General features: G+C 70.1%; 48 protein-coding genes and 5 pseudogenes. 20 read left to right on the top strand and 33 right to left on the bottom strand.

The features are described 5' to 3' along the window. Positions 1-267, top strand: a 267-nt coding sequence (locus ABD981_RS12550) for a hypothetical protein (RefSeq protein ID WP_345529124.1), incomplete at its 5' end; no start/stop codon positions are given. A gap of 294 nt (positions 268-561) precedes the next feature. Here the strand turns inward: ABD981_RS12550 and ABD981_RS12545 are convergent. The 3 genes and pseudogenes from ABD981_RS12545 to ABD981_RS38910 all read right to left on the bottom strand — a co-directional run bounded on the left by ABD981_RS12545 (position 562) and on the right by ABD981_RS38910 (position 2,384). Further along, positions 562-1,182 (bottom strand): ParB/RepB/Spo0J family partition protein, encoded by a 621-nt coding sequence (locus tag ABD981_RS12545; protein WP_240495290.1) that lies wholly within the window; start codon positions 1,180-1,182, stop codon positions 562-564. A gap of 135 nt (positions 1,183-1,317) precedes the next feature. Beyond that, positions 1,318-2,147: pseudogene (locus ABD981_RS12540) on the bottom strand (IS5 family transposase). 27 nt (positions 2,148-2,174) lie between these two features. After that, a complete protein-coding gene (locus tag ABD981_RS38910; protein ID WP_382747609.1) occupies positions 2,175-2,384 on the bottom strand; it encodes a DUF5959 family protein in 210 nt (69 codons plus the stop codon). 545 nt (positions 2,385-2,929) lie between these two features. Here ABD981_RS38910 and ABD981_RS12535 point away from each other — a divergent pair. From ABD981_RS12535 to ABD981_RS12500, 7 genes and pseudogenes are all read left to right on the top strand, one after another. Continuing rightward, entirely contained in the window at positions 2,930-3,502 is a 573-nt protein-coding gene (locus ABD981_RS12535) for a hypothetical protein (RefSeq protein ID WP_131723885.1), read from the top strand. 140 nt (positions 3,503-3,642) lie between these two features. Further along, on the top strand, positions 3,643-4,320 hold the full coding sequence (locus tag ABD981_RS12530; RefSeq protein WP_046908785.1) for an ATP-binding cassette domain-containing protein: 678 nt from the start codon (positions 3,643-3,645) through the stop codon (positions 4,318-4,320). Continuing rightward, entirely contained in the window at positions 4,307-5,206 is a 900-nt protein-coding gene (locus tag ABD981_RS12525) for a hypothetical protein (protein WP_046908784.1), read from the top strand. Before ABD981_RS12530 ends, ABD981_RS12525 begins: the two co-directional genes overlap by 14 nt. A 120-nt stretch (positions 5,207-5,326) precedes the next feature. Continuing rightward, positions 5,327-6,445 (top strand): annotated as a pseudogene (locus ABD981_RS38905) (IS630 family transposase). 254 nt (positions 6,446-6,699) lie between these two features. Beyond that, positions 6,700-6,915 (top strand): hypothetical protein, encoded by a 216-nt coding sequence (locus ABD981_RS12510; RefSeq protein ID WP_046908782.1) that lies wholly within the window; start codon positions 6,700-6,702, stop codon positions 6,913-6,915. 131 nt (positions 6,916-7,046) lie between these two features. Beyond that, positions 7,047-7,409: a hypothetical protein gene (locus ABD981_RS12505; protein ID WP_046908781.1), complete on the top strand. Its 363-nt coding sequence runs from the start codon at positions 7,047-7,049 to the stop codon at positions 7,407-7,409. Positions 7,410-7,881: 472 nt separating this feature from the next. After that, a pseudogene (locus tag ABD981_RS12500) lies at positions 7,882-8,624 on the top strand (hypothetical protein). A 313-nt stretch (positions 8,625-8,937) separates the two neighbouring features. Here the strand turns inward: ABD981_RS12500 and ABD981_RS12490 are convergent. From ABD981_RS12490 to ABD981_RS12470, 5 genes are all read right to left on the bottom strand, one after another. Then, the gene (locus ABD981_RS12490) at positions 8,938-9,444 is read right to left on the bottom strand and encodes a MarR family winged helix-turn-helix transcriptional regulator (RefSeq protein ID WP_123954625.1); all 507 of its coding nucleotides are present in this window, start codon (positions 9,442-9,444) and stop codon (positions 8,938-8,940) included. 35 nt (positions 9,445-9,479) lie between these two features. Next, entirely contained in the window at positions 9,480-9,914 is a 435-nt protein-coding gene (locus tag ABD981_RS12485; RefSeq protein WP_123954624.1) for an STAS domain-containing protein, read from the bottom strand. Continuing rightward, positions 9,911-11,005, bottom strand: a complete 1,095-nt coding sequence (locus ABD981_RS12480; RefSeq protein ID WP_046908778.1) for a cobalamin B12-binding domain-containing protein — start codon at positions 11,003-11,005, stop codon at positions 9,911-9,913. The genes ABD981_RS12485 and ABD981_RS12480 overlap by 4 nt, the downstream gene beginning before the upstream one ends. Then, complete coding sequence (locus ABD981_RS12475) at positions 11,002-12,579, bottom strand: PP2C family protein-serine/threonine phosphatase (protein WP_046908813.1); 1,578 nt, start codon at positions 12,577-12,579, stop codon at positions 11,002-11,004. Before ABD981_RS12475 ends, ABD981_RS12480 begins: the two co-directional genes overlap by 4 nt. 584 nt (positions 12,580-13,163) lie before the next feature. Then, positions 13,164-13,598, bottom strand: a complete 435-nt coding sequence (locus ABD981_RS12470) for a pyridoxamine 5'-phosphate oxidase family protein (RefSeq protein WP_046908777.1) — start codon at positions 13,596-13,598, stop codon at positions 13,164-13,166. Positions 13,599-14,024: 426 nt separating this feature from the next. Between ABD981_RS12470 and ABD981_RS12465 the strand changes: the two are divergent. After that, positions 14,025-14,374, top strand: a pseudogene (locus tag ABD981_RS12465) (integrase core domain-containing protein); the annotation flags it as partial. A 78-nt stretch (positions 14,375-14,452) separates the two neighbouring features. On the opposite strand, the gene ABD981_RS12460 reads toward ABD981_RS12465, so the two are convergent. Further along, on the bottom strand, positions 14,453-14,995 hold the full coding sequence (locus tag ABD981_RS12460; protein ID WP_131723884.1) for a hypothetical protein: 543 nt from the start codon (positions 14,993-14,995) through the stop codon (positions 14,453-14,455). Positions 14,996-15,789: 794 nt separating this feature from the next. Further along, on the bottom strand, positions 15,790-16,965 hold the full coding sequence (locus ABD981_RS12455) for a PP2C family protein-serine/threonine phosphatase (RefSeq protein ID WP_046908812.1): 1,176 nt from the start codon (positions 16,963-16,965) through the stop codon (positions 15,790-15,792). Positions 16,966-17,257: 292 nt separating this feature from the next. Between ABD981_RS12455 and ABD981_RS12450 the strand changes: the two genes are divergently transcribed. Both ABD981_RS12450 and ABD981_RS12445 read left to right on the top strand, forming a co-directional pair. Further along, entirely contained in the window at positions 17,258-17,386 is a 129-nt protein-coding gene (locus tag ABD981_RS12450) for a hypothetical protein (RefSeq protein ID WP_276205590.1), read from the top strand. Positions 17,387-17,497: 111 nt separating this feature from the next. Next, positions 17,498-19,075: a PP2C family protein-serine/threonine phosphatase gene (locus tag ABD981_RS12445; RefSeq protein WP_123954622.1), complete on the top strand. Its 1,578-nt coding sequence runs from the start codon at positions 17,498-17,500 to the stop codon at positions 19,073-19,075. A gap of 181 nt (positions 19,076-19,256) precedes the next feature. Here the strand turns inward: ABD981_RS12445 and ABD981_RS12440 are convergent, their stop codons facing one another. Together ABD981_RS12440 and ABD981_RS12435 are read right to left on the bottom strand one after the other, a co-directional pair. After that, a complete protein-coding gene (locus tag ABD981_RS12440; RefSeq protein WP_046908774.1) occupies positions 19,257-19,670 on the bottom strand; it encodes a hypothetical protein in 414 nt (137 codons plus the stop codon). Positions 19,671-20,019: 349 nt separating this feature from the next. Then, entirely contained in the window at positions 20,020-20,316 is a 297-nt protein-coding gene (locus ABD981_RS12435; protein ID WP_165590957.1) for a hypothetical protein, read from the bottom strand. Positions 20,317-20,356: 40 nt separating this feature from the next. Here ABD981_RS12435 and ABD981_RS12430 point away from each other — a divergent pair, with 40 nt between their 5' ends. Both ABD981_RS12430 and ABD981_RS12425 read left to right on the top strand, forming a co-directional pair. Further along, a complete protein-coding gene (locus ABD981_RS12430; RefSeq protein WP_240495298.1) occupies positions 20,357-20,641 on the top strand; it encodes an NPCBM/NEW2 domain-containing protein in 285 nt (94 codons plus the stop codon). A 405-nt stretch (positions 20,642-21,046) separates the two neighbouring features. After that, the gene (locus tag ABD981_RS12425) at positions 21,047-21,931 is read left to right on the top strand and encodes a MurR/RpiR family transcriptional regulator (RefSeq protein WP_046908771.1); all 885 of its coding nucleotides are present in this window, start codon (positions 21,047-21,049) and stop codon (positions 21,929-21,931) included. A 16-nt stretch (positions 21,932-21,947) separates the two neighbouring features. On the opposite strand, the gene ABD981_RS12420 is transcribed toward ABD981_RS12425, so the two are convergent. From ABD981_RS12420 to ABD981_RS12390, 7 genes are all read right to left on the bottom strand, one after another. Continuing rightward, positions 21,948-22,901, bottom strand: coding sequence for an ABC transporter substrate-binding protein (locus ABD981_RS12420; RefSeq protein WP_046908770.1), 954 nt, complete (start codon positions 22,899-22,901; stop codon positions 21,948-21,950). A gap of 41 nt (positions 22,902-22,942) precedes the next feature. Continuing rightward, positions 22,943-23,806, bottom strand: a complete 864-nt coding sequence (locus ABD981_RS12415; RefSeq protein WP_046908769.1) for a MurR/RpiR family transcriptional regulator — start codon at positions 23,804-23,806, stop codon at positions 22,943-22,945. Between the two features lie 119 nt (positions 23,807-23,925). Then, a complete protein-coding gene (locus ABD981_RS12410; RefSeq protein ID WP_345529110.1) occupies positions 23,926-25,050 on the bottom strand; it encodes a cyanophycinase in 1,125 nt (374 codons plus the stop codon). A 274-nt stretch (positions 25,051-25,324) separates the two neighbouring features. Further along, positions 25,325-26,542: a M20 family metallopeptidase gene (locus ABD981_RS12405; protein WP_046908768.1), complete on the bottom strand. Its 1,218-nt coding sequence runs from the start codon at positions 26,540-26,542 to the stop codon at positions 25,325-25,327. After that, positions 26,539-27,291 carry an amino acid ABC transporter ATP-binding protein gene (locus ABD981_RS12400; protein WP_046908809.1) on the bottom strand — a complete coding sequence of 251 codons (753 nt, stop codon included), beginning with the start codon at positions 27,289-27,291 and terminating at the stop codon, positions 26,539-26,541. The genes ABD981_RS12405 and ABD981_RS12400 overlap by 4 nt, the downstream gene beginning before the upstream one ends. 8 nt (positions 27,292-27,299) lie before the next feature. Continuing rightward, the gene (locus ABD981_RS12395; protein ID WP_046908767.1) at positions 27,300-28,262 is read right to left on the bottom strand and encodes an amino acid ABC transporter permease; all 963 of its coding nucleotides are present in this window, start codon (positions 28,260-28,262) and stop codon (positions 27,300-27,302) included. Between the two features lie 2 nt (positions 28,263-28,264). Continuing rightward, entirely contained in the window at positions 28,265-29,212 is a 948-nt protein-coding gene (locus ABD981_RS12390) for an ABC transporter substrate-binding protein (RefSeq protein ID WP_123954619.1), read from the bottom strand. Between the two features lie 318 nt (positions 29,213-29,530). Here ABD981_RS12390 and ABD981_RS12385 point away from each other — a divergent pair, with 318 nt between their 5' ends. Further along, complete coding sequence (locus tag ABD981_RS12385; RefSeq protein ID WP_240495285.1) at positions 29,531-30,961, top strand: pre-peptidase C-terminal domain-containing protein; 1,431 nt, start codon at positions 29,531-29,533, stop codon at positions 30,959-30,961. Positions 30,962-31,120: 159 nt separating this feature from the next. On the opposite strand, the gene ABD981_RS12380 is transcribed toward ABD981_RS12385, so the two are convergent. The 10 genes and pseudogenes from ABD981_RS12380 to ABD981_RS12335 all read right to left on the bottom strand — a co-directional run bounded on the left by ABD981_RS12380 (position 31,121) and on the right by ABD981_RS12335 (position 39,779). Beyond that, positions 31,121-32,515 (bottom strand): aspartate ammonia-lyase, encoded by a 1,395-nt coding sequence (locus ABD981_RS12380; protein ID WP_046908766.1) that lies wholly within the window; start codon positions 32,513-32,515, stop codon positions 31,121-31,123. 891 nt (positions 32,516-33,406) lie between these two features. Further along, positions 33,407-34,051 carry a carbonic anhydrase gene (locus ABD981_RS12375; protein ID WP_046908764.1) on the bottom strand — a complete coding sequence of 215 codons (645 nt, stop codon included), beginning with the start codon at positions 34,049-34,051 and terminating at the stop codon, positions 33,407-33,409. A 376-nt stretch (positions 34,052-34,427) separates the two neighbouring features. Further along, on the bottom strand, positions 34,428-34,823 hold the full coding sequence (locus ABD981_RS12370; protein WP_046908763.1) for a DoxX family protein: 396 nt from the start codon (positions 34,821-34,823) through the stop codon (positions 34,428-34,430). Positions 34,824-35,014: 191 nt separating this feature from the next. Next, complete coding sequence (locus tag ABD981_RS12365) at positions 35,015-35,743, bottom strand: alpha/beta fold hydrolase (RefSeq protein WP_046908762.1); 729 nt, start codon at positions 35,741-35,743, stop codon at positions 35,015-35,017. After that, positions 35,740-35,992: pseudogene (locus tag ABD981_RS12360) on the bottom strand (DUF1295 domain-containing protein); the annotation flags it as partial. The pseudogene ABD981_RS12360 and the gene ABD981_RS12365, both read right to left, overlap by 4 nt. Before the next feature lie 8 nt (positions 35,993-36,000). Continuing rightward, the gene (locus ABD981_RS12355; RefSeq protein WP_046908761.1) at positions 36,001-37,287 is read right to left on the bottom strand and encodes an SAM-dependent methyltransferase; all 1,287 of its coding nucleotides are present in this window, start codon (positions 37,285-37,287) and stop codon (positions 36,001-36,003) included. Next, a complete protein-coding gene (locus tag ABD981_RS12350) occupies positions 37,284-37,628 on the bottom strand; it encodes a hypothetical protein (RefSeq protein WP_205628198.1) in 345 nt (114 codons plus the stop codon). The genes ABD981_RS12355 and ABD981_RS12350 overlap by 4 nt, the downstream gene beginning before the upstream one ends. Positions 37,629-37,853: 225 nt before the next feature. Next, entirely contained in the window at positions 37,854-38,612 is a 759-nt protein-coding gene (locus ABD981_RS12345; RefSeq protein ID WP_046908759.1) for an anti-sigma factor, read from the bottom strand. Further along, positions 38,609-39,202 (bottom strand): ECF RNA polymerase sigma factor SigK, encoded by a 594-nt coding sequence (gene sigK, locus ABD981_RS12340; protein ID WP_046908758.1) that lies wholly within the window; start codon positions 39,200-39,202, stop codon positions 38,609-38,611. The genes ABD981_RS12345 and sigK overlap by 4 nt, the downstream gene beginning before the upstream one ends. A 325-nt stretch (positions 39,203-39,527) precedes the next feature. Next, entirely contained in the window at positions 39,528-39,779 is a 252-nt protein-coding gene (locus tag ABD981_RS12335; protein ID WP_345529101.1) for a hypothetical protein, read from the bottom strand. Here ABD981_RS12335 and ABD981_RS38900 point away from each other — a divergent pair. Continuing rightward, on the top strand, positions 39,673-39,894 hold the full coding sequence (locus ABD981_RS38900) for a chaplin family protein (RefSeq protein WP_425586405.1): 222 nt from the start codon (positions 39,673-39,675) through the stop codon (positions 39,892-39,894). The genes ABD981_RS12335 and ABD981_RS38900 overlap by 107 nt on opposite strands. Before the next feature lie 161 nt (positions 39,895-40,055). Here the strand turns inward: ABD981_RS38900 and ABD981_RS12330 are convergent, their stop codons facing one another. Beyond that, the gene (locus ABD981_RS12330; protein WP_165590955.1) at positions 40,056-40,481 is read right to left on the bottom strand and encodes an ATP-binding protein; all 426 of its coding nucleotides are present in this window, start codon (positions 40,479-40,481) and stop codon (positions 40,056-40,058) included. Between the two features lie 111 nt (positions 40,482-40,592). After that, entirely contained in the window at positions 40,593-40,991 is a 399-nt protein-coding gene (locus ABD981_RS12325) for a hypothetical protein (protein ID WP_046908756.1), read from the bottom strand. A 264-nt stretch (positions 40,992-41,255) separates the two neighbouring features. Here ABD981_RS12325 and ABD981_RS12320 point away from each other — a divergent pair, with 264 nt between their 5' ends. Further along, on the top strand, positions 41,256-42,848 hold the full coding sequence (locus ABD981_RS12320) for a molybdopterin-dependent oxidoreductase (protein ID WP_046908755.1): 1,593 nt from the start codon (positions 41,256-41,258) through the stop codon (positions 42,846-42,848). Positions 42,849-42,938: 90 nt separating this feature from the next. After that, entirely contained in the window at positions 42,939-43,589 is a 651-nt protein-coding gene (locus ABD981_RS12315) for a fasciclin domain-containing protein (RefSeq protein WP_046908754.1), read from the top strand. A gap of 184 nt (positions 43,590-43,773) precedes the next feature. Here the strand turns inward: ABD981_RS12315 and ABD981_RS12310 are convergent, their stop codons facing one another. Together ABD981_RS12310 and ABD981_RS12305 are read right to left on the bottom strand one after the other, a co-directional pair. Continuing rightward, positions 43,774-44,649, bottom strand: a complete 876-nt coding sequence (locus tag ABD981_RS12310; protein ID WP_046908753.1) for a DUF4394 domain-containing protein — start codon at positions 44,647-44,649, stop codon at positions 43,774-43,776. Between the two features lie 482 nt (positions 44,650-45,131). Next, positions 45,132-47,030 (bottom strand): N-acetylmuramoyl-L-alanine amidase, encoded by a 1,899-nt coding sequence (locus ABD981_RS12305; RefSeq protein WP_046908752.1) that lies wholly within the window; start codon positions 47,028-47,030, stop codon positions 45,132-45,134. Between the two features lie 572 nt (positions 47,031-47,602). On the opposite strand from ABD981_RS12305, the gene ABD981_RS12300 reads away from it, so the two are divergent. From ABD981_RS12300 to ABD981_RS12290, 3 genes are all read left to right on the top strand, one after another. Further along, positions 47,603-48,265 carry a DUF998 domain-containing protein gene (locus tag ABD981_RS12300; protein ID WP_123954615.1) on the top strand — a complete coding sequence of 221 codons (663 nt, stop codon included), beginning with the start codon at positions 47,603-47,605 and terminating at the stop codon, positions 48,263-48,265. Positions 48,266-48,272: 7 nt separating this feature from the next. Further along, a complete protein-coding gene (locus tag ABD981_RS12295; protein WP_123954614.1) occupies positions 48,273-49,460 on the top strand; it encodes a sensor histidine kinase in 1,188 nt (395 codons plus the stop codon). Beyond that, on the top strand, positions 49,457-50,105 hold a 649-nt coding region (locus ABD981_RS12290), incomplete at its 3' end, for a response regulator transcription factor (RefSeq protein WP_345529097.1). The genes ABD981_RS12295 and ABD981_RS12290, both read left to right, overlap by 4 nt.

Here is a 50,105-nt window from a genome sequence, read left to right as displayed (position 1 = left end):
CCCGACAGGTCGGGCCGTTGTCTCGCCGAGCGCGTCCACGGCGTCTCCGGCATCCGCTTGGCTGGGACCCTGCCCGGCAAAACCTTGAGTTGGAACGCAGGAAGCCGGGTCCTTTGTCGACCCGGCTTCCTGTCCCGTGAGGGGTCAGATCCTGCTGTGAAGCTCCTCAATCAGCGCTTCAAGCTCCTCGGCAGAGAGGGCCTGGACGATGTTGTCGGCCTGCTCCTGCGGGGTGGCGCCGAGGTGCTGGCGCAGGCGCATGGCTGACTCGGGGATCGGGTGCGGGACCGAGGTACTTGTCCGGATCCGTGGGTTGTTCGGTCTGCGCGGCGGTACGTCCTGGCGGCACGGAGTTGTTAACCGCGGTCAACACTTCCGCCCCGCCAGGCAGGGGATCGGGCCGAGCCTCGGACTGGGGGGTCGACTCCTCGCCCCGCCGCGACGGGGTTGTTGACCGCGGTCAACAACCCCGTCGCGGCGGCTGACTCCAGCATCGCCCTCTTCTGCGCCTTGGCTCTGGCCTCCTCCGCCTTGTGGGCTGCGAGGAGCTGGAAGAGCTCTTCAGCAGAAGGCGCGGTGGGGGGCTTTGAGGCGCCGGGCCATCCCGACCGCGTCCCTGGCCGAGGTCTCTCCGGTGCTGACGGATGCACGGACCTCCGCCGGCAGGGCGAGCAGGCCGAGCTGGTTGGTAATCCACGCTCGCGACTTCCCGAGCTGCTCGGCCGCGCGGGCCTGGGCTCCGTGCCCGCCGCTCTTCTCGGCGCATACGTCGACCAGCTGCTGGACGCCGGTGGCGCGCTCGACGGGGTCGAAGTCGGCGCGGTCCAGGTTCTCCTTGAGCAGCCGGTTGAGGAACTCCTCCCGGCTGTCCGCGAACTCGTCCCGGATGACGAAGTCGAGGGTGGGCAGCTCGACGTGCATGGCGCTGCGGAAGCGGCGCTCACCGTTGACGAGAACGTACTCAGCGTCGCCGATCTGCGCTGCGTGGTCGGGCCACAGGGACAGGTACGCGGCCCGGGTCACGACAACGCAGGCTGCGAGCTGTGCCTGGCGGAGTTCCTCGCCGAAGCGCGCCTGCTCTTCCGGGCTCCCGAAGTTCCGGCGCGGGTTGAGGGGCGTGGAGGAGACCTGCGCGAGGGGGATCTTGATGATGGCGTACGAGGGGATACGCCCTTCCGCCACGGCCTTGGCACGTCCGCGGTCGCTGAGGGCGGGTCCTACCTGGATGGCGGATGCCCTCTGGAAGGACGGGGCCATCCCCGCGTGCGCGGGGAGCAGATGACCGCGCAGAGCCGCGCTAGGTTCTGTCGTCAAATGTCACGCCCACATCAGGAGTGATGCGAGGGTGACGGCTGCTTCGTAGGACTGGGCGGTCTTGTCGTAGCGGGTGGCGATGCCGCGCCACTGTTTCAAGCGGTTGAAGCAGCGTTCCACGACGTTGCGGTGCTTGTATGCCTCGCGGTCGAAGGCCGGCGGGCGGCCTCCGCGGCTGCCTCGCCGGACCCGGTTGCGGACCTGGTCGGCACGCTCGGGAATCGTGTGCGGGATGCCGCGGCGCCGCAGCCAGGCGCGGATCGCTTTCGAGCTGTAGCCCTTGTCGCCCAGGACGTGATCGGGCCGGGTCCGGGGTCGTCCCGGGCCAGTCCGGGGCACCCGTATCTGGTCCATCACGGCGGTGAACCGGGCGCAGTCGTTGGTGTTGCCGCCCGTGACCAGAAAGGCGAGCGGGCGGCCCCGGCCGTCACAGGCCAGGTGGATCTTGCTGGTCAGACCGCCTCTGGACCGGCCGAGGGCCGGGTTGCGGAGCCCCCTTTTCGGGCCCCGGCCGCATGCCGATGAGCGCGGACGACGGTCGAGTCGACCGACACCAGCCACTCCACGTCGCCTGCCGCGTCCGCCTTCGCCTGGGCGGCCCGCAGCATCCGGTCGAACGTGCCGTCCGCCGCCCACCTGCGAAAACGCGTATGCAGCGTGGCCCACGGACCGTAACGCTCAGGCACATCCCGCCAGGCCGTCCCGGTCCGGAACTTCCACACGATCCCGTTCAGCACCCGGCGGTCGTCCAGCCGCTTCCGCCCCCTCAACGACTCGGGCAGCAACGGCCGGACGAACTCCCACTCAGCATCCGACAGTTCATGGCGACGTATCACAACACCATGATCCACCAGGCAAGATCATTTGAAGATACTGCCTAGCAGGCCTCGATGGGTTGCAGTCCAGTCGTCGGGCAGGGCGATGGGCACCCATACGGTCGTCATTGAGACGAGATCGTGTTTAACCATCACCTCGGGGTACTCACGCTCGTCGTTCAGGTGGATGCAGAGAGACGGCCTGCGCTGGACATGCAGCCAGGCAATGGCCTCGCCGACCCCTAAACAGTGCAGAGCCTCGGCTCACGCGCCTGCTGCCTGCTGTTTGCTGTCTGCTCATAAGGCCAGTTGATGACGTCATAGCCGTACGGCTCCTAGAAGGAGATGGCCGGCCGGGAAAGAGTAGGGGCACGGAACGCCTCGCACCTTCCCGCGCCACCACCCCCGGCGCACCGGCTGGCCTTTCGGTCCATCACCCCGGACCAGATGGGTACGCGTCGGCCTTGTCAACTCGACACCGGCCTCGCGGCTTTCGTGACGGCCACCCGGGGTTCTCAAAAATGGCCTGCCCCAGCGACGCGTGGTGCAGCGTGGGGGTCTCTGGTCCGGCCGCCGCGGAGCACCACAGGCGGTCAGGCTCTCCCGGCTCGGAAGGCAGACGAAGTCCTGAGGCTTCCTGGGTGCCGGGCTACGGGCGACGCCCGGACGTCAGAGGGGAATCGGTTGGCCGGATCCGCGGAATCCGCGTGCAGTATGTCAAATTTCTCAGGATCTGCTCAGCAATCTGACGAGGCGTCATGTCTTTTATTCATAGAATTCAATTCGATTTGGAGATCTCCATGCGTAAGCGACTGATTACGGCGGCTATTTCAGGCGGAATCATTCTTGGTGTAGCGGCTCCGGCAACGCTAGCCATGGCTGCTGACGAGCCTCTGGCGGTGAGCACGGACGGAAGCACTGTCCCTGTATCCGAGCTGAGTCCTGAGCAGGTAGAGGCGCTCACTGCCAAGCCGCATGCATCCGGCGGTGCGGTGTCAGTGGAAGAGGCCAAACTCCCCCAGCCGCTGGATGACACTCGGATGGGTGCTCGGGCAGCAACTCGTTACGTCAAGGCCGAGTTCAAGAGGGGCAGCGCGTTGATGTGGACCCGTGACACGGTCTACTTCGGATATAACGGAAGCAAGGTGACCGCATCCCAGGGTTGGCAGGCCAACGGGCACATCTTCCCGAACATTGCCGAGAACAAGGGAATCACTCGCTACAACGCGACGAACGCAACACACAACTGGCGGGCCAAGAACACGATCGGTGCCGGAGTCCCGACCCCGTGGGGGAGCGTGAAGGTCTATTCGAAGGACTACATGCACTACTTCACGGGCAACAGGTCCGGCGCTTGGCGGTGGACGGGCTGACAGCAAGCCCCCGCAGCATGCGGCGATCAGCCGAGGCTTCCCCCCTCGGCTGATCGCCGATCCCCCTTGGTCCGTCCGAACAGCTTTCGGTGTGCTGTGGCTCGTCCCGTCCCTCTGGTCTAGAACAGGATTAACACTCGGTGATACGCGCCGAAAAGATCGTCAAAAGCTATGGAAGGCACCTGGTCCTGGACGAGGTGTCCGCCGTCTTCCAGCGTGGCAGGGTGAGCTACTTGCTCGGGAGGAACGGGGCAGGAAAGACCACCTTCTTCAAGTGCCTGTCCGCCCTGGAATCCTTCTGCGGCAGTGTCACCTTCGACAACAGCCCCCTACAGGGGATACGCCCCGGACTGTTTCCCGTGTTCGACGACTGCGCCCTTTATCCGCACCTGTCGGGCTGGGAGAATCTGCGCCTGCTCGTGGGCCGCAAGGTGACTGCCGACCAGGCCCGCGCAGTCACCGGCACACAGGTTTCCCCGGCGTTGTTGGACAAGCCTGCCAAAGCGCTGTCCTACGGGCAACGCAAGAAGGTCTATATCACCGCCCTGGCTCTGGCCCGCCCGCCGTACGTGATTGTGGACGAGCTGGCTAACGGGCTCGACTACGACAGCCTGATATGGCTTCAGAGCGTGATCACAAAGCTCAAACAGAACAGTGTCGTGATCGCTGCGGGCCACCAATTCGACTTCTACGAGCGTGTGGCGGACGACGTGTTCGCCCTGGCACAGAAAAGGATCACGCGGCTTGACTTCCGATCCCAAGACGGCGACCGTCTCGAAGAGGCCTACCTCACTCACTGCCAGCGTGATCCGGACTGACCTGCGGTACCAATGGGCTTCCGGATACTCACTCTACGCCTTGGCCTGCTGCGCACTGGCCAGCGCGGCCTTCGCCGTGGGCGCCTACGGCACAGCCCGCGGCGCACTCACAAGCCTCCACGAAGAGTGGGCCTTCCTCCACGAGGAGGGCGGCTACGCCTTCACCCAGGCTATAGGCCTTGACGACCCTACCGACGCTCCTTTGCAGGACACCTGGCATCAGGCGGGAACTGCCATGGCCAACCTGCACATTGTGCAGAGCACGGTCAGCTTGCTCCAGGTTTTGTGCTTCGTCATCGCCCCCGTCATGTTCTTCACCTACGGAGCTGTCGCTGCGACCCGCGACACCTACTTCAAGACCCTAAAGTTTCGCGCTGTTCGTGCCGGCCACCAAACCCTCTTCGTCTCCCAGATCGCCACGCTCGTCACCATGGTCGCAGCGCTGACAGTAGCGGCCATGACTCTCGCCGTGCTGATCAGCACGGGTCTGAGCTGGGCGACATCCGGACGCCTTGACGACCCCCTCGTCTCCGTACCCTCAGACCTGCCCGTCACAGATCTGATCGCGCCCATGCTGGCGTTGCTGAGTACCGGAGTCTTCTTCGCGCTTCTGGGAATGGGCGCCGGGCTGGCCCTTCGCCGCCCGCTGTACGTGATACCGCTCTTCAGCGCCCTCTTCTTCGTGCTACCGGTTGCGGGACGCTTCGACCCTCGCAACCTGCTGATGACTCTGGCCTACCCACACATGGCCTTCACGGGAGGTTTTACCCCCACCATCCCCACCCCTGTGCCGCAAGTCCCGGCCGCCCTGGCACTCATGACGGAAGTCCTGGCTCTTCTTGCCATCGCCTACATCAGCACCACACGCCGCTCCCGCTACACCTGAGACCACATCAGCAGAGTTGGCCCCTGCTCGACAGCCAAGTGAAGCTTGGTACTGAACTTGATTGGGTGATGTGGGACCGTTCGCCTGATGGTGGTCGGTCCGTTCCGGTAGCCCTGAACTGTGAGATACGCGCAGGGCGGCGGGTTGACCGACGTCGGGAGGGCCGCGAGGGAGCGGGGCCGGCCGCAGGCCGTGACACGCTTCCAAGGCGGGCAGAAGAACAGGGAGATCGCTGCGACGCTGCGGGTCAGCGAGCGGTCTGTGGAACGGTGGCGCCGTCAGTGGCGCGAGCGCGGTGAAGCGGGGGTCCTGTCGAAGGGATCGCCGGGGCGGCCGAGGCTCGGCGAAGCACAGATCGCTAGGCTGGAACGGGAACTGGAGCGTGGGCCGCTGGTCCACGGCTGGGCCGACCAGCGGTGGACACTAGCCCGGATCAAGACGCTGATCGGCCGGCTGTTCCACGTGAGCAACACCGTGGAGGGCAACGTAGCTGCTGCTGAAGCGGCACGGCTGGTCCTGGCAGCAGCCGGCTCGGCGGGCGATCGAGCGTGACGACGCGGCGGTCGAGGTCTGGAAGAAGGAGACCTGGCCGCGGGTAAGAGCACCGCGGCGGCATGTGACGGCTGGATCGTCTTCGAGGACGAAGCCGGGCAGTCGATGACGCCGCCGCGAGCAAGAAGTTGGGGACGCAAGGGCTCAACGCCAGTGGTCCGGGTCCGTGGCCGGGGCTCGGGCCGGGTGTCCATAGCCGGGTTGACCTGCTACAAGCCGGGGAAGCGGTCCCGGACGTTCTACTCGGTCCGCGAGTACCGGGGCCGCAAGGGCGAGCCGAAGGGCATCGGCTGGCGCGACACGTGCGACCTGCTGGTCAGAGCGCACATCCAGCTCGGCGGCCCGATCGTGCTGGTCTGGGACAACCTGCGCATGCACCTGGTCGAGGCGATGCGCCGATTCATCGCCGACCACGCGGACTGGCTCACCGTCTTCCAACGTCCGAGTTATGCACCGGACTTGAACTCGCAAGAGGGCATCCGGTCACTGGTCAAACGCGACATCGGCAACCTCGCCGCAACCGACCTCGGACAGATCACTCGCGCCGTCAAGCGCAGGCTCAAGCAGATCCAGTACCGTCCGGACCTGGTCGACGGCTGCCTGACCAGCACCGGCCTGATCACGGACGACTGGCCGGCATCACGCATACAAGCTCAGGCAGTAGCTTCGAGCATTTCTAGACAGTGACTAAAATTCGTCCTTGAATGACAGTGTGGCGGTCAGTAAATTCAGCTGCCCGCCGGACTGTTGTCCGGCTTCGTAGGTCGATATGCAGGGAGACAGGGATGCGCAGCAGGTTTCGTACCTGCCGCTGACTCGTGAAACGCGGGCCAGCGGGGTTCTTCATTAGCTTGGTTGCCCTGACAAGGCACCGTCCGAGGGAGACGTATGCCCTCAGTCGGACACCAGGTGACCCCGCTCGCGTATCCGAGGAGTGCACCTTGCTGGACCGTTTGATCGACCTCCTGTCTCAGACCCGGACCCTCCGCGCCCTGCTGGACTTCTGCACCGTCGTGGTCCGTCTGCTGCCCGCGTTGGTCGTGATCGTGGCGCTCATCCCCTCGTTCGTCGTCTTCGCGTTCATCTCCGCCGGGGCACGCAGGTCGGTTCTCGACATCGTGGACCGCCTCACGAACTGGACCCTCGCCCGCTACTGAACTCGATTGAGTGATGTCGGTGCCGTTCGCCTGACAGCTGGCCGGCGACACCGACCTGGCCCTGTGAGCGTCGGGTCGACGGACTCGAAATTGGTCGAAGCCCGAAGCTGCTGGTCAGCTACGGTGGCGGCATGCCTGAGAGTCTGCCCGAGGATGTAGCTGACGTGCTTGGCCTCGTCCTGAACCCGGACGAGCCGATTCACGTCGCCCTCCGACGGCAGGTGCCCCAACTCAGGGTGCAATCCCGCTGCAAGTGTGGGTGCGGCACTGCCTACTTCGACCTTGACGCCGACGCGTTGGAGCCCGCGCCAACGGGCCCCGGCACCGTCGTGGCTGCCGACGTAAAGCTGTTCACCGAAACCGGCGAGTGCCCTGGTGAGGTCTTGGTCTTCGCGCAAGGCGGCTACCTCTCATGGCTGGAGGTCTGTTCGTGGAGCGATGACGTCGAGGTGAACCTCTCTGCGGCGCGGAGCTGGCTACAGCCGTCGTCCTGAACCCGAGCCGGTAACAGCCGACGTCTCGGACCCTGACGCCGCCACCACGAGTCGACCGACATCACGAGTTCAAGTTCAGTAGCCACATCCAGGTACTAGAGGGGTTGGAAGCCGTTCGGAAGCGGCCCGGGATGTACGTTGGCTCGATCAGCCAGCGAGGCCTGCACCAGATGGTGTTCGATGTCGTCGGCCGGGCGGTAAATGACGTCCTGGCCGGCCGTGCCAGCGCCGTCGACGTCACCCTCACGCCCTACGGTGGCGTACGTGTCGCCGACGACGGGCCGGGTGTCCCCGTTGAGGCCGAAAGGGACACAGGCGGTCCCAGCCTCGAAGCTCTACTGACCCACATGCACCCCGGGACGGAGCCAGGCGGCCGCCACGCTGTGGCCTCGAGCCTCTTCGGCGTCGGGCCCCGCGTCACCAACGCCCTGTCGAGCCGACTGACAGCCGAGGTACGACGCGAGGGGGTCACGTGGGTCCAGGAGTACGCGCGCGGCGTCGCGCTCACCCCACCCACCATCGCAGGACCGACTACCAGAGGCGGGACCACCATCGCCTTCTGGCCCGACACCGACATCTTCGAGACGGCGGAGTGCTCGTTCGCGGTGCTGGCAGAGCGCTTCAGGGAACTGGCCTTCCTCAACCGGGGCCTGGACATATCGCTGACCGACGAACGCCCCCGAACGGGTCCCGATCGGTACGGTGCCGGTTCCCGGGCGGGGCTCGGGACTTCGTCGCCTTCCTCGACGCGCAGGCGGGAGCGTCCGTTCACCCAGACGTCATCGGCTTCGAGCGGGAAGACTCGCGGATCGCCGGGACGGTCGAGGTGGCCCTGCGGTGGCGTGGCTCCCACGAGGAGCGGCTCCAGGGCTACGCCAACAGCGAGCCCACACCCCACGGTGGCACGCACATGGCGGGATTCCGCGACGGGTGGCAGCCGCGGTCAACGCGCACGTGCGGGAACGGCGGCTCCTGGCGGAAACAGCCACCGATCTCAGCGTCGACCAGATCGGCGACGGTCTGACGGCGGTCGTGTCGGTGAAGCTGGACCGGCCCGAGTTCTCGGGCTCCACGCGCGGCGTACTGGGCGGCGCTGGAGTGCGCACCAGCATCGCTGAGGCCGTACGGGAAGATCTCGGCACATGGTTGGAGGGCCACCCAGAGCAGGCCGCGGCCATCGTCGGCCGGATCATCCAGGGTGCCCACCGAGGCTAGAGCGTGTCCGGCCAGGCGCGGGCGTGGCGGAGGGTGGTGCAGCGGATCTCGTCGGCGGGGTGCCACCTCCCGTACCGGCTCGTCGGCGCGGTCGTGGTCGGCGCAGTGCGGGGTGGGGATGATGGCGCCGCAGGTCTGCCGTGCGCACCGGCACCAGGGCCGGGGTGGTGTGGGGCAGGCCGTGGCGGAAGGGCGCCGCCGCCTGTGCGGGGTGAGGCGGTGCCGCGGAGGTGGGCGGGCCCGGCGAGGGGATGCGCAGGCCCCGGTTGCGTTCCGGAAGCGGTCCGTGACGTGCAGGCCGTCCGGCTCCGCTTCAGGCCGCGGGGTTGGCGCCAGGACGTGTGTGGTCTTCGCGGACGCTGGTGTTGAGTTGCGTGGCGAGCGCGGTGAGACCTCGTGTCAGAGCGTGGCGTTCGTTCAGGGGCATGTTGTGGACCGCTTCGTGCAAGGTGGCTTCGCGTCGCTCGCGGATGCCTTGGAGGTGCCTCTTTCCGGCGGGGGTGAGGCGGAGGACGACTTCGCGTCCGCTGTCCGGGCAGGGGAGGCGTTCGAGGAAGCCGACGGCCTGGAGGCGGTCGCACATGCGGGTGATGTTGGGGGGTGAGGAGGCGAGGAGTTGGCAGACGGTACGCATTCTGATGCCGTCCTGCCGGTCGACGGCGTACATCAGCCGCAGCTGGGATGGGGAGGTCGGGGCGGTGGCCGGCGCGGTGGTGTTGTTGGAGTGCTCCCACAGGATGTCGAGGAGTTCGGCGATGCCGCTGGCGCACCGGGTGGCCTGGGAGCAGGTACTGCTCGGGGCAGTTCGTGGTGCGGGCATGGCTTCCCCCGTTGGGTAGTGGTCCGGGCAGTGGCTCAGGTGGTGCCGTCCGGTCCGGTGGGGCGGGCCGCTTGTCCCTCCCCCGCGGTCATCGGGGGTGGGGTCGTGTTGTTGGGGTGCGGGGTCGCGGCGCCGGTGGGGGTCGGGGCCGTGAGGTAGTCGAGCGTACCGGTGAGGTCGAGGAGCCGGGTCAGCTGCGCGGGCCGGTCGTGCAGGTGCAGGCGTGTTCCGGTCGCGGTGGTACGGCGGCGGATCATCAGCAGGATGGACAGCCCCATGGAGTCGACGATGCCGATCTGCGCGCAGTGCAGGTGCAGGTCTTTCAGGCCGGGGCGGGCCGAGAGCTGGGCGGTGACCTCGCTCAGGAGGAGGTCGGCGCTGTCGTAGTCGAGGTCCCCGGTGATCTCTATGCGGACTGTGTCCTGGGTGTCGGTGGTGGTCAGGTGGAGTGCGGTAGGCAGTTGGGTCATGCGGGTGTTCCAGCTGTGGAGTGGTCGGTGGCGAGGGCGTCGAGGCCGCGCTGAAGGGCGCGGGCGGCGCGGGGGAAGTCCTTGAGTTCGTGGGCGAACAGTCGAAGGGCCGGCGGGAGTGAATGAGGGGCCACGCCTCGGGCACGGAGGATCTGAGCGGTCCAGGTGATGAACTGGCTGAAGAGGGCTTCGTCGTCCAGGTAGAGGGCGGTGGCGAGGAAGTCCACGATGTGTGCGAGGTCTTCTGCCGTGTGCTCGCGTTGCCTGTCGTCGTAGGCGCGCATGGCGGGGAACGCGTCTTCGAGGTCGGTAAAGACGGCCCGTACCAGGGAGTCCCGGCTGCGGGCGACCATGGTGTATTCCTGGTCGGCCAGGTGCGGCAGGTCGTCTACCTGCCGGTGGTCGACTCGCGGGCGCGGCAGCGGTCCCTTGGCGAGGCGGTCGGCTGCGGTGCGGGCGTCCGGTGCCCAGGCGTCGGCGCCCAGCAGGTGTGCGTAGCGGCCGTCGGGTCCGAAGGCGGCGCCGCCCACGAGGACGGGGACGCCGACGGCTTGGCATGCGGTGATGGCGGCGTGTGCGGTGGGCAGTCGGGTGGCGATGGAGCTGGAGAGGGCCACCGCGTCGGCGTCGGTGAGGGTCAGGTGGGAGATGAGGTGGGGGGCGGGGACCTGTGTGCCGAGGTAGTCGACCTGCCAGCCGCGTAGTTTGAGCACTTCGGCCAGCAGTCGGGCGGGAAGTGCGTGCCATTCGCCGTCCACGCAGACCACGGTGATCCGTCCCTGGTGGGGGGTGGTGGTGCGCGCGGAGGGGTGCAGGGCGAGGGCGGCGACGGCGCGTTCGTTGATGGCGGTGGCGGCGTGTTCCTGGGCGACGCTGAGGCGGTTGGCGGCCCACTCCTCACCGACGGTGGCCTGGACCTTCGCGATCACGTCGAGGAGGACCGTCTCGGGGTCGGCGCCTTGATCGAGAGCGCGCAGGACGATGTCGGTGGCGGCGTACTCGTGCCCGGTCGTCACGGCCGTCCACAGTTCGTCGGCCAGTTCTCGGGCGTGTTCGCCGTGGAGGAGGCGGGTCGGGTGGTGCGTGTTCATGCGGTGTACCTGCCCCGGGTGTGGCCGTCCACCGCGCTCAGGTGGTGGGTTCGGGGTGCGGTGATCGCGAGGACCGCCATGTCGTCGTGGCGGCGGTTGCCGAGCCACTCGGAGGCGAGCATCTGGATGTGCTCCACGATGCCTTCCGCGGGCATGCCGGCGCATCCGGCCAGGGCATGCATGAGGCGTTGTTCACCGAACTGGGCGTCGCCCAGCGGGCCGCCCCTGGCCTCGGTGATTCCGTCGGTATAGAGGACGCAGGACTCGCCAGGAGCGAGCGTGACGGTCGTGGTGCGGGCGCTGGCCTCCGGCAAGGCGCCGACCAGGGTGCCGCGGGTGTCGGCTTCCTCGACAGTGCCGTCCCGGCGGACGATCAGGGGACTGGGATGGCCGGCGCTGGTCAGTCGTACCTGGACCTCGTTGCCCCGGCGGACGACGGAGGCCAGGACCAGCGTGGCGAACCGGGCGTGGTGGGAGTTGAGGAGCGCGGTGTTGAGCAGGCTGAGCATGCGTTGGTGGTCGTCGGCCATCGGCAGCAGTGCATGCAGGGTGTTGCGGATCTTGCCTGTCAGGACGGCGGCTTCCAGCCCTTTCCCGGCTACGTCGCCCAGCGTCACCAGGGCCGGTTCGCCCTCGACGGCGGCGGGGTGGACATCGTAGAAGTCTCCGCCGATCCGCTCGTGGTCGGCCGAAGGCCGGTAGCGGCCGGCGAAGTCGACCCCGGAGATCTGGTGCAGAACCGGGGGCAGCAGTTCCCGCATGAGGACTTCGGTTATGGCGTTCTGCTCCGCGTACAGGCGGGCGGCCGACATCGCGGCTCCGGAGCGGGCGGCGAACAGGCGGGCGAAGACTTCCTCCTCGTCGGTGAAGGCGGTGCTGCCCTCCTCGCGTAGCAGGACCAGTGCGCCTGCTGGAACACCGTGTCCAGGCAGCGGGGTGATCACTATGGCTCCGACGGGGCCGAAGCCTTCGGGGATCATCCAGTCCGGGGCAGCGGCGGGGTCGATCCATCGGGAAGGCACCGGCGGGAAGCCGCGCAGGGCTTCGCCGAGGCCGGGAACCTGGTCGGGGTCCATCACTTCTTGTGTGGTGGTGGGGGTCCCGCCGCGCAGACAGGTCACGACGGGCAGCCGGTGACCGCGGGCCGGGGCGATGGCCAGTGCGGCGTCGGCGAGGCTCTCGGCTGCCATCTGTGCGGTCACCTCCATGCAACGCGCCAGGTTGAGGGAGGAGAGCAGAGCGCTGGAGGCTTGCGCGAGGAACGAGGTCCGCTTGCGCTCCATGCGCAGAGTCTCGCGAGCCAGCTGGTGGTCGGAATCGTCCACCAGCCACCATGCCACTGTGCCGTCGTCTCGGGCGCTGGGGTGTGCCTCGAAGCGGCGCCCCTCGATCACGCCCGAGAGTGGCTCGTGTTGCTCCTGAGCTGCCCGCGGACCGGGGATGCGCATCGCCTGGTGGGCTGAGGCCAGCCAGGCGGGTGCAACATCGGACAGGGTCGCCTGGGGGTGGGCTTCGGGCAGCAGTACCGCGGCCGCGTCGTTGAGCTGGACGAGGTTGCCTGCCGCGTCAGCGATCAGAACCGGGTACGGGGCCCGGCCCCACGGGAAATACGGGTCTGCGACGCCGAGCGTCTGCTCCTGGGTGGAGACCAAATCTCTGGGACCCGCTGGGCGAATCCCTCACCTCACCAACTCGAAAGAAATCGTTTCCTTCAGGCAACGATCCCTCAGGGTGCGCCCTCCTGACAACCAGCCCCCTCCCCCACCCCGCCATCTCCACACACGTATAGGTGGCGTGCGCGGCCGCGGCGAGTACCGGCGGAGCCCCCATCTAGTCCAGGCCCGGGGTTGACCACCGAGGCCAGGCCCGTGCTGCACACCTCGGACTCCAGCAGCCGACAACCGAGTCGGGCCAGGTCCCTCGTTTGTGTCGTGCCGTCGCCTCGGTGGACAAAGCCGACGGCGGCGATGTCAGCGCGCCGGGTGCGCGCAGCGCATGCCGTCGGCGGGGTGCCGCTCCATCACCGGCTCGAGGGTGCGCGCCGGGGTCTCCTTCGCCGTGGTCGTCTTCTTCACCGAGGCTCTCTACGCGTCTTCGTGAGACACCCTGCCGCACGGAAGGGAGATCTGACCTCGTCTTCCTGCTTCGACATGGTTCTTCAGCCCTGGGCGGGGATATCCAGGGCAGTCCCGTACAGGCGAGCGACCCGGAGCAGGATGGTCACGCGCCGGTCAGGCAGCGGCTTCTCTCCGGGGGCCGCCCCGTCGGCCGGGTCTACTATCTCCGCCTCCCCCTCGGCGACGGCGAACGACCAGACGTCCGGGCCGCTGACGTGCAGTGAGGCGTGCGGGTCCTTACGCAATTGGCGGACCTTGAGGCGGTTGGCGGTGGAAGAGACCCGCAGTACACGTTCCTCGGCGTTCCAGTCGTAGAGGACGGTCGACAGGTGCGGGTGGCCGGTGCTCCTGACGCTCGCGAGTACGCCGAACTGCTGCTGGCTCAACAGCTGGGAGAGCTCCTGGGCGGTGAGCGCTCGGGGAGCCGGTCCGTCGTTCTGGGTGGTGGCGGTCTCGGTAGCGGGGTGCTCGTTCATGTGGATCAGCCTTTGGTGGTCGGGGTGGGGCGCGTCGGGCAGGACGGGGGGGTGGTCGACAGCCGCAGCGTGGGCGGGAGCCGGCTCATCGACGACGGGTTCCAGGACGGTCTGCCGCTCGGGGCGGCGGGCGGAGCGCGCGATGACGCAGAGCTGGATGCGACAAACACGTGGTCCCCCTTGCCGGGTGAGCAGCAATAGAGACTGTAGCGGATAGTTTTGTTGCAGACCATCTAGAAATCCCGACCCTGGCGGCGCCCTGAACGGGGGCAGGAGCGCGGTGACGGTCGCCCGGGCGACCGTCAGTCTCGTTCGCCCTCACTGGAGGCGGTTTGGCCGGTCCTTCCGGACTGCCTGCGGGTGATGCGCCTGGTCATGAGCGTGATCGCGGCCCATCGTTGGTTGATGTGTGTCATTGACTAACGCGCCTTCCTCACCCGCACGGCCGCGTTCTTCCACGCCCGTGGCATCACCCGCATCGAACGGGTCCTGACCGACAACGCCTGGGCCTACCGCAAAGGCCTGGCCTGGAAGAACGCCCTCGCCGACCTCGGCGCCACCGGCAAACTCACCCGCCCCTACCTGGCCCAGACCAACGGCAAAGCCGAACACTTCAACCGCACCCTCCTCGACGAATGGGCCTACCTGAAGTCCTACACCTCGAACCACGAGCGGACCCAAGCCCTGACAGACTTCATCCACACCTCCAACCACCACCGCAGCCACACCGGACTCGGCGGACCCCACCCATCAGCCGCGTCAACAACCCTGCGGGCATACACCTAGTCGGCGGCCCGCTTGTGGATGTCGAGGCAGGTGGCCTGCTTGGCTGTGCCCATTGCGCTCGCCGTCGATCACCCACTGGACTCGGGGCCTGATCCGTGAATCCGCTCTCCCGGGCGTTGTGCGTGGACGCGGCACACGCGCGCGACCGTCACCGCCGCCGGGACACCGACCAGGAGGACGGACAACCCCACCGGAAGCACCCCCGCCCACACGGTGGGTGAGACATAGGCGGTGCCGGACGTACCGTCCACCAGCCACGCGCGGACCGGTCGCGAATCGATGGCGCCCTCGACGGGGACCTCGAACGGCGGGCCGCCGCCGTCCGGGGTGAAGGCGCCTGAGCAGGACGTCGACGTTCCCGCGTTGGCCACGGTGTTGTCGTACGTCCGGCAGCTGGCTTCGGTCACGGTGCCAGGCTCGCCCCACAACGCCGCCCGCAGCTCTGTGGTGAAGTGCGTGAGCACGATGTAGGCCAGAAAGAGCCCGACCAGACAGGCCAGCGCCAGCCACGGCGCCGGTCCCACCTGCTGCGGCTGCTGCCCGCTTCGTTGCTCCTCCGGAACGTGCCCACCCTCGTTCATCGCGTCCTCGGATCGTCGGCGGACCTCCATGGTGGCCGATCCGAGGTGCCTTCAAAAGCCGTCAGCCGTCCATGACGTGCCGAGCCGACCGGCACGGACCGGTCGATGTCACCCGTCGCGTCCTTCCGGAGAAGGGCTGTGCCCGGCGACCGCCGTGAGATGCAGGCCGCCGAGGGTGACGGGCAGGTCGAGTACGGCGGCACGGATGGACGGGGTCATGGGTATCGATGGTGAAGGCGTGTGAGGCGCGGGAGGTGCTGGCGGACTCGGGCATACGGGCCGCGGTCACGCCGCGCGGCTCGACCGCGCGGACCCGGGCCCAGGACGCGCCCGGCCCTGGCCACCGAGGATCCGGCAACCGACGGTCGCCTCCAGGGCAGCAAGCGCGCCGACAGTGGGCAGGCCGTGCCGCTGGGCGGGGCCGATGCCGTGAACGGCCCGGGCCGGGAACGGAGCGAGGAAGGCCGGGCGATCGCAGGGACACCTCGCGGCACCGCACGCGAGGCTCCCTCCCCGGTTCGGGCCGGACGCGGTCGTGACGTGGAATGGATCCGCTTCTCGTGGCCGCGGGGGGGGCGGAGTTCCGCGGGTCTGGTCAGGGTGTCGGTGTCTGACCTCACGGATGGTGAACAGGGCCGGCGCGCCCGTTATCTCCAGCGGCCGCTGCACCACCGGCGGCGCACACCCAGGTCTGCACGACACCAGCCGCTCCCCGGTTCTGGCGGGACCCCTTCCGCATCACCTCGGCGGCTCCCGATGGCCTTGGCCCAGCCGCTGCCGGATGGTCGGTCGAGCCCCCCGAGAGTTCGTCTCGTGTTGGTGGGTCAGTCGGGGTGCCATTCGCTGAGCAGGATGGTGGCGTCGTCGCGTAGTTGGTGCTGCTGGTGGCTGAGCAGGTTCTGCAAGAGGCGGCGTAGTGCCTCGGGTGCGTTGTCTCCGGCTGCCATGGAGCGAATGATCGTGTCGGCGAGGCGTTCTTCACCGAACAGGCTGCCGTCGGGGGCGCGGGCTTCGGTGACTCCGTCGCTGTACATCAGGATGCGGTCGCCGGGCTGGAGGCGTTCATGGTGCTGGACGGGCGGCGCGTCTCGGTAGAAGCCCAGGCCCAGGGGCAGCTGCGCGGGCCGGTCGAGGATGTGGGGCAGTACGTGTCCGTCGCGGAGGAGCAGGGGTGACGGGTGTCCGCAGTTGATCCAGGCGAGTTGTCCGGTGGCGCTGTCCAGCTTGGCGATGATGGCGGTGAGCAGGCGGCCGGGGATCCATTGGTCGAGTGTGCGGTCGATCGTGGTGGCGATGTCGGGCAGAGTGCCGCCGGAGCGGCGGGTTGCCCGGCAGGCGGCGAGCGCGGTCGCGCTGGCGCCGCCGGAGGCGAGGTCGTGGCCCATGGCGTCGACGAGAGTCAGGTGCAGGGCGCCGTCGGTGACGTTGTGGTCGAAAGCGTCGCCGCCGATGTCGTATGCGGGTTCCAGGACCGCGGCGGAGGTGACCGTGGTGGTGCCGATGGTGCGTGGTGGCACGAATGCCCAGAGCAGCTCGGCCTGGACGGTCATCGTCCGGGTCCGCTCGTGGGTGATCAGCACATCGCTGTAGGGCGACTTGGAGACCAGTAGCAGCGTGACCAGTGCTGCAAGGGCCACACACGAGTCGAGCATGCTTGGAGACATCTGCGGCGCGGTGACCTTCATGACGCCGATCCGCTCGATCCCGTCGATCATCGGCACCCATGCCGTGCCCCCGTACCGCGGCTGTTGGACCTGCTGGGTGCGGTAGGCGAGGCCACCGAGGGAGGAGTCGATGTCGACGGTCTCCTCGCCCTGCGCGTCGCCGGGCGTGCCGGGCAGGGCGATGAGCCGGGTTTGCTGGAGGTCTGCCACGTAGAGCTGTACTGCGGACAGGCCCAGGCGTCGGCCTGTCTCCTCGACGGTGGAGGGGATGTCACGGACCGCGAGTCGGTGCGAGCGCGCCAATAGCTCCGAAAGCACAGCCTCGGGCCCCTTCATCGACCGCTCCCCTGTCGCTCCCCTGTCACACCTCGTGCCTCCGGCGACGAGCCGGAATGCGCCTATCATCCTCAACCAGGTGCTCGTGAACCCAGCCGACACGACGGCCGTGCCCGCCCCAGTTCCCTCCGCCCGGCGGCGGCCATGACAGCGCAGTGCCCGCGTCACCGGCGGCACATGCATTCGCACCGCCTACGGCTACGGCTACGGCTACGGCTACGGCTACGGCTACGGCTACGGCTACGGCTACGGCTACGGCTACGGCTACAGCAGGCTCGGATGCCAGATGCTGGTGACCGGTCTCGAGAACCGCGACCGCACCCACACGCACGGCTTCTCCCCCCGCAAGAGCTCGCGGAACGACCCTGTCACGGGGGTCACCAGCTACGGGTACTGGTCGGACGGCATGCTGACCCACTGACGCGTCGGGTCTGGCGGATACCCGCTCATTGCATGAGCGCGTCCGGTGACTACACCAGGGGGCGCCAGGTGGGGTGCAGGCGGCGCACGGCCGCCGTGCCATGATCGGAGCATGACGGACCACAGGCCCACAGCCGCCCAGCGCGACCACGGCCCTTCAGACGAGGAAGGTCCGCAGACGGAGGTGGTCCGGGAGGTCGTCGCGGCGATGCTCGGACCGGTGGTCTTCCTGCGGCCGCGACGGGGTCCCGACGGCTCGGTGACGGATTTTGAACTGGCCGCCGCCGGGTCCGAGGCGTTCGACGCGGTCGGGCGCCGGGGCCCGGAACTGGTCGGGCTGAGCCTCGTCGACAGCTACCCCGGTATCGACGCCACCGATCTGTGGCGCACTTATCTCGACGTCCTGGCCAGCGGCACCCCTTACGAGGGGGCGGTGGAGTACGAGGAGAGCGCCGCCGGTTTCCGGCAGCGCTCCCGCTACCGGGTGCGTGTGGCCTGCTGCCAAGGCGGGCTGGTCGTCTCCTACGCCCGTCTGGACTCCGACGAGCGCGAGCAGCACCGCCTGGCCCTGATGCAGAGCCTGGGCCGGATGGGCTGGACGGACCGGGACCTGGTCGGTGGCAGCATCGTCTGGTCCGAGGAGGTGTACTCGATCTTCGGCCGCGACCCCGGCCAGGGGCCCGTGCCGTTGGAGGAACTGGCAGCGCACGCCGACGACGAGGACCGCCCGGTGATGGAGCAGGCGGTGCGGGGCCTGCTGGAGGCCGGTGAGCCGGTGGACCGCACCTTCCGCATCCGTCTGCCCGACCAGCAGGTGCGCCACGTGCGGATCGTGGCCGAGACGGACAACGACGCCCTGGGCCGGCCCGTCCGCGTTCATGGTCTCTTCCAGGATCTCAGCGCGGCCAAGCACGCCGAGCGGCAGCTCCTGGAGCACAAGCGCAGCGTGCTCGCCCAGCAGAGCCAGCTGGCGGCCGAGCGTGACCTGGCGGCCCGCCTCCAGGACACCCTGCTCCCCGTCCCGCAGCAGCAGCTGGCCCTGGCGGGCCTGACCGTCGACGTCGCCTACCTGCCCGTCCAGGAAGGACTCAGGCTCGGCGGGGACTGGTACAGCGCCGTCGAACTTCCCGACGGCAACGCCCTGCTCGTCGTCGGCGACGTCGCCGGCCACGGTCTGGACGCCGTTGCCACCATGGCCCAACTACGCTTCACCGCCAAAGGCATGGCCATCACCGGCTCCCCGCTGCCGGAAATCCTCGCCAACCTCAACACCCTGCTCGTGCACACCTCGGGGCGGCATTCCCACACCGCCACCATGATCATGGCCGTCTACGAGCCCGCCGCCAGCCGCCTGACCTGGGTACGCGCCGGACACCCGCCGCCGCTGCTCGTCCGCGACGGTCACGCCCGCTTCCTGCCCGCCCCCGCGGGCATGCTGCTCGGTGCCGTCCACGATCCCCGCTTCGAGGCGTCCACCGTCGAACTCTGCCCGGGCGACCACCTGCTGCTATACACCGACGGTCTGATCGAACGGCCCGGGGAATCCATCGACCAGGGCATGGCTCGCCTCGCCGAAACCGTGCAGGCCAAGGACCTGGCCGCACCACGACCCCTCAACGGTCTGGTCTCCGCGCTGGTCGCTCCCCACGACCACGCCGACGACATCTGCGTCTTGCACATCGCACGGTGACCCCTTGCGCGACAAGCAAAGCCGGCATGCTGACACCCCGGGACAGCCGGACACGGCCAGCGACCGTGCGCCGGCGGTCGCGTGCATGGCGACCGAAGGTCTGCGGCGGTACCAACTCACAGAACCGGTACCGGACCGACGCCCAGAGGGCCGCGCGGGAGCGAATCAGGCTGCAGATTGGTCAGTCGCCGTAGTACCGGTCGTAGACGGCGGAGCGCTCCTCCACTGAGAAGCCCTCGAATTCGCCTTCTGCCTCGAGCTCGCGCAGGCGATCCAGTGCCGCCGTCGCAGAAGGTGCGCGGCTGGCCGAGAGGTGGGCCTTCGTCGCGTCGAGCCCGTGTCCAAGCAGGAATTCGATGTCGATCGAGCACGCTGCGTCGAAGCTGGCTTGCTTTGCACTCCAGATCAGGAGCACGTCGTCGAGTCCGCCGCTGTTGAACAGCTGGAAGCAGCAGAGTCTCATCAGCTCAGTGTCGCCCGTGCCCTGTGCGCGTCGCTCACGCGCTGTGTGCTCTCTGAGGAGTGCGCGGATCTCGTCGAGGTCCGCGCCGACGGGCCGAAGCCCGTAGCGGCGCCAGCTTTCCTTGGCATCCATCGCTGGCCTCCTTGATCGTCCGCCCCGGCCTGTGACTATCGGCGCCGCCCATCGCCGTTCGGTCGGACAGCGGCCCCTCAGCCGGTCACAGTATGCGCACGGCGGGCCGCCCGATGTGGGCGGCGCTCACCGGCGCAGGTGACCGGCGGCCCATGCCAGCCGACATCACCCCATCAAATGGAGTACCCGGCAGCCTTCTTTCGCCAGAGCCGCCAGACGTCGTTTAATGCAGGCCGCCGCCACCTGAACTCACCACTAAGGAGACCGAGTTGCCGCCAGACGCTCCGTTACCGGACGAACCCACCATCCCGCCTATGCCACTCCATCCGCCGGGCCGCCCTCGTGGGCGTCACAGCGTCGCCGAGATAGCCGCGGGCGTCTCGGCCCTGGCAGCCGTGGTCGGGGTCGTGATCGCACTGTTCAGCTTTCTCGCCGGAGGTCGCACGCCACCCGCAGCCCCGCCGGTCGCCGAAGCCCCCACAGCCTCGCACCCTGCAAAGTCGCCGACACCGACACCGAGCTCGACGCCCGTACCGGGCACGTCCCGTTCCGCCACGCCGCCGGCGCCTGCGCTGCCGAGCCCCGGCTCCGCTGTCTCCTTGACGACCCTCACTCCCATCAAGGAGGAGCAGAGCTCCTTGGACATCGGCCCTCAGACAGTCAACCTGAAGAGCCATCCCTTGACGATGTACTCCCCCTGCTCTGAGACGACTTGGCAGTTGGACCGGAAGTACACCTCCTTCACCGCCCAGTACGGCGTGACCGACGACTGGGACAAAGTGCCCGAGCAGTTCACGATCTGGGTGGACGGCACGGAACGGCTCCACGCGACCAAAGACGCGGGCAACACTCCGGGGAAGGTCACCCTGGACGTCAGCAACGCTTTACGGATCACGCTGCAGACCTGGCCTTGCTACCCCTACGACCCCGGCCTCGCCGTCTGGATCGACCCCGTCCTCACAGCCAAATAGGATCCTTCCAGGTGATCGCCCGCCGGTGGTCGGCCACCCTCGTCACCGCACTCCAGTCACCATGCCGTCCGGGACGAAGGTGCTCGCCATCGGCTCGTTGCCGCCCCGACGGCTCCGTCAGCCGGTTCATCCTCGGATAGCAACCGGCCTGCACCACGGGCTCGAGCGCGGCCGGTGACGTGCAGGACGGCTGCTGCGTCCTGGCCGCGAGGTCCCCGCAGACCACGCTCCGCAGGTGTCCGCATCCGGCCCCAGCAGGGGGCGGCTCCGGCGAGAGTTCACCCCTGCGCGTAACGTGCGGTACATTCGGGCATCGGGTAGACCGTTTCTGTAGCGATGGCGACCGGGTGGCCCGAGACCATGGACAGCTCGCCGGATCCGGCGCTGCGTGCAGGAGGGACCGACATGGGCGGCACACTGGCCGACGAGATCCGCAGTCGACTCGGGGAGCTCAGCCCTGCCGAGCGCAAGGTCGCCCGGGTCCTGCTGGCCGGATATCCCGCGGCGATCTTCGAGACGGTCGCCACGATCGCGGAGCGCGCCTCCGTGTCCGCCCCCACCGTGCTCCGCTGTGCTTCCCGGCTCGGCTACCGCGGCTTCCCCGACCTGCAGGCGGCCGTGCGGGCCGAGCTCGAGGCGCGGCACGCCTCACCGATCACCCTGTACGAGAGCGCTGGTCCGGCGAAGGCCCAGGGGTCGTCCGCCGGGCAGCGGGGCGAGGACGACGAGCCGGTCGCGGGGCGCTCCCTCGCTCTCGTACAGCAGGCACTGACCCAGACCTTCAGCGAGGTCTCCCCCCATGAGTTCGGCCTCGCGGTCAAGCTCCTGAGCGACCCGCGCCGCCGGATCCACCTCACCGGCGGGCGCTTCACCCACCTGCTCGCGGAGTATCTGGGGCTCCACCTGATGCAGTTCCGCGACCAGGTCGCCTTCGTCCCTGAACGGGACGTCGAGCGGGCGGCGTTCCTGACGCAGCTGGCGCGTCGCGACGTGACGGTCATCTTCGACTACCGGCGCTACGAGGGCGACAAGGCGGTCATCGCGGAGCTGGCGCGGGAACGCGGCGGGAAGGTGATCGTCTTCACCGATCCGTGGCTGTCCCCGAGCGCCAGCCACGCCGACGTCGTTCTCACCAGCCAGGTGAACTCCGATTCCCCCTACGACAGTCTCACGCCCACTCTCGCGCTCATCGAGTCCGTCGTCGCCTCCACCCTGGGCGAGCTGGGCTCCGAGGCGCACCAGCGGATGAAGGACGCCGAGGCCGTCGCGCGGCGGACCGGGCTGCTGTGAGGGAGGCGGTCCGGGATCAGTCGAGGGCTCCGTTGACCGTCGCCTTCGGGATCGCGATGTTCGGGACCCCGTACTTGCCGAGGATCTTCCGGTAGGAGCCGTCGTCCATCAGCGACTGCAGGGCGGCCCGCACCGCCTCCTTGAGGCCGGCCCGGTCCTTGGATATGCCGATCCCCATGGGTGAGGCGCTGTACTCGCCGACGGCGGCTCGGCCGGTCACGGTGGAGAAGGCGTTGCCGCCGTCCGCGGTGGAGGCGACGTACGCGGCGGTGACCTCGTCCAGGTAGTCGGCGACGACCTTGCCGCTGCGCAGGGCGAGTTGGGCCTCGGAGTCCTTGGAGAAGGTGAGGATCCGGATGGGCGGCAGGCCCTTCGCCTCGCAGAGCTGCTGGCGCTGCTGCAGGAGCTTCTGGTGGTTGGTGCCCGTCTGGACGCCGACCGGCTTCCCGCAGACGTCGGTGACGACGGTGATCCCGGCCGGATTGCCCTTGGCGACCAGCCAGCCGGGCCCCGCGTTGAGGTAGTCGACGAAGTCGACGGACTTCTGCCGCGCCTTCTTGTCGGTCATCGCGGACATGACGGCGTCGAACTTGCCGGCCTGGACGGCGGGGAGGATGCCGTCGAACTTCTGCGCCGTGAAGGCGAACCGGACGCCGAGCCGGGCGCCGATGGCCTGCCCGAGGTCGTAGTCGATGCCGGTGATCTGCTTGCTGCCCTCGTTCGCGTACATCTCGAAGGGCGGGTAGGGGATGTCCGTGGCCACGCGTACCGTGTTCGTGGTGCGGATGCTCTCGGGGAGCATCGCGTGGAGCTTCGGATCGGGTCCGACCGTGAGGTCCGGCAGAACGGCGACGGGGCCGGCCGTCGGCCGGGCGTCGGCGGTGGTGGTGTCGGTGCCGGTGGTGCAGGCGGACACGACCAGGACGGCGAAGGCGGTGAGGACCACGGCCGGAGTGACGTGCGAGCGCATGACGGTTCTTCCTTCGGTGGGCGTGTCGGGGGTGGGAGGGGTCAGACCAGCTCGACGCGGCGCGCGGTCTCCTCGCCCCGTTTCATGTGCTGGTGCGCGCCGTCGCCGAGCGAGGTGACGAGAGCGGCCACCAGGGTCTCGATGACGGCGAGGGTGGGCACGAGACTGTCGTAGGGGGAGGGCGCGTCGACCCGGTGGGACAGCACCACGTCCGCGTGTGCGGTGGTGGGGGAAAGCCACATGTCCGTGAACACGATGACCGCGCCGCCGCGCTCCTTCGCCAGCTGGGCGATGGCGAGTTTGTCGCTCTCGTAGCGCCGGTAGTCGAAGACCACGAAGACGTCGCGCTTGCCGAGCGCGGCCAGGAGCGCCGTGCGTTCCACGTCCCGGTCGGGCAGGAGTCGGATGTCGTCGCGCAGCTGCATCAGGTGCAGGCCGAGGTAGCGCGCGAGGAGGTGGGTGAAGCGTCCTCCGACGAGGGTGATGCGGCGCCGGGGGTCGGACAGAAGGGTGAGCGCGCCGGCGAAGTCGTGCCGCGGGATGTCGGTGAGGGTCTGGGTGAGGGCCTGGGTGAAGAGCGTGTCGCTGTGCGCCACGAGGCCGTCGGTCGTGTGTCCGTAGGCTCCGTCTCCGCTGGTCTCGTAGAGCGAGAGGGGCGAGGCGCTGCGCTCGTCGAGTTCCTTGCGCAGCGCGGCCTGGAAGTCGGGGAAGCCCGTGTAGCCGAGGCGGGACACGAAGCGGAGGACCGTGGGTGCGCTGACGCCGGCGCGTTCGGCGATCGTGGCGACCGTTTCGAATCCGGCGGACGGGTAGGACGCGAGCAGGATGCGGGCGACCTTCCGTTCGGCGGGCGCGAGGAGGCCGAGCTTGCGTCGGATGTCATCGGCGATGGGGCTGGGAACCACGGGAGACTCTCTTCGGTCCCGCGCACGCCGAACGGTGTCGCGCGGGTGGTACGGGGCGGGGCCCCGGGGCGTGCTGCGGACGCGCCCGGGGGCCTTCGCTCAGGAGGGTGGAGCGGGAGTCACCTGGGCGTGATGCTGATCCTCATCCCGATCAGCGTCTGCGCGGTGGCGCCGTCGCCGGTCCAGGCGGAGAAGCCTCCGGCCTTGCTGAAGGTGACGTCGAAGCGCGGGCCGGACTCGAAGGTGGTGGCGTTCGCGGTGTTCTGCGCGCGGGTCGAGGCGAGCGCGCGGGCGGTGGTGCGGAAGGAGTAGGGGGTGCCGTCCGGGTTGGCGGAGGAGTAGAAGACGTCGGTGTTGGCGGGCACCGGGGCCGTGCTCGTGGGGTGCAGGGGCCGCTTGCCCGGTGCGGGCCGGGGGGCCCAGGTGCGGGCGTCGTACCGGTCGTGGTCGGTGAGGTAGGTGTAGCGGGCGCCGCGCAGGGTCCAGCCGGCGGCGGACGTGTGCGCGCGGGCGCCGCGCAGGTCGAGGACGGCGACGCCGTTGGGCCCGAGCACGGTGAGGTGCTCGCGCGGGGTGCCGGGATCGTCGACGACCAGCGCGGTGTTCTCCTCCAGGGCGTAGACGCGGTCGTGCCCGGTGTCCGCGGCGAGGCGCAGCGCCCGTCCTTCGCGGCCGTAGGCTCCGGTGTGGGTGTCGACGAGTCCGGAGCGCAGGAAGCCGAAGCCGCCTTCGGGGATGTAGGCGAGCCGGGCCGGGTCCTCGTAGTAGCCGGGGGCGCTGCCGTCGCGGAGGCCCTCGTAGGATTCGCCGCCGCTGACCATGTCGGCGCCGGAGGCGATCTGGGCCCCGGCGGAGGAGCCGGAGACGACGGCGCCGTGGGCGAGCTTGGCGCGGATGGCGGCGAGGACCTTGGAGTCGGTGTGCCGGTCGCCGTGCAGGAGGGTGGTGAGGTAGCGGTACTGGTCGCCGCCGCCGAAGAAGAAGCCGCTCATGGAGTTGATCCGGTCGACGACGGCGTCGGAGTCGGCGTTCGCGACGTGGTCGATGTCGAGGGGGATCCACTGGGCGTCCGCGGCACCGTGGCGCTTGAAGAGGTCGGCGTAGTAGGCGCCGTTGCAGGCTGAGTTGCTGCACCGTTCGGGGTCGCCGGCGTGGGGGTCCTGGCTTTCGGGGACGGACGCGGCGGTGATGACGCCGATGCGTGCGGCGGGGCCGCCGGCACGCTTGATGATCTCCCCGTACACCTGCTTGTTGTCGTCCTTCAGGCCGCCGCCGACGAGGACCAGGGAGCCGCGCGGCTGCTGCGGGCGCTCGCTCAGGGCGTGCGCCGTGGGGGACGGTGGCGAGGAGGGCGAAGGCGATGCCGCCCGCGAGGACGGTGCGGCGTGCCGTGCCGGAATGTGCGCGCATGGGGCTCTCCATGGGTGAGGTGGTGGGGTGACGGGGCCCGTCGACCGGCTTCGGGCCCGGTCGCCTCCGGCATCGCGCGGGGAGGGCGGTGCCGGAGGCACTGCGGGGTCAGGCGGTGTTGCGCGCGTCGCCGAGCGAGGCGACCAGATCGGCGAGCAGCGCGATGCGGTGCGGGACGCTGGAGACGTCGAGCCATTCCTGGGGACTGTGGTCGGCACCCCCGACGGGGCCGAGGCCGTCCAGGATGGGCACGCCCATGCCGGCGATCAGGTTGGCGTCGCCCACTCCCCCGGTGGCCGCGGCGCCGAGCGGGACGCCGACGGCGGAGGCGGCCCGGCGGGCGTTGTCGAGCATGCGGCGCGAGGCGGGGGTGTCCTCCATCGGCGGGCACAGGTCGAGCTGCTCGACCTCGACCGTGGTGCCGGGCACCGCGGGGTGGTCGGCGATTTCCTGGATGGCCCGGGTGACGCGCCGTACGTCGGCCGTCGTGGCGGCCCTGACCTCGATGCGCAGTTCGGCCTCGGGGCAGACGATGTTCGCCCTGGTCCCGGCGCGTACCACGCCGACGTTGACGGTGACGTCGTCCCAGTGCCCGTTGAGGGCCTGGATCTGCACGACGAGGTGCGCCGCGGTGAGTGCGGCGTTCGCTCCGCGCTCCGGTTCGATCCCGGCGTGGGCGGCGCGCCCCGAGACGGTGAGGCGGAAGTCGGCCACGCCCTTGCGGGCGATGACGAGGTCACCGTTCTCCCGGGCGCATTCGAGGCCGAGCCCGTAGTGCATGCCGCGGGCGGTCTCCTCGATGAGCTCCCGGCTGGCGGGCGAGCCGATCTCCTCGTCCGGGGTGGCGAGGAGGACGAGTTCGTCGTAGGTGTCCACTCCGTGGTCGTGGAGGAGTTCCAGGGCCGTGAGGCCTGCGAGCAGGCCTCCCTTGTCGTCGCTGACCCCGGGGCCGTTGGCGATGCTTCCGGTCAGGGCGAAGGGACGCGCGGCCGCGGTCCCCTCCTCGAAGACGGTGTCCATGTGGCCGGCGAGGAGGATCCGCTGGCCGCCGTCGGACTCGGCGAGGGCGCCCTTCTTGCGGGCGACGAGGGCGTCGCCCGCCTGGAAGCCCTGCCGCCCCGGCGGGAAGGTCACGCGCTCGACGGCGAAGCCGATGCCGGTGAGCCGGCTCTGGACCCAGTCGGCGACCCGGTTGACGCCGTGGGGCGTGTACGAGCCGGAGTCGATGGAGACGAGTTCTTCGAGGTCGTGCAGGTAGCGGGCCTGGAGGGAGCGGGCGCCGTCGAGGAGTTCCGCGGCGAGCTGCCGGCGCGGAGGCGCGCTCACAGGACCTTGGACAGGAAGGCGCGGGTGCGTTCCTGCTCCGGTTCGACGAGGACCTGGCGCGGGTCGCCGGCCTCGACGACGACTCCTTCGTCCATGAAGACGGCGGTGTCGCCGACCTCGCGGGCGAAGCCGATCTCGTGGGTGACGACGACCATGGTCATGCCGTCGGCCGCGAGGTGCCGCATGACGTCCAGGACGTCCCCGACGAGCTCGGGGTCGAGGGCGGAGGTCGGCTCGTCGAAGAGCATCAGCTTGGGCTTCATGGCCAGCGCCCGGGCGATGGCGACCCGCTGCTGCTGGCCGCCGGAGAGCTGGGCGGGGTAGTGGTGGGCCCGGTCGCCGAGTCCGACCTGCTCCAGGAGGGCGTGGGCCTGCTCGCGGGCGTCGGCCTTGGACACGCCGCCGACCTTCACCGGTGCCTCGGTGACGTTCTCCAGGGCGGTCATGTGCGGGAAGAGGTTGAACCGCTGGAAGACCATGCCGATGTCCCGGCGGCGTTCGGCGACCTCGCGTTCCCGGAGTTCGTGGAGCTTGTTGCCGTGCTGGCGGTAGCCGACGAGCTGTCCGTCGACGGTGAGCTTGCCGCCGTCGACCTTCTCCAGGTGGTTGATGCAGCGCAGGAAGGTGGACTTGCCCGAGCCGGAGGGCCCCAGGAGGCAGCAGACCTGGCCGCGTTCGACGGTGAGGTCGATGCCCTTGAGGACGTCGAGCTTCCCGAAGTGCTTGCGGACGCCTTCGGCGCGCACCATGGGGGTGCTCATCGCTTGTGCTCCTTGTTCTTCTTGCCGAGCCGCTCCACGGTTCCGCCGAGCAGGCGGCGGAACGGCGAGACGTGTCCGGCGCGGGTGGTGCCGCGTCCGTAGCGTCGTTCCAGCCATGCCTGGGGCACGCTGAGGAGGGTGACGAGGGCCAGGTACCAGAGGCTGGCCACGATCAGCATGGGGATGACCTGGTAGTTCTGGGCGTACACGTCCTGGATGTTGGACATCAGGTCGTGGGCGGAGATGACCGAGACCAGTGCTGTCATCTTGAGCATGTTGATGGTCTCGTTGCCCATCGGCGGGATGATCACGCGCATGGCCTGGGGCAGCACGATCCGGCGCATGGTGAGCGCGGGCCGCATGCCCAGCGAGTGCGCGGCCTCGGCCTGGCCGGGGTCGACGGACTGGATGCCGGCGCGCACGATCTCCGAGGCGTAGGCGGCCTCATTCAGTCCGAGGGCGAGCAGGGCGGCGATCGCCGGGGTCAGCAGGGCGTTGGTCTCGGCCTGGAAGAAGGTGACCTCGGTGAAGGGGATGCCGATCTTCACGTACTTGTACAGGGCCGCCGCGTATCCCCAGAAGATGATCTGCACGAGCAGGGGCGTGCCGCGGAAGACCCAGACGAAGGCGTTGGCCAGGCCGTACAGCACGGGGCTGGCCGACAGGCGCATGACGGCGATCAGCGTGCCCAGGCCGAGGCCCAGGAGCATGGCGGCTGCGGTGAGCCAGAGCGTGGTGGCCAGACCGTCGAAGATGAGGTCGGCGAAGAGGTAGTCGCCGACGACGTCCCAGTGCAGGTTGTCGTTCTTCGCCAGCGAGCCGATCAGGCCCACCAGCGCCAGGAGCGAGGCGACGGCGGCGATCCACCTGCCGTAGTTGCGGACGGGAACGATCTCCAGATCACGCAGGCCCGTCGCGCTGGTGGTCGTGCGGTCGGCGGGAGGCTTGGTGTCGATCATGCTCAGTCCACCGACGCGTTCTTGGTGGCCGCCTTCACGAGGATGGAGCCGACGCCGTACTTGTTGTAGATCCGCAGGAGGGTGCCCTCGTCGATGAGGGACTGCAGCGCCTTCTGGATCGCGTCCGTCAGCTCGGGCAGCTGCTTGCTGATCGCGATGCCGTTGGGAGTGGCGTCGTAGCCGCCGGACGCGGCCGGGTCCTCCACCAGGTCGAAGGCCTTGCCGGCGTCGGCGGTCTTGGCGACCCAGCCGGCGGCGGGCTTGGTCAGGACCTGGGCGACGACCTTGCCGGAGCGCAGGGCGAGCTGGGCGTCGGAGTCCTTCGGGAAGGTCTGGATGTCGATCTTCCCCTTGCCCGCCTTTCCGCAGGCGTCCTGATGGGCCTTCAGCAGGTCGAGCTGATGGGTCGCGGCCTGGACGGCGACCTTCTTGCCGCACAGGTCGTCCAGCGTCCCGATCTTGCCGGGGTTGCCGTCGGCGACCAGGACGCCGGAACCGGACTGGGAGTAGTCGACGAAGTCGACGACCTTCTGCCGCTCCTTGTTGTCCGTGATGGCCGACATCGCCGCGTCGAACTTGCCGGCCTGGATGGCCGGGACGATTCCGTCGAACTTCTGCGGCGTGAACGCGAAGGTGACGCCGAGCTTCGCGCCGAGCGCCTGGCCCAGGTCGTAGTCCAGGCCCGTGAGGGTGCTCTCGCCCTCCTTCACGAACATCTCGAACGGCGGGTAGGGCACATCGGTGGCCACCCGGACGGTGCCGGCCTTCTTGATCTTGGCCGGAAGCAGGTCGTGGAGGGCCTGGTCCTTCTTGATCTCCACGCCGGCGACGACGGCCTTTCCGCCGGCTGACGCGGCGGTGTCGTCACCGCCTCCGCAGGCGGAGAGCGTGGCGAGGGTCGTGGCCGCCAGGGCGGTGGTCACGACGCGGTGGGCAAGGCGAGCGTTCATCGCGGTGGAACCTCTCAACGGGGAACTCTGCCGACGGATTCCAGCCGTCAGCCGCACATCAGCGAAGTTACAGATCAATCAGTAGATTGACTAGATGTATCTCACGTTACGTTCACGTAACGCAGCCGCTTTCCCGCGCTCGCGGGGCTCCTTGCTGCGGATTCATCGCTCACGAACGGTCACGTCCGAGCAAAGTCGCCGTACATCTTCCCGTCAGAGTCGATGACTTGTAAGTTCCGCTACCAATCTCATCGACTCTCGGCCAAGCGACATCCGGCCGGTCGGCGAGGCACCCCTTCCCCTCACCCAGGAGCCCCCATGCCGTCACGCTTGTCCCTCGGTACCACCGCCGCGGCGGTCGCGCTGCTGTCGGTCGCCCTCACGCTCACCGCCCAGGAGCACGCCCACGCCGCCGCGAACAGGATCCGTCTCGGCAACGCCTCGGACGTCGCCAGGACGTCCTGGAACGGGCCGGCCTTCACCATGAACGGCGCCGGAGCCGTCATCCCCGCCTCCATGAGCCGTGCCGTCGACGACATCACGGGCGGCACGGGAACGATGGACGTGGTCGTCCTCGCGGGCTCGGCGCCGACCTCGGGAAGCGCGACGCCCGAGTGCGACACGGTCATGACCCTGACGGGCGTGAACTCCTGTACGACCTGGACGCTCACCGCCGCCAACGACGGCAACAACAGCCAGGTCAACGCCGACGTGCGCAATGCCGAGTTCGTCTACTTCGCCGGCGGCGACCAGTGCAGGTACTCCGCGTGGAAGGGCACCGCGCTGGAGGCCTCCGTCGAGTCGGTCGTCGCCAAGGGCGGCGGATCCGGCGGCGGCAGCGCCGGCCACCACATCAACAGTCCCATCGTCTACGACGCCTGCAACGGCAGCGTCACCAGCGCCGAGGCGCTCGCCAACCCCTACGACCGTTACATCAGCTTTACCACCGGAATGTTCCAGTGGCCGAACTACGCGGGCGTCATCAACGACTCCCACTTCGTCGCCCGTGACCGGATGGGCCGCACCATGTCCTTCCTCGCCCGTGCGGTGAAGGACGGTCTCGCCCCCGGTGGCGCGGCCTGGGGCGTCGGCGTGGAGGAAGGCGGCGGCTCGCTGTACCTCGACCGCAACGGCATGGCCACGCAGTACGGCAAGGACGCCTACGTCGTCCTCGCCGACCACCAGCCCGAGCAGGCCGTGGACCGCAAGCCACTGACGTACTCCGGCTTCAAGATCTGGCGCCTGACGCCGGGTTCGACCTTCGACTTCAAGAACAGGCCCAGCTGCGGCTACTACCTCCGCAGCGTGACCAACGGAGTCGCCGACGCCAACCTCTACACCGGCACCCCCCAGACGAACTGCGGCAGCCAGGGCGGCAGCGGCACCCTGGCCGAGACCGAGCCGAACGACACCCGGGACGCCGCCAACGACGCCACGGCGCTCGCGTCGCCCGGGACCGTCACGGGCTCCATGAAGTCCACGACGGACCGCGACTACTTCAAGGTCGCCCTGAACTCCGGCCAGACCGCCTCGGTGAACTGCGCCGTGCCCACCGCCTACGACGCCGACCTGTACTGGCTCGACTCGACCGGCAGCACGCTCGAGCGCTCCGTCAACAACGGCGCGGGCTCGGACGAGTCGGTCTCGTTCACCCGCACCTCCGCGGGAGCCGGCACGTACTACCTCGAGCTGGAGGCATACGCCGGCTCGGGAACGGCCTCCTACAGCTGCAGCGTGACCAAGAGCTGACCTCTCCGCACTCCACGAGGACGCACGGTGGCACTGACCGGCAGACGGCTGCCGGTCAGTGCCACCGTGCTGCGCGGCGCCGGGCGGGGCAGGGGGGCGGGGGCGGGGCCTCCGGTCGCCGGCTGCCGGCTGCCGCGGGGCCCCCTTCCGCCTCACCGGTCAGCGGGGATGGGCCAGGGTCCACGGGTCGAGGCGCGCTTCCAGCTCCTCCTCGGGGAGCAGTCCCCGACGCCTGGCGAGTTCCCTCACGGACAGGCCGGTGTCGAGGCTCTCCTGCGCCAGCTCGGTCGCACGCTGGTAGCCGATGACGGGATTGAGGGCCGTGGCGAGACTCGCGGAGCCTTCGACCAGCTCGCGAAGGTGCTGCTCGTTCGCCTCGATGCCCTGGACACACCGCTCGGCCAGCAGGCGGCTTGCCGCGTCGAGGCGGTTCATGGAGTTGAGCAGCAGGTGCACGATCAGCGGCTCGAAGGCGTTGAGCTGGAGCTGACCGGCCTGGGCTGCCGCGCAGACGGAGGCGTCGACGCCGATCACCTCGAAGCACACCTGGTTCACGGCCTCCGGGATGACGGGATTGACCTTGCCGGGCATGATGCTGGAACCGGCCTGGAGGGCGGGCAGCCTGATCTCGCCCAGGCCCGCTCTGGGGCCGGAGCACAGCAGCCGCAGGTCGTTGCAGATCTTCGCCAGCCGAACCGCGTACTGCTTCAGCGCACTGGAGAGCTGGAGGAAACCGCCCATGCCCTGCGTGGCCTCGATCAGGTCGCGGGCCGGGCGCACGGGGAGGCCGGTGATCGCGGCCAGGTGCGGTATCACAGCCTGGGCGAATCCCGCCTCCGCGTTGAGACCGGTCCCGATGGCCGTCCCGCCCAGGTTGACCTCGAGCAGGACGCCCGAGGCCATGGTGATCACTTCGGCGTCGTCCCGGACGGTCAGGGCGAAGGTGTCAAACTCCTGTCCGAGGGTCATCGGCACCGCGTCCTGGAGCTGCGTCCTGCCGAGCTTCACCGTCTTCGCGAACGTGCCGCCGCGCTCCGTGAAGGCACCGGCCAGCTCGCTCATGCCGTCGAGGAGCCGGCCCGCGGCCGCGTGCAGGGCGAGCTTGACGGCAGTCGGGAAGGCGTCGTTGGTGCTCTGCGAACGGTTGACGTCGTCGTTGGGGTGCAGGTGCCCGTAGGCGCCGCGCTCGCGGCCGAGCAGCTCCAGTGCGCGGTTCGCGATGACCTCGTTGGCGTTCATGTTCGACGACGTGCCGGCCCCTCCCTGGAACACGTCGACCACGAACTGGTCATGGAGCCGTCCCTCACGAATCTCCTGGCACGCCCGGATGACGGCGTCCGCCTGTTCGGAGGTGAGCACGCCGAGATCCCGGTGTGCCGCGGCGGCGGCCGCCTTGACCGCCGCGAGTGCCTCCACCAGTTCGGGATGCGCCGACAGGGGGATGCCGGTGAGCGGGAAGTTGTCGCGCGCGCGCAGTGTGTGGATGCCGTAGTAGACGTCTTCCGGCACCAGGCGGTCACCGATCAGGTCGTGCTCTGTGCGCTGCGAATCCACTGTCGCCGCCTCCGGTCTCTCTGGGGCGGCACACCCTGCCGCCTAGTACCAATCATTACATCGAAGCACCTGTGAGCGCCATACGGAATGCACGTTACTCACGAAGGGTGCCCGTCGACAGAGAAGGGACGGACGCAGGGAACGCCGACGGGCGGGGCGGTACACCACAGCCGCCCTCAACGCGGTCACGCCCTTCCGGCGCGACAGGCCGACCACCGGCCAGAGGCCGCGGCTGATCATCGAGAGCGTCACATCGAGAGGGCGAGCCGGCACATCGCGCTCGGGCAGTGCGCGGAGGGGTCCGCCGACGAGCAGGGGGCTCAGCCCGTGGACCGCGGAAGAGGCCGGGTAGTCGGCACCCTGGCCGCGCGCATCGGGACGCGCTCCACAGTCGCGTCGGGACGGACGCTCCTCGGCACCTCGTCCGCCCGGATCGCCCTGCCGCCGGCCCTCATGCCGTACGGCGGCATCGTCGGGCAGATGGTCCTCATGGTCCCGGGGATCGGTCAGACCGCCGCTCCGGCCGCCGAGTCGACCCTCAGCGCCCCGCCCCTCCGGAGGCGGACATCGGGACCAGGGGTCAACGGCGCGACACCCTGAACCGGCGGAACATCCGGCATGCGCCGGGAGAGTCTTACGGTGCGTGGAGGCGCCGGGAGAGTTTCCCGGTGCATGGAGGACGCACGTGCCCGGGCAGTCGACCGGATCGGGAAGGGCGACCTCGTCCTCCGGCGCCCACCTGCCGAACACGACGGGGGTACGAGCCGGTGGGTGGCTCCGCCGGAGACAGGGCCGCCGCGGGGTTCGCGATCGGCTGGTCGCGCCCGAAGTCCGCGTCCCCGCGCCGTAGCGGGCGCGGGGACGCAGGGCCGGGCTTGTGGAGGAGCGTGGTTACGGGGCGGTCGGGACCGTCGCGTCCAGGCCTCGGGCGGCGACGAGCTGGGCACTGCCGTCGGCCAGACGGTAGGACAGGCCCACCACACCGAGACGGCCTTCGGCGACCGCCTCGGCCAGGACGCGGGAGCGCTCGAGCAGCAGGTCCACGGTGTGTTCGATGTGCTCGGCCAGGATCTCGTCCGGCTTGTCGCGTCCGGCGGCCCGCGCCGCGAGAACACTGGGCGTCACCCGTTCGACGACGTCACGGACGAACCCGCCCGGCGTCTGCCCGTTCTCCAGGGCGGAGCAGGCCGCGGCGACGGCGCCGCACGAGTCGTGACCGAGGACCACGACCAACGGCGCGCCGAGAACCGCCACGCCGAACTCGATGGAACCGAGGACTTCCGTGCCGGCGACGTGCCCGGCGGTGCGGACGACGAACAGGTCGCCCAGGCCCCGGTCGAAGATGATCTCTGCGGCCAGCCGGGAGTCGGAGCATCCGAACAGCACGGCGAACGGCTGTTGACCGGGGGCGGTCAAAGTGCGTCGTTCGGCGTCCTGGTTCGGGTGCTCGGGCGAGCCGGTGACGAACCGCAGGTTGCCGGCCATGAGCAGGTCGAAAGCGTCGCGGGGCGACGGCGTCTGGATCTTCTCGGTCATGGCGGCAGCCTACGAGGTCGCACCGGCCGCCGTACCGGGCACTCCCCCTCGGCCGTCACACCGAACGGTGAAGAAAGGGGACAAACGTACGAACGCGATCCGGCCTCGTGCAGGTGAAACCTCCCCGGAAGGGGGTGCACCGCGATGACGGTCAAGTGCTCCACCCGGCTGACCACGCTCATGGCCTTGCCCGCGGCCCTCGGGCTCGCCGTGGCAGCCCCGGCACTCGCCGACCCCACTCCACGCACATCTCGCCGAACGCCATGACGCCGTCGGCGCCACCCTCAGCCAGGGAACTCGCTCCAGGATCGAAGCCGCCCTCGCCGCACTCGCCGCCCTCGCCGTGCTGCCGGTCCTGTTCCGGCGCTGCTCCTGATCACCCGCCGGCGCCCTCGGCGCCACGCCTGACGTCCTGGCGACCGGCGTGGCGCGCCCAGAGGATCAGCGGGACCTGGAGGGGAAGCCGCGCGCAGGCGACGGCTCTCGCGGCCCTCGAACGGTGGCGCCAGTCGTACGCCATCTTGACGTTCGCCGGGAACACTCCGGCCAGGAACAGGGCGGTGGCCTGGGCGCTCGCCTTTCGGGTCGCCGGGATCGCGAGGCCGGCGGCCAAGGCCAGTTCGGCCACGCCGCTGGCCGTGGTCCAGGCCCGGGGGCTGCCCGGAAGGGAACGCGGCACGATGGCGTCGAACTGCTTGGGGGCGGCGAAGTGAGCGAGGCCCGCCGAGGCCATCAGGCCGGCGAGCAGAAGCGCGGAACGCTCAGGGGACATCGGATTCCTCAGGTCAGGGGCGGACCGGAACAGGGTCCAGGAGGCCCATCGGTTACCGGGCAGTAATTATGCTGTCGCGGGCCCTCCCCGTCACGCCGTTGGTCGGAAGCGCGGCGTATCGCACGGGAGGCGGGACAGTTGAAGTCCGGCTTACAGCCAGGGACGTTCCCGACGGGCGGGTCGTGAGTCGCCTATCGGGGGACCGGGGTGAACAGGGCGGCGTCCAACGGGCCGGCCCCCCACCTGGGCTCCGGGGTGGAGGTACGGAGTGGGGACGCCAAACCGAGGATCTCGGCTGTGCTCCGGGCGGCAAGGCCGTGCCAGAGGCGTGAGCGGCGGATCATCGCGTGGCGACCGCCGGGCATCCGGACGCCCCGGACGCGGGCCCCGGCGGCCTCGGCGCGGCGGAGGTACGCCCAGGTGTCGGTGGCGGACGTGATCGGGTCGGCCGGGTCGTGGAGGGCGATGACGGTGCGGTGGCTCAGGTGGGTGACCGGCTCACCGGGAGGGCACCAGGGGGCGAGGGCGACGACGCCCCGGACGTGCGGAGCGTCGGCGGCGCGCAGCGCGGCTCGGGCGCCCATGGAATGCCCGAGCAGCACCACGGGCAGAGGGCCGGCCATGTCGGCAAGTTCGGCCAGCGCCCGGCGCGTGTCGGGAACGGGGTCGGCGCGCTCCGCGTTCCAGCCGCGCATCCGGTAGCGGACGTACCCGATGAGGATGTCGGCGTGGCGGGGGTCTTCGCCGAGCACCCGGGCGAAGGCTCTCATCCTCAGGTCGGGCAGGTTGAGGGCCGACGGAGGTGCGAGTGAGTCGGCGCGTCCGCCGTGCAACAGCAGTACCGCGCCGGCCGCGGGCAGGAACCGGGGCTCGGGCACATGCAGAGCACGGAAGGTCCCGCTTCGGTCGGGTTCGCTCATGTCGTCTTCTCCGGCGCGCGGCGAGGGGTTTTACGGGGTGGCAAGGGGAAGAAGCCGCTGGTGCGGGCCGCGTATGCGGCGTGGCCGGGGCGGTGGTCCATGTATCTCTCCAGGAGGCGACGCTCGCCACTGCCGACGGTGAGGAGCAGGGTCATCAGGACCGGCGAGACGAGGACGGCGAGGGCGAGCCGCCAGGTGGTGCAGGCGAGCAGGTTACCGGCCCCACCAGACAAGGCTGTCGCCGAAGTGGGTGCCGTTCACGCTGTGATCGCCGGGTGGTACCAGGGGGCGGAGGTGGCGGGCATGCCGGACGCGCCGTCGCGGGTGTTCCGTACGGCGAGGATGTGGTCGACGCCCATGCGGCGTTCGGTGAAGGCGAGCGAGGCCCCGGCGAGGTAGAGCCGCCATACGCGGGCCGTGGTCTCCCCGACCAGGTCCTCGACGTCGCTCCAGCGCCGTTCGAGGGTGGCGCGCCAGGCGTCGATGGTGGTCGTGTAGTGCTCGCGGAGGGATTCGGTGGAGCGGACCTCCAGACCGGAGCGTTCCAGCAGGTCGACGGTGCGGCCGACGGGGCGCATGTGCATGTCGGGGGCGATGTACGTCTCGATGAAGGCGCCGCCGCCGGGCGCGTGGGCGCCGCGGGACATCTGTTGGATCAGCAGCCGTCCCCCGGGGCGCAGCGCGTCGTGCAGTTTCGCGGCGAAGGCGGGGTACTCGGCGTCGCCGACGTGCTCGCCCATCTCGATCGCGGCGGCGGCGTCGTAGCCACCGCCGTCGATGTCGCGCCAGTGCCGCAGCTGGACGTCCACGAGGTCGGCCACCCCTTCGCGTGCGGCGCGCTCGGTGACGTGGGCGTGCTGGGCGCGGGAGAGGGTGACGGCGGTGACACGGGCTTTGTGTTCGCGGGCCGCGTGGACGGTGAGGGAACCCCAGCCGCAGCCCACGTCGAGCAGCCGGTCCCCGGACCCGAGCCCGAGTTTGCGGCAGATCAGGTCGAACTTGTCTCGCTGGGCGTCGGCCAGGGTGTAGGCGGGGTCGTCGCGTCGGGTCCAGTAGGCGCAGGAGTACGCCATCGTCTCGTCCAGCAGAAGGGCGTAGAAGTCGTTGGAGAGGTCGTAGTGGTGGCTGATCCCGGCGCGGTCCCGCGCGACGCTGTGCAGGCCGCCGGTCAGGCGGGCCCGCCCGCCGGGGCGCCTGGGGGGCGGACCGGCCGCGCCCAGGCGCGCGGCGAGGGCGGCGGCTGAGGCCAGGGCGGCCGGGCCCGGGCGAGCCGGGGAGCGGTCGCGGACGCTGCGGCCCGCATGGGAGAGGGCGTCGGCCAGGTCGCCTTCGACGTCCAGGTCTCCGGTGATGTACGCCTCGGCGAGCCCGAGTTCGCCGGGCTGCCACATCAGGCGGCGCAGGGCCGCGGGTGAGCGGAGGATGACGAGGGGCGCGTCGGCGGGGCCCGACTGGCTGCCGTCCCACGCGCGGATCCGGACGGGGAGGGGGCCGGGGACGAAGTGGCCGAGGAGCTGGGCGAGTCGGTCGGCGGCGGGCCTCATCGGTGGGTCCTTTCGGTGAGGAGGAGCTGGCGGATGTCGAGTTGACGGGAGCGGAATCCGGCCTCCGAGGAGGCGAGGCAGAACTCGCGCATGCGCTGGAAGAGCGGGTCGAAACCAAAGCCGAGGCCGAGGAGGCCGAGGCGGAGGCGGAGACCGCGGGTGGTGGAGCGGTTGGCGGCGGAGCGTTCCCGCCACGGGCTCAGGGTCTTGGCGTAGTGGTCTGCGTAGCCGTTGTCGGCGGCGGCCGGGCCGGTGGCGGTGGCGGGCCCGACGGCGGAGTGCTCGGCGGCGAGGGTGCCCGCCACCCCCGAACCGTTGACCGCCTCTGTCCGGTCCCGCACCACAACCGCTCCCGCCACTCGACACGCCGCCAGGCCGCTGCGTTTCACCCGTACTTCGCAGCGGCCCGGCGGCCGGATTGGAGGAGATCCGCGAGGAGCTCGGCCACCACGGCGGTGACGTGCCTCCGGTGCAGGCGGCCAGTGGCGGTGAGGATGAAGACCGCCCGGGCGGCCCGAGGCTCGGTTCGGGCAGCTGGGGGTGGTGTCGCCCAGGGGGTGCCGGTATCAGGCTGGAAGGGTCATCAGGAGCAGGGGGTCGGTGGTGGGCTGGGGGGATCCTCCGAAGGGTTCGAGGGTGAGCCCGACGGCGCCCGCGTCGGCGGGGTTGCCGGTGAGGATGACGGTTCCGTCGTGGTCGATGAGTCCGGCGGGACGCATGGTGCCGTCGTGGTCGAGCCACAGCTGATAGGTCTTGCCCTCTCCTGGTGCGGGGAGGTTGGCGGCGGTGAAGACGGCCTTGTTCTGCCGGTCGGAGGCGACGACGGTGGTCAGGGCGCCGTTGGCGGCCCGCCCGTGGACGGTGCGCGCGTCGGGTGCCGCCAGAACCGTGCTGATCGTGTCGAGTCGCTGCTGGGCCTGGCGGGTCTGTGCCTGGAAGTCCTCACCGTTCTGCGTCTGCCACACGGCGATGCCGCCTAGGGCGGCGGTGGCAACGCCGGCGGCCAGCGCCAGGGGCACGGCCCGGCGGCGCAGCATGCCGCCCACCGCCGGGGCGGACGCGGTGGCCACGGTCGCGGGCACGCGGGGTGGCAGTTGGCGCACTTCGTCGATGGCGGCCAAGACCTGCGCTTTGGCGGAGGCGGGCGGTGGCTGGGCGACGCCTGCGGCCAGGCGGGCCGCGGTGGCCCGGAACTCGGCGGCTTCCTGCCGACAGGCCTCGCAGACCTGGAGGTGGGCGTCGAAGGCTTGGCGTTCGCCGTCTTCAAGGGCGTCGAGGGCGTAGGCGGCGGCGAGGGCGTGGAGGTCGGAGCGGTGCTGGTTCATGGGGTCACCCCCATGCAGTCGCGGAGCCGGATGAGTCCGTCGCGCATGCCTGTCCTGATGGTGGGAAGCGGCGTGTGCACGGTCTCGGCGACTTCACGGTAGGTCAGCCCCTGGTAGTAGGCGAGGGTCACGGCCTGGCGCTGGAGCTCGGTCAGGCCGCGCAGACAGCGCCGTACCTGCTCGGATTCCAGGCGGGTGTCGGCCTGCTCGGCGATCTCGTCGGCGGTGGTGGTGAGCGCACGGGCCGCCTGGGCCTGCTCACGGTCGGTGGCGGCCTGGGCGGAGCGGACCCGGTCCACGGCCCGGCGGTGGGCGATGGTGGCCGCCCACGTGGTGACCGAGCCGGCTTCGGGCCGGTAGCGGGCGGCCTGCCGCCACACGTCGACCATCACCTCCTGCGCGACCTCCTCGGACTGCGCCCGGTCGCGAACGACCTTGAGCACGATGCCGAACACCGTCGGTGCCAGGGCGTCGTAGAGCGCGGAGAAGGCGTCTTGGTCGCCGCGGGCGACGCTTTCCATGATGGAGGGCAGGTCGCGGCGGGCGGGGTCGGAGGGACGGCCGGTGTTGAAGGGGATCGGTTGGTTCACCTGCGGGGCTCCGGCTGTGGCCAGGAGGCGAAACGGCCGACTGGTGGGGCCGTCGGGGGTCGGGGCGTCCATCGCATGCCGTTCCTCGTGTCGTCGCTGCTACGGGGGCCGGACCGCCCCCGAGGACGGTCCGGTTTCCGGCAAGCCTGCGCGTCTGTCTCGCCTGTTCTTCGTAGCCGACGTATCTGCGGATGGGAGGAGGCTTCGTCAGCTGCGCAAACCGCTACTAACCCGTCGGGGGGAACCGGCGGGATGAGACCAAGCCGCCGGGAGGGCTGTGGCGAAGAGCGGGTGTGCGGGAGCCCGTAGGTGTTCACGGGATCTCTCACCGGCCGCGCGGGACCTCCGCGCGGCCGTACACCCTCACGGGGAGGTACGGAGACATGATCGATCCGCGACGAGGTCCGGGCCTGGCCCCGGCAGCGGGCGCGGTCGTGTCGGCCGGCGCGGTCGTGTTGGCGGGCGCGTCGGTGGCGTCGGCCGACGTGGGCGCGCAAGGTGTGAGCTCGTACGCGCCGGGCGTGGCCTCGTACGCGCCGGGCGTGAGCTCGTACGCGCCGGGCGTGGGCTCGGGCAAGCTCCTCCAGGTGCCGATCCACGTACCCGTCAACGCCTGCGGCAACAGGGCCTCATCGGCCTGCTGGACCCGTCCTTCGGCAACGCCTGTGTCGACACCTGACCGTCTGCCGTGAGCAGAGCTCCGGTCCGGCGCCCGCAAGACGGGTAGGCGCCGGCCGGTGACCCGACCCGGCACGGGGCCGGGCGCGGCCCTGGGGGCACGCTGCGCATCACTCCCGTGCCGGGCGGGTCGGCTGCGGGTGGCTGTCGGGACAGCCACCCGCAGTTCCCCTCTTCACCCGTCCTGCCAGGTGACGACCGCGACGACCTGCTTCCCACAGTCCCAGCGGCTGACGAACAGGTCCGCCCCGAGAGCCCGGACGATGTTCAGACCGCGCCCGCCCGAACCGATCCGCCGTGCCCCGACCCTCGAGCGGCGGCCCGAAAGGCCGGGTGAGCCGTCGCTCACGGCGATGCCCGCCCGCCCCGCCTCCAGACTGAGCGTGAGCGCAAACGGGCCGTCGGCGTGCAGGACCGCGTTGGTGACCAGCTCGGAGACGATCAGCACGAGGTCCTCGGCAACCGCACGCGGGCAGAGGGCCGGCTCGGAAGCCAGTATCCGTTCCACGCTCCGGCGGGCGTGCCGGGCAGCCTGCGCATCGGGCGGGAGCGGGAGGTGCAGCGTGGGCGGACACCTGCGGGACGCGATGACGGTGTCCATGATCATTCCTCACGATCGGTGCCACCCCGCGCCCCGGACGGGACGCCGGGCAGGTACGGAAGAGGAGTGGGGTTCCGGTGGTACCGGAACCCCACGACGCCCTGGTGCGCGCTACCACTTGTCGTGGCAGTCCCAGTGGGCGGGAACCCAGTGATCGACGTAGTGGCCGGGCACCCAGTGCTGCTTCCAGTAGCCCTTGCCCCACCATCCGTCGTGCCACTTCCCGTGGTGGTCCTGGTAGCTGTGGTGCCAGGTTCCCTGGTGCCACTTCCACTCCCAGTGCCCCTTGACCCACTTCTCGGCCCACTGGCCCTTCACCCAGTCGCACCGCTCGTGCCGTTCCCACCGGTCGTGACGGTGGTCCCGGTCTCCGGTGACCGCCGAGGTCGCCGCCGACGGCATCGACGCTGCGTTCGCCGTGGCGGAGACGCCCAGCACGGACGCGCCGGCCAGCAGCCCGGCCGACGCCGCCCCGGCGATCAGCCTCCGCACGTTCACGGACGCGGTCATCGCACTCACCTCCCTTGAATCCACTAGCTCGTGAAACTCGATGTGCTGCGGGCCCTTTCAAGAACCTCACGCGAAGGATTCGGTACGCACCGGCACAAGGATTGCGATTGGTGCCCAAATAGAGAGAATCGCCTGTTTTCGCCATGTCTCCGCGCACGGGGTACCCCGGCGGCCGGCGGAGGGGGCGCCCGTTCCGCAAGGCAACACCCGCGAGGAGTTCACTCTTTCGGAGGTCGCGCCAATCCGCCGGATGGAGGCTGCCGAATGACGGGTGTGAGCAGCTTCCGCAGCACCTTCTCCCGCGCAGCCCGCGGCGCACTGGCCGGAGTCCTGGCCGCGTTCACGGCACTGTCCGTGGCCGAGCTGGTCGCCGGACTGGTGCGTCCGGCGGCCGGACCCGTGACGGTCGTCGGGGGCGCCGTGATCGACCGGACGCCCCCGGCGGTCAAGGACTTCGCGATCCGCACCTTCGGTGAGGACGACAAGACCGTTCTGCAGCTCGGGATCCTCGCCCTCCTCACCCTCATCGCCCTCGGCCTGGGCATCCTCGCCCTGTCTCGTCGGCGGGTCGGCGCCGCGGGCGTGCTGCTCTTCGGGATCGTCGGCTCCGCCGCGGCCCTCGGCCGCCCGGACTCCACCGGCATGGGCGATGCACTGCCCTCGATCGCCGGAGCCCTCGCCGGGGCACTGGCCCTGTACGTCCTCGCGTCGAAGGCCACCGCCACCTCCGTTGACGGGGACGGGGACGGCCAGGCGGGTGCCGAAGGGTGGAACAGGCGCGGTTTCCTCGCCGCGGCCGGCGTGACCGCTGTGACGGCGGCCTCGGCCGGGGCCCTGGGCCGGTACTTCGCCGGCCGCCAGGGCCAGGGCGCCGTCGCCTCCCGCAGCAGCCTCGTGCTGCCGGCGCCTTCGTCCCCGGCACCCGCGCTTCCGGCGGGTGTCCAGCTCAAGGTCGCGGACATCAGCCCCTTCACCACGCCCAACGCCGACTTCTACCGCGTCGACACCGCCCTGAGCGTTCCCAAGGTCGACGCGGCCACCTGGCGGCTGCGGATCCACGGCACAGGCGTCACCCGGCCCCGGACCTACACCCTCGCCCAGCTCTTGGCCCGGCCCCTCGTCGAACGCGACATCACCCTGACCTGCGTCTCCAACGAGGTCGGCGGCCCCTACATCGGCACCGCCCGCTGGCTCGGTGTCCGGCTCGCAGACCTCCTTCGGGAGGCGGGAGTCCGGCCACCGTCCCAGGGCGGGAAGGCGGACCAGCTGGTGGCCCGCTCGGTGGACGGGATGACCCTGGGTTCCCCGGTCGAGGACGTGATGGACGGCCGCGACGCGATCCTCGCCGTGGGCATGAACGGCGAACCCCTCCCCTTCGACCACGGCTTCCCCGTCCGCATGCTCGTCCCCGGCCTGTACGGGTACGTATCGGCCTGCAAGTGGATCACCGACATCGAGCTGACCACCTTCGACAGGTACGACCCGTACTGGGTCAAGCGGAAGTGGGCCCGCAAAGCGCCGATCAAGACCCAGGCCCGCATCGACACCCCGAAACCCTTCGCACGCCCCGCCGCCGGCCCCGTCACCATCGCCGGCGTCGCCTGGGCCCAGCACCGCGGCATCACCCGCGTCGAGATCCGCGTCGACGACGGCCCCTGGCAGGACGCCGACCTCGCCCCGCAGGCCGGCATCGACACCTGGCGCCAGTGGTCCTACCCCTGGAAAGCCACGTCCGGGGGCCACACCATCACCGTCCGCGCCACCGACGGCACCGGAGCCGTGCAGACCGAACAGCGCACGCGGACCATCCCCGACGGAGCGAGCGGCTGGCACAGCGTCTTCGTCACCGTCCCCTAGACCACCCGTACGGGCCCCACGGCCCGCACCGGGCAGCACAGCCGACTTCCCGGAATCACCCAGAGAAAAGCCCCCGAGGAGCAATCGACCATGAACAGCATGAAGATCCGCCGCACCACGATCGCCGTCGCCGCGGCCGCCCTGCTGCCCTTCTCCCTCGCCGCCTGCTCCGACTCCGGCAGCGACACCAAGGCGGCCCCCACCGCCACTGCGGACGACGCGGCCAAGACGAGCGAGAGCACCCCCGCGGGCGATTCGACGACCGGCGACCAGCCCTTCGGCCCGGCCTGCGCGGGCGTGCCCAAGGACGGCGCCGGTTCCTTCGACGGCATGGCCAAGGACCCGGTCGCCACGGCCGCCTCGAACAACCCGGCCCTGTCGACCCTGGTCGCCGCCGTCAAGCAGGCCGGGCTGGTCGACACGCTCAACAACGCGAAGGACATCACCGTCTTCGCCCCGACCAACGACGCCTTCGCGAAGATCCCGAAGGCCGACCTCGACAAGGTCCTCGCCGACAAGGCCACCCTCACCCAGATCCTGACCTACCACGTCGTGGGCCAGAAGCTCACCCCGCAGCAGCTGGAGAACGGCAGCTTCGAAACCCTGGAGAAGGGCACGGTCACCACGAAGGGCTCCGGCGAGTCCTACCAGGTCAACGACACGTCCAACGTGGTGTGCGGCAACGTCAAGACCGCCAACGCCAACGTCTACATCGTCGACACCGTCCTGATGCCCAAGTAGCCCGTACGGCGGGGCGTTTCCGCCGACGGCCGGTGGCCCTGCGTCCTTCGGGGAAGGACGCAGGGCCACCGCTCTGACCGGCTCCGGTGCGAAGATCGGCCGGCCTGCCCGCCTGCCCGGCCCGGCGCGCTGGTCCCCCCTCGGGACCCCGTGCCAGGGCCGGGCGCCCGGGGGCGGGGCGCGGCTACTTCTGGTTGATGGGCAGGGCCAGGTCCGTGACCTGGTACTTGGTCGGGAAGTCGCCCTTGCAGGTGGCCTTGCCGGTCAGTACGTCGACCGCGTACAGGCGGTACGCGCCGGCGGTGCCGATGGCGGCGAAGCCGTGGTTCGTGCCGGCCGTCGGGTCGTAGGAGATGTCGAAGCCGGCGTCGAGGTCGGCGTTCACTCCCAGGCTGCCGGTGGGGGCGAGGGTGCCGACGTTGGCCGGGGACTGCAGGGAGATCCGGTCGGCCATCGTGTCGAGGTCGAACAGGGTCGTCGCGGTCGCGGCGTCGAGGTCGTTGTTGGTGTAGGCGGCGCCGGTGACGCCCATGGCGGTCGACGGCGGCATGGTGGGGTTGGTGAGGGTGCCGTCGACGGTGGTGGTCAGCGGGGCGGCCGCGTCGTCGATGTTGTGGCGCAGGTTCTGGCCGGTGTCGGAGATGATCCGCAGCCGGTTGGCGACGGGGTTGAAGTCCACGCCGAACGCGGTACCTGCCAGCGCGACGGTCAGCTGGGAGACCTTCATCGCCTTGGCGCTGGAGGTGTTCAGGGTGTAGATGCCGCCCTTGTCGCCGACACCGTAGAGCGCCTCGTTCTGGACGCGGAAGTCGATGCCGACGAGCTTGGTGTCGCCGGACAGGCCCGAGACCTTGCCCAGCGACCAGGTCTTGGACGGCTTGTCGACGTCGAACTCGACCAGGCGCTGGTCGCCGGTGAGTCCGATCGCGTGCAGGCTCTTGTGGGCGTGGGCGTGGGCGGGCAGGGTCTGCGACGGGCTGCCGGACGCCGCCAGGGCGGGTGCCGCGCACAGGGCGGCGAGCACGACGGCGGATGCTGCGGTCACGGTTCGGTTGCGCATGTTCTCTCCCGACACTCGATGCCTCGGTCAGGGTGACCGAGGCTTGCGGGGGATTCGCCACCGCCACCGCGGTGGACGGGGCTCCGGCGGGAAAGCCACCCACGCGGCTCAAGCATCGAAGCAATCGATGCTCCAGGCGGGTGGGCGTCGGCGCGTCGGGAGCCCGTTCGCCGTGCCGCGGGTGTCGGGCGTGGGGACGGTGCGCAGCTGGAATCGTCTTCGGGCCGGCAGCCGACGGACTGTCCGGACTCGAATCCCCGCCGCGCCAGGCCGTCTTCTTCGCGGGGGTCAACGTGGCCGCGGCCTTCTTCGGGGCCGACATCTCATGCACCGTGGCCGGCCCGCCGGCCCCACCGCAGCACTCCCGCGGCGCCGGCGACAGATCCTCCAGCGAAGCCGCTCAGGTCCACCACGGGCGCAGCCGACCCCGCCGGCGCCTCCTCGTCCTCAGGCGCCGAGGGCGCCCCGTGCTCCGCCTTCCATCAGCCCGTCTCCGCCGTGTTCACCGTGGCCAGGCGCCGGTTGTATTGGATCACGTCGTACCTCTGGTCGCCGGTGACCACGGCCTCCGGGCGCGTGGGAGTGGCGGGGAAGAAGTCGTCGGCGCCTACCGGAGTACGAGCAGCCACGTACGCCTGCCCCTGAGGGAACCCGTACATGTCGAACCGCGTCTGTGCCGACGCCGGCAGTCCCTGGGGGTACTCGCCCGTTCGGGGGTAGGCCGTCGTGTACACCGAGACCTTGGCCCCGCTCGCGGGACGGACGATCCGCGCGTTCGGGACGGGGCGGGTGTTCCTCCCCGCCGGGTTGTGGATCCATCCCTTCCGCCCGCCGAACCAGATGGCCGTCCAGTCCCCGCGCACGTCGGCGACCACGAACTCCTGTCCCCACACCACCGAGGCCCCCCAGTCCTCGATGCGATCGCTTCCCGCCGAGCCGTCCGGGCGGAGGGCGAGGTCGGGGACGAGCGGAGCGTCGGCGCGGGGCTCCGTGTGGACGTAGAGGAGGTTCGAAGGCTGCGTACGGGACCGGCACGTCGGGGAACACACCGTCACCGTCTGGGCGTTCTCGGCGAACGTCGGGGCGATCATGACCGCCTGTCCGACGCCGGCGTTCCCGCCCGTCTCGCCTCCCCCGGCCCCGCGCTCCCGGCGCTGATCGGCGTCGAGGAGAGCCATGAACCTCTCCCAGTCCCAGTACGGGCCGGGGTCCCAGTGGGCGTCCGGCGCTCGGGCCGGCCTGGGCGGAAGGACGTTGTCGTGGCCGATGATGTGCCGGCGGTCCAGCGGCACGTGGAAGCGTCGTGCCAGGTACGCCACCAGGGTGGCGGTCGCCTTGTACTGGGCCGGAGTGAACCAGGTGGGCCCCTGGGCGGCGTACCCCTCCATCTCGATGCCGATGCCGTGCAGGTTCATCCAGTAGTTCCCGGCGTGGAAGGCGATGTCCTTGGTGGCGACCATCTGCGTCGCCGCGCTGCCGTCGGCCTTCATCACGTAGTGCGCGGAAACCCCGCTGACGGGGTCCTGGAACCAGCTGATCCCCCCGTCGTAGGACCCTTCGAGGTCATGGATGACGATGAAGTCGACGTCCATGCCGTTCGAGTCCCGCGTGGACACCTGGTAGTTCGAGGCGGCGGCGGGCGCGAACCGGCACTTCAGCTCGGCGGGGCACTCCGGTACCGCTGCCGCGGCCGATGCCCGCAGTCCCAGGGTCGCGAGCTGCGCCCTCGCCGGACGGGTGGACGGCGCCTTCGTCAGGGAAACCCTCTGGCCGTCCTTGCGCACCTTCTGCCTGCCGGAGCGGATCACCGCGAACACGCCATCGGCGAACCGTTCCGCCGCGGCGGTGTCGCCGGCCTGGCTGTAGCGCGCCACGGCCCCGTACCAGCTGCCCGGGTCGGTCGGCATCTCACGGGTGACCCGGCGTTGGTACGAGGCGAGGAGTGCGGCGCCGCCTCGAAGGTTCTGCAGCTCGTCCCGCTGGAGAGTCGAGGACGGGACGCCGATCATCGCGGCGGCAGTCTGCAACGTGTGCTCGGACGGGTCGTCGGTGCCCGTGGCGTCCACGGGCCCCTCGCCCGGACGATGGGCGTACGTCCCCCCGGACGTCGTGTCCGTCAGGTGCATGGGTCCGTAGCCGCCCTTGGTGCTGGGGCGGCCGTCATTGGCCTCCCACCACGAGGACTCGTAGCTGACGCCGAGGAGCACTTCCTTCGGTACGCCGAACTCCGCCGCCGCCTGCTCGGCCGCCCGCTCGAAGCCGCCGGGTGCGGCATCGGAGGGCTGGGCGTACCCAGCGGTGGCACAGCCCCAGATGAGGGCCACCGTCGCTCCCACGGCGCCGTACGTCCGGCGGCCGTGGCGCCCGTGTCTTCTGGTCACACCATGTCCATTTCGCTGTGGCGGTCGTGGCTCGGTCCAGGGCCGACGCTGCGGCCGTCACAGCGAAATGGACGGAGGCCGCCCGGTCCCCCCGACACGCCCGACACGCACAGCCCGTCACCGCGCCGGAGCAGCGATCCCACCCGAGCGGCGGCGGCCGTCGTCGCTGGAAGCGGCCCGATGCACGCGTCGTCGAGGAGTACCGGGATTACGGCGCCGACCTCACAGGCGAGGTCCCGCCGGCGAGCAAGGTCGTCCCGTTCGACGAGTACGTCGAAGCGCTCTCGAAGCGATCGTCGTCCCGGGAGGCGCCGCACCCGGCGGGCGTGGCGGCGTGGGAGAAGCGGGAGATGCGCACCGAGGACCGCCCAGGCCCGCTCGGGGGTGGGAGGTGGGCGCGTCGGGGTGCCGGGTAAGTGGGCGGGTATGCCGTGGCACGTACACCGAATGGTGCAGCCGGGCGGAGTGACGACACCGACCGGTGTACGACACGGTGCCGCATCGGGACGACGCGGCTGCCCAAGCCACCTCCGTAGGTTCGGGATCACCGGAACGACAGCGAGGAGGATGGCATGACGGCGACGAACACGGCTTGGGCCGCGGGGGTACGGACTCCGCTCGCCCTGATCGGCATCGGGGCCCTGGCGATGGCCGCGGTGGAGACGCTCAACCCGCGGTACGAGCTGGTGAGCGAGACCCTCAGCCGGTACGTACACGGCACGGCCGGCTGGCTGGTCCCGGCGGCTCTGCTGGCCGTCGGCACCGCCTCCGCCATCCTCGCGGTACGGCTGGGGGCCGGCACACGGCGGGCGGGTCGGGCCGCGCTCGCGGTGTGGGCGGCGGGCATCCTGGTCGCAGGATTCTTCCCGGCGGACCCGCCCGGCAACTGGAGCCACCCCTCCCTGTCCGAGCTCGTCCACGGCAACGCCGCCTTCCTCGCCTTCGCCGCCCTGCCCACCGCAGCCATGCTGCTCCGCGGGACGCTCGTGGCCAGGCGGCCAGGCCTGCGAACGGCCCTGAACACTTCGACCGTGGCCACGGCCACGGCAACGGTCGTGCTCGCGGTCTTCCTGACCGACGTGATGAGCGGCGGGCCGTCACTCAGGCTGGGCGGCGCCCCCACTCTCGTGGGCCTCGCCGAACGCCTCGTACTCGCAGTGGACTTCGGGTGGATCGCGCTCGCACTGGCGGTGGTGGGCACATCCTCGGAGCGGGAGCAGAACCGTCGTGGATGATCGGTGCATGGAACCACCCGCCGTTCGTGCTCCCGCCGCCCCCGGCTCGGTCCGGCTCGTCGACCGGCTCCTGGCGGCCGGCACCTTCTTTGCCGTCCTGGCCGTCACCGCACGGCTCGGCGGTCGCCTGGACGCCGCGGGAACCCTGCCGCTCGCCCTATGGCTCGGCGCGCTGCTGCTGACGCGCCGCCGGTGGCCGCTCGCCGTGCTGTTGCTCAGCGTGCAGGCCGTCGTCGCGTTCCGCACCGCCGGACTCACCGACGCGGGCTGGGTGTGGCCGGTCTCCGCCGCGTATGCCGCCCTTGCCGCGGACGACCGGCCCGGACGCCCAGGTCTGCCGTGGGCGGCCGGCATCGGCCTGGCCGAACTGGCCTTCGCCGGAGCCTGGGAGACGAGCGCCGGGGGCTCCACCCCGCGCGAGGCCCTCGGCTCCCTGGGTACTGAGGCCCTGTGGCTCGCGGTGCTCCTCGCCGCCGCCACCGCGTACCGCAACCGGCTCCGCTGGCGCGCCGAACTCGACGAACGCCTCCTGCAAGCCGCGCGGGAACGAGACCTGGAAGCCGGGCAGCGGATCGCGGAGGCCCGGCTGGACATCGCCCGGGAACTCCACGACGTCGTCGGGCACACTCTCACCGTGGTAGGACTCCAGCTCCGGGTCGCCGCCGAGGCCCTGGACGACTCCCCGGACGAGGCGCGCAGCGCCCTCGCCACCGCGCAGCAGGTCCGCGCAGAGGCCCTGCGCGACCTCCACGCGCTCGTCCACGTGCTGCGTGCGCCGGGAGAGGACCCACAGACGCCCGCGGCCGGGGTCTTCGAGATCGCGGCGCTCGTCGACCGTATGCGGTCACCGGAGCTGGACATCCGGCTGGAGACGGCGGGTGACCTCACGGCAGTCCCCGCGCCTGTCTCCCTCGCCGTCCACCGGATCGTCCAGGAAGCCCTCACCAATACCGCCCGCCACGCACAGGCGTCACAGGCCGAAGTCGGTATCCGGTGCGGCGATGGACAGGTGGAGGTGAGCATCGCCGACGACGGCCGGACAACGGCCCAGCCGCCCCGGAGAGCCGGGCACGGGATACGCGGGATGGACGAACGGGTCCGGGCACTCGGCGGACGCCTCCGAGCCGGACCGCACGCACAGGGCGAGGGATGGCTCGTGCGAGCCGCCATACCTGTGCCAGGCTTCCACCCATGACGATCAAGGTGCTCCTCGCCGACGACCAGGCCCTGGTACGAGCGGGATTCAGCAGCCTGCTCGCCCGATCCGAGGACATCCAGGTCGTCGGCGAGGCGGGCACGGGTGACGAGGCGGTCCGTGCGGCCCGCGCCGTCCGCCCCGACGTCGTCCTCATGGACATCCGCATGCCCGGCACGGACGGCCTCACCGCCACCCGGACGATCGTCGAGAGCCCCGAACTGGCGGATTGCCGCGTCATCGTCCTCACCACCTTCGAGACCGACGAGTACGTCTTCGCGGCACTGCGCGCCGGCGCGAGCGGCTTCCTCACCAAGGAGACCGAACCGGACGACCTGCGCCAGGCCGTCCGGGCGGTCGCGGCGGGCGACGCACTGCTGTCGCCGGGCGCGACCCGACGGGTGATCGAGCAGTTCGCGCACCGCCCGGCAACCCCGGCCGACACCGGCGAACAGCTCGCCGTGCTCACCCCGCGGGAACGCGAAGTGACCCGCCTGATCGCGACCGGCCTGTCCAACGAACAGATCGCTGCACAGCTCTTCATCAGCCCGTTCACCGCCAAGACCCACGTCACCCGCGCGATCTCCAAGCTCGGCGTCCGTGACCGCGCGCAACTGGTCATACTCGCCTACGAGACAGGCCTGG

This window comes from Streptomyces showdoensis, assembly GCF_039535475.1.
GTDB classification, from domain to species: Bacteria; Actinomycetota; Actinomycetes; order Streptomycetales; family Streptomycetaceae; genus Streptomyces; species Streptomyces showdoensis.
The sequence above is the reverse complement of the archived record's forward strand: the minus strand, read 5'-3'. Positions and strand labels throughout refer to the sequence as shown.

Bases quoted from the DNA above. Each gene is read 5' to 3' on its own strand.
- ABD981_RS12535 (WP_131723885.1), top strand. From the start codon at position 2,930: ATGCGTAAGCGACTGATTACGGCGGCTATTTCAGGCGGAATCATTCTT.
- ABD981_RS12505 (WP_046908781.1), top strand. From the start codon at position 7,047: ATGCCTGAGAGTCTGCCCGAGGATGTAGCTGACGTGCTTGGCCTCGTC.
- ABD981_RS12490 (WP_123954625.1), bottom strand. From the start codon at position 9,444: ATGCCCGCACCACGAACTGCCCCGAGCAGTACCTGCTCCCAGGCCACC.
- ABD981_RS12485 (WP_123954624.1), bottom strand. From the start codon at position 9,914: ATGACCCAACTGCCTACCGCACTCCACCTGACCACCACCGACACCCAG.
- ABD981_RS12480 (WP_046908778.1), bottom strand. From the start codon at position 11,005: ATGAACACGCACCACCCGACCCGCCTCCTCCACGGCGAACACGCCCGA.
- ABD981_RS12470 (WP_046908777.1), bottom strand. From the start codon at position 13,598: ATGAACGAGCACCCCGCTACCGAGACCGCCACCACCCAGAACGACGGA.
- ABD981_RS12460 (WP_131723884.1), bottom strand. From the start codon at position 14,995: ATGGAGGTCCGCCGACGATCCGAGGACGCGATGAACGAGGGTGGGCAC.
- ABD981_RS12455 (WP_046908812.1), bottom strand. From the start codon at position 16,965: ATGAAGGGGCCCGAGGCTGTGCTTTCGGAGCTATTGGCGCGCTCGCAC.
- ABD981_RS12445 (WP_123954622.1), top strand. From the start codon at position 17,498: ATGACGGACCACAGGCCCACAGCCGCCCAGCGCGACCACGGCCCTTCA.
- ABD981_RS12440 (WP_046908774.1), bottom strand. From the start codon at position 19,670: ATGGATGCCAAGGAAAGCTGGCGCCGCTACGGGCTTCGGCCCGTCGGC.
- ABD981_RS12435 (WP_165590957.1), bottom strand. From the start codon at position 20,316: ATGTCCAAGGAGCTCTGCTCCTCCTTGATGGGAGTGAGGGTCGTCAAG.
- ABD981_RS12430 (WP_240495298.1), top strand. From the start codon at position 20,357: ATGTACTCCCCCTGCTCTGAGACGACTTGGCAGTTGGACCGGAAGTAC.
- ABD981_RS12425 (WP_046908771.1), top strand. From the start codon at position 21,047: ATGGGCGGCACACTGGCCGACGAGATCCGCAGTCGACTCGGGGAGCTC.
- ABD981_RS12420 (WP_046908770.1), bottom strand. From the start codon at position 22,901: ATGCGCTCGCACGTCACTCCGGCCGTGGTCCTCACCGCCTTCGCCGTC.
- ABD981_RS12400 (WP_046908809.1), bottom strand. From the start codon at position 27,291: ATGGTGCGCGCCGAAGGCGTCCGCAAGCACTTCGGGAAGCTCGACGTC.
- ABD981_RS12395 (WP_046908767.1), bottom strand. From the start codon at position 28,262: ATGATCGACACCAAGCCTCCCGCCGACCGCACGACCACCAGCGCGACG.
- ABD981_RS12390 (WP_123954619.1), bottom strand. From the start codon at position 29,212: ATGAACGCTCGCCTTGCCCACCGCGTCGTGACCACCGCCCTGGCGGCC.
- ABD981_RS12385 (WP_240495285.1), top strand. From the start codon at position 29,531: ATGCCGTCACGCTTGTCCCTCGGTACCACCGCCGCGGCGGTCGCGCTG.
- ABD981_RS12375 (WP_046908764.1), bottom strand. From the start codon at position 34,051: ATGACCGAGAAGATCCAGACGCCGTCGCCCCGCGACGCTTTCGACCTG.
- ABD981_RS12370 (WP_046908763.1), bottom strand. From the start codon at position 34,823: ATGTCCCCTGAGCGTTCCGCGCTTCTGCTCGCCGGCCTGATGGCCTCG.
- ABD981_RS12365 (WP_046908762.1), bottom strand. From the start codon at position 35,743: ATGAGCGAACCCGACCGAAGCGGGACCTTCCGTGCTCTGCATGTGCCC.
- ABD981_RS12355 (WP_046908761.1), bottom strand. From the start codon at position 37,287: ATGAGGCCCGCCGCCGACCGACTCGCCCAGCTCCTCGGCCACTTCGTC.
- ABD981_RS12345 (WP_046908759.1), bottom strand. From the start codon at position 38,612: ATGAACCAGCACCGCTCCGACCTCCACGCCCTCGCCGCCGCCTACGCC.
- ABD981_RS12330 (WP_165590955.1), bottom strand. From the start codon at position 40,481: ATGGACACCGTCATCGCGTCCCGCAGGTGTCCGCCCACGCTGCACCTC.
- ABD981_RS12325 (WP_046908756.1), bottom strand. From the start codon at position 40,991: ATGACCGCGTCCGTGAACGTGCGGAGGCTGATCGCCGGGGCGGCGTCG.
- ABD981_RS12320 (WP_046908755.1), top strand. From the start codon at position 41,256: ATGACGGGTGTGAGCAGCTTCCGCAGCACCTTCTCCCGCGCAGCCCGC.
- ABD981_RS12315 (WP_046908754.1), top strand. From the start codon at position 42,939: ATGAACAGCATGAAGATCCGCCGCACCACGATCGCCGTCGCCGCGGCC.
- ABD981_RS12310 (WP_046908753.1), bottom strand. From the start codon at position 44,649: ATGCGCAACCGAACCGTGACCGCAGCATCCGCCGTCGTGCTCGCCGCC.
- ABD981_RS12300 (WP_123954615.1), top strand. From the start codon at position 47,603: ATGACGGCGACGAACACGGCTTGGGCCGCGGGGGTACGGACTCCGCTC.
- ABD981_RS12295 (WP_123954614.1), top strand. From the start codon at position 48,273: ATGGAACCACCCGCCGTTCGTGCTCCCGCCGCCCCCGGCTCGGTCCGG.